The 57,671-nt window shown below is 60.9% G+C and carries 50 protein-coding genes and 1 pseudogene (1 of these 51 running past the window's edge); 28 read left to right on the forward strand and 23 right to left on the reverse strand.

The window, feature by feature from the left end; translation table 11 throughout:
• Window positions 1–60: 60 nt before the first annotated feature.
• The 6 genes and pseudogenes from ACVOLR_RS00005 to ACVOLR_RS00030 form a co-directional block, all read right to left on the reverse strand.
• On the reverse strand, window positions 61–1,254 hold the full coding sequence (locus ACVOLR_RS00005; RefSeq protein WP_481534614.1) for an ABC transporter permease: 1,194 nt from the start codon (window positions 1,252–1,254) through the stop codon (window positions 61–63).
• Window positions 1,251–2,006, reverse strand: coding sequence for an ABC transporter ATP-binding protein (locus ACVOLR_RS00010; protein WP_481534615.1), 756 nt, complete (start codon window positions 2,004–2,006; stop codon window positions 1,251–1,253). Before ACVOLR_RS00010 ends, ACVOLR_RS00005 begins: the two co-directional genes overlap by 4 nt.
• 29 nt (window positions 2,007–2,035) lie before the next feature.
• Complete coding sequence (locus ACVOLR_RS00015; RefSeq protein WP_481534616.1) at window positions 2,036–3,571, reverse strand: alpha/beta hydrolase; 1,536 nt, start codon at window positions 3,569–3,571, stop codon at window positions 2,036–2,038.
• A 67-nt stretch (window positions 3,572–3,638) separates the two neighbouring features.
• Complete coding sequence (locus ACVOLR_RS00020) at window positions 3,639–3,836, reverse strand: helix-turn-helix transcriptional regulator (protein ID WP_481515999.1); 198 nt, start codon at window positions 3,834–3,836, stop codon at window positions 3,639–3,641.
• Between the two features lie 9 nt (window positions 3,837–3,845).
• Window positions 3,846–4,403 (reverse strand): hypothetical protein, encoded by a 558-nt coding sequence (locus ACVOLR_RS00025; RefSeq protein WP_481534617.1) that lies wholly within the window; start codon window positions 4,401–4,403, stop codon window positions 3,846–3,848.
• Between the two features lie 534 nt (window positions 4,404–4,937).
• Window positions 4,938–6,044: pseudogene (locus ACVOLR_RS00030) on the reverse strand (IS3 family transposase).
• 193 nt (window positions 6,045–6,237) lie between these two features.
• Between ACVOLR_RS00030 and ACVOLR_RS00035 the strand changes: the two are divergent.
• The 4 genes from ACVOLR_RS00035 (at window position 6,238) to ACVOLR_RS00050 (ending at window position 12,990) form a co-directional block, all read left to right on the forward strand.
• A complete protein-coding gene (locus ACVOLR_RS00035) occupies window positions 6,238–7,551 on the forward strand; it encodes an HlyD family secretion protein (RefSeq protein WP_481534618.1) in 1,314 nt (437 codons plus the stop codon).
• Window positions 7,552–7,873: 322 nt separating this feature from the next.
• Window positions 7,874–10,000, forward strand: coding sequence for a peptidase domain-containing ABC transporter (locus ACVOLR_RS00040; RefSeq protein ID WP_481534734.1), 2,127 nt, complete (start codon window positions 7,874–7,876; stop codon window positions 9,998–10,000).
• Window positions 9,981–11,057 carry a radical SAM protein gene (locus ACVOLR_RS00045; protein ID WP_481534619.1) on the forward strand — a complete coding sequence of 359 codons (1,077 nt, stop codon included), beginning with the start codon at window positions 9,981–9,983 and terminating at the stop codon, window positions 11,055–11,057. The genes ACVOLR_RS00040 and ACVOLR_RS00045 overlap by 20 nt, the downstream gene beginning before the upstream one ends.
• 565 nt (window positions 11,058–11,622) lie before the next feature.
• Window positions 11,623–12,990 (forward strand): S41 family peptidase, encoded by a 1,368-nt coding sequence (locus ACVOLR_RS00050; RefSeq protein ID WP_481534620.1) that lies wholly within the window; start codon window positions 11,623–11,625, stop codon window positions 12,988–12,990.
• A 514-nt stretch (window positions 12,991–13,504) separates the two neighbouring features.
• On the opposite strand, the gene ACVOLR_RS00055 is transcribed toward ACVOLR_RS00050, so the two are convergent.
• Window positions 13,505–14,254 carry a ferredoxin--NADP reductase gene (locus tag ACVOLR_RS00055; protein WP_481534621.1) on the reverse strand — a complete coding sequence of 250 codons (750 nt, stop codon included), beginning with the start codon at window positions 14,252–14,254 and terminating at the stop codon, window positions 13,505–13,507.
• A gap of 98 nt (window positions 14,255–14,352) precedes the next feature.
• Here ACVOLR_RS00055 and ACVOLR_RS00060 point away from each other — a divergent pair, with 98 nt between their 5' ends.
• The 3 genes from ACVOLR_RS00060 to panE all read left to right on the forward strand — a co-directional run bounded on the left by ACVOLR_RS00060 (window position 14,353) and on the right by panE (window position 17,272).
• Window positions 14,353–15,306 (forward strand): ABC transporter ATP-binding protein, encoded by a 954-nt coding sequence (locus tag ACVOLR_RS00060; protein ID WP_481534622.1) that lies wholly within the window; start codon window positions 14,353–14,355, stop codon window positions 15,304–15,306.
• Window positions 15,303–16,097, forward strand: coding sequence for an ABC transporter permease (locus ACVOLR_RS00065; RefSeq protein ID WP_481531117.1), 795 nt, complete (start codon window positions 15,303–15,305; stop codon window positions 16,095–16,097). The genes ACVOLR_RS00060 and ACVOLR_RS00065 overlap by 4 nt, the downstream gene beginning before the upstream one ends.
• A gap of 236 nt (window positions 16,098–16,333) precedes the next feature.
• A complete protein-coding gene (panE, locus tag ACVOLR_RS00070; RefSeq protein ID WP_481534623.1) occupies window positions 16,334–17,272 on the forward strand; it encodes a 2-dehydropantoate 2-reductase in 939 nt (312 codons plus the stop codon).
• A gap of 22 nt (window positions 17,273–17,294) precedes the next feature.
• Here panE and ACVOLR_RS00075 read toward each other — a convergent pair whose 3' ends face one another.
• Window positions 17,295–18,092 (reverse strand): TatD family hydrolase, encoded by a 798-nt coding sequence (locus tag ACVOLR_RS00075; RefSeq protein ID WP_481534624.1) that lies wholly within the window; start codon window positions 18,090–18,092, stop codon window positions 17,295–17,297.
• Window positions 18,093–18,225: 133 nt separating this feature from the next.
• Here ACVOLR_RS00075 and hrpB point away from each other — a divergent pair, with 133 nt between their 5' ends.
• Together hrpB and ACVOLR_RS00085 are read left to right on the forward strand one after the other, a co-directional pair.
• Complete coding sequence (hrpB, locus tag ACVOLR_RS00080) at window positions 18,226–20,838, forward strand: ATP-dependent helicase HrpB (RefSeq protein WP_481534625.1); 2,613 nt, start codon at window positions 18,226–18,228, stop codon at window positions 20,836–20,838.
• Between the two features lie 302 nt (window positions 20,839–21,140).
• On the forward strand, window positions 21,141–21,497 hold the full coding sequence (locus ACVOLR_RS00085; protein ID WP_282268299.1) for a hypothetical protein: 357 nt from the start codon (window positions 21,141–21,143) through the stop codon (window positions 21,495–21,497).
• A 90-nt stretch (window positions 21,498–21,587) separates the two neighbouring features.
• Here the strand turns inward: ACVOLR_RS00085 and ACVOLR_RS00090 are convergent, their stop codons facing one another.
• Together ACVOLR_RS00090 and ACVOLR_RS00095 are read right to left on the reverse strand one after the other, a co-directional pair.
• A complete protein-coding gene (locus ACVOLR_RS00090) occupies window positions 21,588–22,703 on the reverse strand; it encodes a CaiB/BaiF CoA transferase family protein (protein ID WP_481534626.1) in 1,116 nt (371 codons plus the stop codon).
• 16 nt (window positions 22,704–22,719) lie between these two features.
• The gene (locus ACVOLR_RS00095) at window positions 22,720–23,898 is read right to left on the reverse strand and encodes a CaiB/BaiF CoA transferase family protein (protein WP_481534627.1); all 1,179 of its coding nucleotides are present in this window, start codon (window positions 23,896–23,898) and stop codon (window positions 22,720–22,722) included.
• 98 nt (window positions 23,899–23,996) lie between these two features.
• Between ACVOLR_RS00095 and ACVOLR_RS00100 the strand changes: the two genes are divergently transcribed.
• The gene (locus ACVOLR_RS00100) at window positions 23,997–24,194 is read left to right on the forward strand and encodes a hypothetical protein (protein WP_481534628.1); all 198 of its coding nucleotides are present in this window, start codon (window positions 23,997–23,999) and stop codon (window positions 24,192–24,194) included.
• 104 nt (window positions 24,195–24,298) lie between these two features.
• Here ACVOLR_RS00100 and ACVOLR_RS00105 read toward each other — a convergent pair whose 3' ends face one another.
• From ACVOLR_RS00105 to ACVOLR_RS00130, 6 genes are all read right to left on the reverse strand, one after another.
• The gene (locus tag ACVOLR_RS00105; protein WP_481534629.1) at window positions 24,299–25,471 is read right to left on the reverse strand and encodes an acyl-CoA dehydrogenase family protein; all 1,173 of its coding nucleotides are present in this window, start codon (window positions 25,469–25,471) and stop codon (window positions 24,299–24,301) included.
• A 7-nt stretch (window positions 25,472–25,478) separates the two neighbouring features.
• Window positions 25,479–25,997, reverse strand: a complete 519-nt coding sequence (locus tag ACVOLR_RS00110; protein WP_481534630.1) for a MaoC family dehydratase — start codon at window positions 25,995–25,997, stop codon at window positions 25,479–25,481.
• A gap of 90 nt (window positions 25,998–26,087) precedes the next feature.
• Window positions 26,088–26,942: an HpcH/HpaI aldolase/citrate lyase family protein gene (locus tag ACVOLR_RS00115; RefSeq protein ID WP_481534631.1), complete on the reverse strand. Its 855-nt coding sequence runs from the start codon at window positions 26,940–26,942 to the stop codon at window positions 26,088–26,090.
• A complete protein-coding gene (locus ACVOLR_RS00120; RefSeq protein ID WP_481534632.1) occupies window positions 26,939–27,805 on the reverse strand; it encodes a polysaccharide deacetylase family protein in 867 nt (288 codons plus the stop codon). Before ACVOLR_RS00120 ends, ACVOLR_RS00115 begins: the two co-directional genes overlap by 4 nt.
• Window positions 27,806–28,009: 204 nt before the next feature.
• A complete protein-coding gene (locus tag ACVOLR_RS00125) occupies window positions 28,010–28,852 on the reverse strand; it encodes an SDR family NAD(P)-dependent oxidoreductase (protein WP_481534633.1) in 843 nt (280 codons plus the stop codon).
• A gap of 20 nt (window positions 28,853–28,872) precedes the next feature.
• Window positions 28,873–29,181, reverse strand: a complete 309-nt coding sequence (locus tag ACVOLR_RS00130) for a hypothetical protein (RefSeq protein ID WP_481534634.1) — start codon at window positions 29,179–29,181, stop codon at window positions 28,873–28,875.
• Between the two features lie 141 nt (window positions 29,182–29,322).
• Between ACVOLR_RS00130 and ACVOLR_RS00135 the strand changes: the two genes are divergently transcribed.
• From ACVOLR_RS00135 to ACVOLR_RS00165, 7 genes are all read left to right on the forward strand, one after another.
• The gene (locus ACVOLR_RS00135; RefSeq protein WP_481534635.1) at window positions 29,323–30,555 is read left to right on the forward strand and encodes an MFS transporter; all 1,233 of its coding nucleotides are present in this window, start codon (window positions 29,323–29,325) and stop codon (window positions 30,553–30,555) included.
• A 27-nt stretch (window positions 30,556–30,582) separates the two neighbouring features.
• Window positions 30,583–31,257: an isochorismatase family protein gene (locus ACVOLR_RS00140; protein ID WP_481534636.1), complete on the forward strand. Its 675-nt coding sequence runs from the start codon at window positions 30,583–30,585 to the stop codon at window positions 31,255–31,257.
• A complete protein-coding gene (locus ACVOLR_RS00145; RefSeq protein WP_481534637.1) occupies window positions 31,254–32,189 on the forward strand; it encodes a polysaccharide deacetylase family protein in 936 nt (311 codons plus the stop codon). The genes ACVOLR_RS00140 and ACVOLR_RS00145 overlap by 4 nt, the downstream gene beginning before the upstream one ends.
• Window positions 32,186–33,106 carry a polysaccharide deacetylase family protein gene (locus ACVOLR_RS00150; RefSeq protein ID WP_481534638.1) on the forward strand — a complete coding sequence of 307 codons (921 nt, stop codon included), beginning with the start codon at window positions 32,186–32,188 and terminating at the stop codon, window positions 33,104–33,106. The genes ACVOLR_RS00145 and ACVOLR_RS00150 overlap by 4 nt, the downstream gene beginning before the upstream one ends.
• A 63-nt stretch (window positions 33,107–33,169) precedes the next feature.
• The gene (locus ACVOLR_RS00155; RefSeq protein WP_481534639.1) at window positions 33,170–34,849 is read left to right on the forward strand and encodes an electron transfer flavoprotein-ubiquinone oxidoreductase; all 1,680 of its coding nucleotides are present in this window, start codon (window positions 33,170–33,172) and stop codon (window positions 34,847–34,849) included.
• Between the two features lie 28 nt (window positions 34,850–34,877).
• A complete protein-coding gene (gene prpB, locus ACVOLR_RS00160) occupies window positions 34,878–35,762 on the forward strand; it encodes a methylisocitrate lyase (protein WP_481534640.1) in 885 nt (294 codons plus the stop codon).
• 635 nt (window positions 35,763–36,397) lie between these two features.
• A complete protein-coding gene (locus tag ACVOLR_RS00165) occupies window positions 36,398–36,793 on the forward strand; it encodes a c-type cytochrome (protein ID WP_481534641.1) in 396 nt (131 codons plus the stop codon).
• A gap of 8 nt (window positions 36,794–36,801) precedes the next feature.
• On the opposite strand, the gene ACVOLR_RS00170 is transcribed toward ACVOLR_RS00165, so the two are convergent.
• On the reverse strand, window positions 36,802–37,578 hold the full coding sequence (locus ACVOLR_RS00170) for a glucose 1-dehydrogenase (protein ID WP_481534642.1): 777 nt from the start codon (window positions 37,576–37,578) through the stop codon (window positions 36,802–36,804).
• A 125-nt stretch (window positions 37,579–37,703) separates the two neighbouring features.
• Window positions 37,704–39,605, reverse strand: a complete 1,902-nt coding sequence (locus ACVOLR_RS00175; protein WP_481534643.1) for an alpha/beta hydrolase family protein — start codon at window positions 39,603–39,605, stop codon at window positions 37,704–37,706.
• Window positions 39,606–39,890: 285 nt separating this feature from the next.
• On the opposite strand from ACVOLR_RS00175, the gene ACVOLR_RS00180 reads away from it, so the two are divergent.
• A complete protein-coding gene (locus ACVOLR_RS00180) occupies window positions 39,891–40,127 on the forward strand; it encodes a hypothetical protein (RefSeq protein ID WP_481534644.1) in 237 nt (78 codons plus the stop codon).
• Between the two features lie 9 nt (window positions 40,128–40,136).
• Here the strand turns inward: ACVOLR_RS00180 and ACVOLR_RS00185 are convergent, their stop codons facing one another.
• The 4 genes from ACVOLR_RS00185 to ACVOLR_RS00200 are packed head-to-tail and all read right to left on the reverse strand — an operon-like array spanning window position 40,137 to window position 43,711.
• Window positions 40,137–41,555: an aldehyde dehydrogenase family protein gene (locus tag ACVOLR_RS00185; RefSeq protein ID WP_481534645.1), complete on the reverse strand. Its 1,419-nt coding sequence runs from the start codon at window positions 41,553–41,555 to the stop codon at window positions 40,137–40,139.
• Window positions 41,548–42,591, reverse strand: a complete 1,044-nt coding sequence (locus tag ACVOLR_RS00190) for a nitrilase-related carbon-nitrogen hydrolase (protein ID WP_481534646.1) — start codon at window positions 42,589–42,591, stop codon at window positions 41,548–41,550. Before ACVOLR_RS00190 ends, ACVOLR_RS00185 begins: the two co-directional genes overlap by 8 nt.
• Complete coding sequence (locus ACVOLR_RS00195) at window positions 42,588–42,920, reverse strand: DUF1330 domain-containing protein (protein ID WP_481534647.1); 333 nt, start codon at window positions 42,918–42,920, stop codon at window positions 42,588–42,590. The genes ACVOLR_RS00190 and ACVOLR_RS00195 overlap by 4 nt, the downstream gene beginning before the upstream one ends.
• A gap of 11 nt (window positions 42,921–42,931) precedes the next feature.
• Window positions 42,932–43,711 (reverse strand): enoyl-CoA hydratase/isomerase family protein, encoded by a 780-nt coding sequence (locus tag ACVOLR_RS00200; protein ID WP_481534648.1) that lies wholly within the window; start codon window positions 43,709–43,711, stop codon window positions 42,932–42,934.
• 56 nt (window positions 43,712–43,767) lie between these two features.
• Between ACVOLR_RS00200 and ACVOLR_RS00205 the strand changes: the two genes are divergently transcribed.
• From ACVOLR_RS00205 to ACVOLR_RS00245, 9 genes are all read left to right on the forward strand, one after another.
• Window positions 43,768–44,556, forward strand: a complete 789-nt coding sequence (locus tag ACVOLR_RS00205; RefSeq protein ID WP_481534649.1) for a GntR family transcriptional regulator — start codon at window positions 43,768–43,770, stop codon at window positions 44,554–44,556.
• 335 nt (window positions 44,557–44,891) lie between these two features.
• The gene (locus tag ACVOLR_RS00210; RefSeq protein WP_481534650.1) at window positions 44,892–47,009 is read left to right on the forward strand and encodes a TonB-dependent receptor; all 2,118 of its coding nucleotides are present in this window, start codon (window positions 44,892–44,894) and stop codon (window positions 47,007–47,009) included.
• Window positions 47,010–47,387: 378 nt separating this feature from the next.
• On the forward strand, window positions 47,388–48,188 hold the full coding sequence (locus ACVOLR_RS00215) for a GntR family transcriptional regulator (protein WP_481534651.1): 801 nt from the start codon (window positions 47,388–47,390) through the stop codon (window positions 48,186–48,188).
• An 8-nt stretch (window positions 48,189–48,196) separates the two neighbouring features.
• Window positions 48,197–49,468 (forward strand): 3-isopropylmalate dehydratase large subunit, encoded by a 1,272-nt coding sequence (locus ACVOLR_RS00220; RefSeq protein ID WP_481534652.1) that lies wholly within the window; start codon window positions 48,197–48,199, stop codon window positions 49,466–49,468.
• Entirely contained in the window at window positions 49,465–49,962 is a 498-nt protein-coding gene (locus ACVOLR_RS00225; RefSeq protein ID WP_481534653.1) for a LeuD/DmdB family oxidoreductase small subunit, read from the forward strand. The genes ACVOLR_RS00220 and ACVOLR_RS00225 overlap by 4 nt, the downstream gene beginning before the upstream one ends.
• A complete protein-coding gene (locus ACVOLR_RS00230; protein WP_481534654.1) occupies window positions 49,959–50,801 on the forward strand; it encodes a hypothetical protein in 843 nt (280 codons plus the stop codon). The genes ACVOLR_RS00225 and ACVOLR_RS00230 overlap by 4 nt, the downstream gene beginning before the upstream one ends.
• 256 nt (window positions 50,802–51,057) lie before the next feature.
• Window positions 51,058–52,983 (forward strand): CocE/NonD family hydrolase, encoded by a 1,926-nt coding sequence (locus ACVOLR_RS00235; protein WP_481534655.1) that lies wholly within the window; start codon window positions 51,058–51,060, stop codon window positions 52,981–52,983.
• 489 nt (window positions 52,984–53,472) lie between these two features.
• The gene (locus ACVOLR_RS00240) at window positions 53,473–53,724 is read left to right on the forward strand and encodes a hypothetical protein (protein ID WP_481534656.1); all 252 of its coding nucleotides are present in this window, start codon (window positions 53,473–53,475) and stop codon (window positions 53,722–53,724) included.
• A 179-nt stretch (window positions 53,725–53,903) separates the two neighbouring features.
• Window positions 53,904–54,209 (forward strand): BON domain-containing protein, encoded by a 306-nt coding sequence (locus ACVOLR_RS00245; RefSeq protein ID WP_481534735.1) that lies wholly within the window; start codon window positions 53,904–53,906, stop codon window positions 54,207–54,209.
• 124 nt (window positions 54,210–54,333) lie between these two features.
• Here the strand turns inward: ACVOLR_RS00245 and ACVOLR_RS00250 are convergent, their stop codons facing one another.
• Window positions 54,334–56,604, reverse strand: a complete 2,271-nt coding sequence (locus ACVOLR_RS00250) for an Ig-like domain-containing protein (RefSeq protein ID WP_481534657.1) — start codon at window positions 56,602–56,604, stop codon at window positions 54,334–54,336.
• A 1,022-nt stretch (window positions 56,605–57,626) separates the two neighbouring features.
• On the opposite strand from ACVOLR_RS00250, the gene ACVOLR_RS00255 reads away from it, so the two are divergent.
• On the forward strand, window positions 57,627–57,671 hold the 5' portion of the coding sequence (locus tag ACVOLR_RS00255) for an OmpO family porin (RefSeq protein WP_481534658.1). It continues 528 nt past the right edge of the window; the window shows 45 of its 573 coding nt (coding positions 1–45); the start codon lies at window positions 57,627–57,629; its stop codon lies beyond the right edge, outside the window.

Raw genomic sequence — 57,671 nt, forward strand, 5'->3', positions numbered from 1 at the left:
CGGTAGAGGCCTTACCGGTAGAGCCCCTTGCCGAGCATGGCTCGGCACTACAGGTGGGACTCAGCCGGAGATCGCCAGGCGCTCCTGGCGGTAACGCCACACGGCTACCGCCCACAGCAGCACTGCCAGCAGCACCGAAGCACCCAGATACACAGCCCATTGGGTGGCCGATGGCATCTCGCCGCGGGTCACTTTCACCAGCATCTGGTTCTGCGACAGGAACGGCACCGCGTACTGCCACAACTGGGTGTCCTTCAGCGGGTAGGCCATCAGGGCATAACCCGGCAGCATCGGCAGCAACATCAGCCAGACCATATGGCTCTGCGCTTCCTTCATGCTCTTGGAGCTGGCCGACAAGCAGGTCAGCAGGGCTGTGCCGATCAGCACCAGCGGCAGCAGGATCACCAGCAGCTTGCCCATCGCCGCGAAGCTCACGTCCAGCGAGCGTGCCGCCCCACCGCCAATACTGGCGCTGACCTTGAACGAGATCAGGATCAGCAGCATCGACGCCAGGCCCAGCAACACCGCTGCCAGCATCTTGCCGCTGACCAGCGCACCGCGTGCTGCCGGCGTGGCCAGCAAGGGCTCCAGCGACTGCCGCTCACGCTCACCGGCGGTGGTGTCCATGGCCAGATGCGAGCCGCCGATGAAGGCGAACAACATCAGCACCAGTGGCAGCACCACCGACAGGAAGATGCCGCGCTTGGCCTCGGCCGTGGCCAGATCGCGGGTGCCGACATTGACCGGCGCGGCCACCATCGGATTGACACCACGTGCCAACAAGCGCAATGCGCCCACCGATTGGCCGTAAGCAGTCAGCACACTGCGCACCCTTGCGATCTGCACGTCGCCGGTACGACGGGTGGTATCAGCGACAATCTCCACCTTGGCCGGCTTGCCGGCCTGCCAATCGGCAGCGAAGTTCTCGTCGATCACCAAGGCCAGATCTTCGCGCTGGCTGCGGATCAGTGCTTCGTAGTCAGCCGGCGCCTCGGTGGCATTGATGCCGCGACTGGCCAGGAAGGCAACCAGGTTCGGGGCGCGGGCGATGCCCACCACCGGGATGCTCAAGTCCTTTTCCAACTGCGTCTCGGCGCGCAGGTTGGTGAGCTTGTTCATGCCCAGGAACAGCAGCGGGTACAGCAGCGGCGCGGTCAGCAAGGTAAGCAGGAAGGTGCGGCGGTCGCGGGCGAAGTCGCGCAGCTCCTTGCGCATCACCGTGAAGATGGCGCGGAAATATCCAGTCTGGCTCATGCGTGCAGGCCCTCCTCGCTGCCGATCAGTTTCACGAACGCGTCTTCCAGGTTGCTCTCGTGGGCCTGCTCGCGCAGTTCATCCGGCGTGCCCTGGGCCACTACCCTGCCCTGCGCGACAATCACGATGCGGTCACACAGCGCGGCGACCTCCTGCATGATGTGGCTGGAGAAAATCACGCAGCGGCCTTCCTCACGCAGTTCCTTGAGGAAGCCACGCAGGCCACGGGTAGTCATCACGTCCAGACCATTGGTCGGCTCGTCGAGAATCACATTGCGCGGGTCGTGGATCAGCGCGCGGGCAATCGCGGTCTTGGTGCGCTGGCCCTGGCTGAAACCCTCGGTGGCACGATCGAGGAAATCCTCCATCTGCAGCGCCTTGGCCAGGCGCGCGGTGCGCTCGACGATGGCCGACGAGCTCATGCCATGCAGTTCGCCGAAGTAATCGATGTTCTCGCGGGCAGTCAGGCGCTTGTACACACCGCGCGCATCCGGCAACACGCCAAGGCTGCGACGCACCGCGTTGGGGTCGACCGCGGCATCGATGCCGTCGACCAGCACGCGGCCGCTTTCCGGCGTCATCAGCGTGTACAGCATGCGCAGCGTGGTGGTCTTGCCGGCGCCATTGGGGCCGAGCAGACCGGTGATCTGGCCGTCGTGGGCGGTGAAGCCGACGTCATCCACTGCAATCACCGGCGTCTTGTCCTTGCCCCTGCCGGGGAAGGTCTTGCGGAGTCGTTCTGCAACGATCATGGAAGCTAATCCTCAGTGATGCGGTGATGTCACGGTTCCCAGCCATTGAAGCTGGTGAACGGCGGCACGTAATTGAGTTTTTCCAGGCAGGCACCGTCGAGCGCCTTCGGGTCGGTCTTTTCGATGAACTGCGCGAACAGCTTGGGCATGCAGCCAGCGCCGATGACGTTGTGGCCCTGGCCACGCAGCACGAACAGGCGCGCGTTATCCAGGTGCTTGACCACTTCTTCGCCATAGCGCGGCGGCGTCACCGGATCGAACTCGCCTTCCAGCACCAGCGTCGGCAGCTTGCCGGCCAGCGGCTTGTGGAAGTCGGCTGGTGCGGTGCCCTTGGGCCAGCTGGCGCACATCGCGCCCATGGCTTCGGCCATCTGGTTGCCGAGCACGGTGTCCGCGTCGGCACCGTTGGCGACCATGCTTTCCTTGTCTTCGCTGCACACCACCGACAGCTGCATGCCCATCGCCATGGCATCCTTCATCTCGCCCTGCAGCATCTGCGTCAGCGCCATCAGGTTGTCGTAGCGGCCGCCATTGGCTTCATGGATGAGCTTTGGCAGCAACGCGCCGGCAGCCGGCATGTAGGCATACATGCGCACCAGTCCGGCAACGGTTTCGGCACGCAGCTCGCCCTGCTGCTGTTCGCCTGTGCTGGCGTCGCGGTACTGAACCGTCACCGGCTGCGCACGCAGCTTGGCCAGCAGCGTGTCCAGCTCGGCACGTGGATCACCCAGCTTGTCCTTGCACGAGGCGGTCTTGGTGCATTGGGCGAACTGCAGCGCCAGTGCATCATCCAGGTTGCGCGCGAAGATATTGCCCAGTTGCAGGCTGTTCGGCACCACCGAGTCGAGCACGATGCTGCGGGTGGCCTGCGGATGACGCATGGCGTACTGCTGGGCCACACGGGTGCCGTAGCTGACACCGACCAGATTGATCTGCGTCGCACCGATGGCCTGACGCACCGCATCCAGATCCGCCACCGCCTCGGTGGTGGTGTAGAAGCGCAGGTCGGCCTTCTTTGCCAGCTCGGTTGCGCAGCTCTGCGCCGCTGCCACCATCGAGGCCGTGCTGAAATCCGCATCGTCCGGCGTATCGCAGGCCAGCAGATTGGATTTGCCGGTGCCGCGCTGGTCGACCAGGATCACGTTACGGTGCTTGCGCACCTCGGCAAAAGCAGCATCCACCTGCGGATAGGTAGCAACTGCGGCCTGGCCCGGGCCACCGGCCAGGAAGAACACCGGGTCTGGCTGCAGATCGCTTTCCTTCTCCGGGGCTACCCAGGCGATGTTCAAACTGATCTTGCGACCTTGCGGGTTTGCCCGGTCTTCGGGCACTTCCAGCGTGGTGCACTGCGCTTCCAGGCTGTCACGGCTGCCGGCCGAGCTCAGGCTGCAGGGTTGGAAGTTCAAGCTGCCAAGCGTCTGCGGTTTGCCGGGCGCAGCCGATACAGCTGTGGCTCCCGCCGCAGCAGGCACTGACGCTGGCGTATCGGTTGACCGCACCAGGCGGTAGCCGACGATGCCGGCGATCACAGCCAAGGCGAGGATGGTTTGGGTCTTACGGGACATCATCGGAACAGCCCCTCACGGTTGAAGAAGAAACGGGTCTACCTGCATCCAGACGCGGGCGCGGCAGCTATGTGACATCAGGAAAGAAAATTTCTTCGATCCGGCTTTCGAACAGGCGGGCGATACGGAAAGCCAACGGCAGGCTGGGATCGTACTTGCCGGTCTCCAGCGCGTTGACCGTCTGCCGGGAAACCTCCAGCTGCTCGGCCAGCTCGCCCTGCGACCAGCCCTTGGCTTCGCGCAACTCGCGTAATCGGTTATCCATCGTCGCAGCTCAGTGGTAGCGCCGTGCGACTACGGCCTTGGCCAGCCCATACGACAGGCAGACCAAGGGAAACACCCAGATCATCGCCACGTTGGACGGCACATCGATGACCTTGGCCGACTGCAGAAAGCCCCCTGTCAGGTACACAAGCGAAATGAATGCCGTGGCAAAACTCACCGCCTCCAGCTCGATGCGCTGCTGCAGCTCATCGGCATCGCGGATGTAACGGATCATCGCACGCAGCACCAGCATCATCGGTGGCACCGGCAGCAGCGCGATCAAGGCGCGCAGCAGGCCGTCCTCGACCCGCTTGAGCAGCAGGATCGACAGCACCAGCAGCACCACATAGCCGGCCATGGCCAGCATCACCTCACGGGTATAGCGTTTGCGCAGTTTGGCCGGGGCGGCATCGCAGCCGTCTGGCATCAGCCGGCGCAGCAGCGCCGCCAGTGCGAGGCCAAGAGCAATGCCAAACAGGACGCCGCTGACTTGCTGCGACGCAGCCATCGGCTGCCAAAGCAGCAGGGCGGATGCGACCAGCGTGATTGCAGCGGCGGCAATCAACAAGCCGACCGTCCAAAGATTGCGGCTTATCGCCCGGCCCCTTGCAGCAGCGGCTGCGAGCCGGGCGATACGACAGCACACCGGCGGGCAACGAACGCCGTTGCTGCGGAACAAACAAGAAACCTGCAATGACGCATGGCCAACTCCTGTAAAGCACGCTTGATACATCCTGCGGCCAGCACGGCCGAACTGTCAAGCGACCTTTACAGATACAACCAGTTCGTCGTTCACTCCGCATCGAACTAAGGCAGCTGGTGATGTCGACTCACCGCGACAATCTGAAGCTCGCCCACATTTTTCGTGGCCGAATGCTCAATGGCCGATGCCGATAACACCAGAACACCAGAACACCAGAACACCGTGATTAAGAACCAAAATATCGCATATCAGTCCGTCACCATCAACCAAGGTCCGCGAGAAATGATCAACGGACAAAGCTCGAACGCCTGCAATGTTATCCGCAATATGAGCGGTGGTAGTACGTGCCGGGCTAGAGAATCCCACTGACGGCAGTTCGCCATGTCGACTCCCCGTAATTTAGTGCCAGGCTAAACTAGAGGTTTCCGGTTCGTGGTACTGGCGGAATTCGGCGGGCGTCAGCCCGCCGAGGCTGTCGTGAGGTATATCGGTGTTGTAGTCGGCCAGTCACTGCTCCGCCTGTTCGCGTACTTCTCCGAGGTTGCGGAAGACGTGCATATCCAGCACGCCACGTCGGAAGCTGCCGTTGAAGCGTTCGATGAAGCCGTTCTGCGTCGGCCGGCCTGGCTCGATGAAATCCAGCGCGATGTTCTTGCGCTCGGCCCATTCCGCCAGCGCCAAGGCGATGAATTCGGGGCCATTGTCCAGGCGAAGCTTTGCGGGGTAGCCGCGCCACGCCGCAATCCGTTCCAAAGTGCGAATCACCCACGTAGCCGGTAAATTCAGATCTACGTCGATGGCCAAAGCCTCGCGACTGAAATCGTCGATTACGTTGAATGTACGGAACCGTCGTCCATCCCAAAGCGCGTCGGACATGAAGTCGATCGACCAGCTGCCGTTGATCTGCTCACCGGCCACCAACGGCATCGGGTGTCGGTTTGGAAGACGCTTCTTCCCCAGCCGACGCTGATTGAGTTTCATCAGGCAGTACACACGCCAGACACGCTTGTGATTCCAGACCAAACCGCGGCGACGAATCAGTTGAAACAGCTTGCCGAAGCCGCGCTCCGGAAAACGCTCAGAGAGCTCGGCCAATAACGCGATCACCTCTTCGTCCCGATCCGGTCGATGGCGGTAGCGTGCCGTCGACCGTGGCATCCCAATCGCCGCACAGGCCCGGCGTTCGCTCCAGCCGTGGCGGTCCTGCAGCCAGGCCAAGAGCGGGCGCTTATGCGCCGGGTCTAAAGCTTTTTTGCAATCAGATCCTTCAACGCATGATTCTCCATCGCCAGTTCGGCGTACATCCGCTTGAGCTTTGCGTGTTCGCCCTCAACGTCGCGCAACCGCTGCACGTCCGAAGCTTCCATTCCGCCGTACTTGGACTTCCAGACGTAGTAAGTCGCATCGGAAATGCCAAGCTCACGGCACATTCTTGACCTGCCTTCCAGCCTCAACCTGCTTCAACGTCGTAACGATCTGACTCTCGGTGAATTTGCTCTTGCGCATTGGTGGCCTCCTTGGGGCTAGTTTGCCCGGAGACCTCTAAGAATGCCTGGATCAAGTTTACGGGCAGGCGACAATGACAATCCCCGGAAAATCCATAACGTTACGGAGAAGGAAAAACTCGGCACCCTCTAATAATGCCCATCACCCCTACGCCAAATTGAGAGTATTCCTATGTACGAAGAATGCCCCATTAATGTTGAATCGGAACGGAGGCGCAAGAGCAAATCAACTAATGCTACGAAATTTATTTCGCAAAGAAGTATTGGAAGAAAAACGGGCAGGGTGGTCGGGAGATATTTCCTTGGCTCGTCCCATTCCTACCTGGGCGCTCACGAGTTTGGCAGCAACGACAGCAGCAGTTGTCGTCATATTTTTGTTTATTGGGAGTTATACACGACGCGAACGCGTACCCGGCCAACTAGTGCCCAGCCGAGGGTTGGTAACAATCGCCTCACCAGCCGCAGGCGTCGTGAGGGGACTAAACTATCAAGAAGGCCAGTCTGTTAAGCCAGGAAATATATTGGCCACTGTTGTTCCGCCCTCATATACGTCCGTAAGCGCGAACACAGTGTCCTCGCTCCAACAAGTTGTTGACGAGAAGGAAAAATGGCTAACAGATGCTTTGTACAGCGAGCAACGCCAACTCGATAACCAGCTTCTGGGGCTGCGGGCGCAGCTAGCCATAGCTTGGAGAGAGTTTGAACACCTCCAAAAGGAAATCTCAACGCAAGAGAAGCAGGTGGTCGTCGCAAAGGACATGCTGGACCGCATCTCCAAGGCTGAGGCGGCTAAGATAATTAGCACAATGCAGGTGCGCCAGCAAGAAAGCAACTTACTATCGCAAGAGAGTCAGCTACAGTCACTTCAGAGACAATCCCTGAGTGCTCAGCGCTCGATCTCCCTGTTAGAACAACAACTTTCTGTAATCCCTAACCAAATGGGAGCGCAGCAGGCGGGCTATAAGCGAGAGCTCGCCACGCTGAGGCAAGATCGAATTGAAACCGCGACTCGCGGCGAACTTCGGGTAGTCTCGCCAACAGCCGGAATTGTATCTACTCAGCTGGTAAGTCTTGGACAATCCGTTCAAGCGGGCCAGATTATCTCAGTTCTATTACCAGAGAACAGCCATCTCCAGGCCGAACTCTTTGTTCCTAGCCGCGCCATTGGTTTCGTGAAAGCGGGAAATCCCGTACTACTCCGATATAACTCATTTCCCTCTCAAAAGTTTGGAAGCTACAGAGGAAAAATTGAGCACATAAGCGATAGTGCTCTTAGTCCGGTCCAGCTCAAAAGCTCAGGTCTCGCAGATGAAGCAACAGAGCCGTTATATCGAGTACTGATAACTCCAGAAGCTCAAGAAATTCTTGCGTATGGGGAAAAAATTCCGCTCAAGTCCAGCATGACCCTAGAAGCCGAGATCATGGGTGACAAGCGAACCTTGGCCGATTGGGTTTTGGAGCCAATTTACTCCCTCCGAGGGAAATTGAACGATAAATCATCAATTTAAGAAATTGGCCCGCGGAGAGTAAGAACCGGAGGCGTGGATGCAAAAACTTTTTAAACCAAAAGGAAACACCATGAAACTATGCGATCTAAATTCACTCGGTCAAATTGAAATTATTGACCCAAAATTACTGGCTTTTGTTGATGGTGGACGAGCCGGATCTCCGAATCAAACGATGGAAGCCAACTCTGGCTGCACAAACAGTGGTGATTGCACGGACACGAGTAACTACGGGGGCTGCAGCAACCAAAATCATTGCGTTACCTAACTAGCCCGAAGCGGTCTTGAGTGAACATCCACGTCCCCGGCCCACTATCAATCAATGATTAAAACAGTAATTCAGTCTGAGGCTAGCGAATGCGGGCTTGCTTCGCTGGCCATGCTCTCATCGGCCCACGGCTTAGATATTGGGCTTCCAGAACTGCGGCGCCGATTCCCTTTCTCGTTAAAGGGGGCGAAGCTCACTGACATTATGAAAATAAGCAATCAGTTAGGATTCAAATCGCGCGCGTTACGATTAGAAATGGAGGGGCTGAAAAATCTATCCATTCCATGCATCCTACATTGGGACCTAAACCACTTTGTCGTTCTGGTTCGTGCTGGAAGTAAAAATATAACAATACTAGATCCAGCATGTGGCAAGCGAAAATTGCGCCTGGATGAAGCTTCAAAGCATTTCACCGGAATAGCGCTTGAAGTCTCGCCTTCCGTTGACTTCAAGTCGATCAAAACCAGCAGCTCCGTAAGTATTCGGCAACTCACCGGCCGGGTTCGCGGCTTGTGGGGCTCCCTGAGTCAGATACTAGTACTTTCCTTGGCGCTCCAAGTCTTTGTCATTGTTACGCCATTCTACATGCAGTGGATCGTCGACCAAGTAATCGCTTCCGCCGACAAAAGCCTCCTCGCTGTTCTAGCCATTGGTTTCGCTATCAGCCTAATTCTGCAGATTGCAATAGGCATTTTTCGCGGCATCTCAGTTATATATATCTCGTCTCGCCTCGGCCAGCAGTGGCTCGGCAATGTATTCTCCCATGCCATTCGATTGCCAATAGATTTCTTTGAGAAAAGGCATCTTGGTGACATAACGTCGCGAATGTCTTCCGTTCAAATCATACAACGAACCCTTACCACAAGCTTCATTGAAGCGATCATCGACGGCCTCATGGCAGCAATAACTCTCGGCCTGATGTTTCTATACAGCTGGAAGCTTGCATCTATCACCCTATTGGCAGTCGCGATCTACTCTGTTACGCGGGCACTAATTTATCAGACTATGCGCAACTGCAATGAACAGCAGCTTATATCCAGTGCGAATCAACAGACATATCTCTTAGAGACCCTTCGAGGGATGCAAAGCGTCAAATTGGCCGGCATCGAGTACCTGCGCCAAGGAGTCTATGAAAATTTTGTTATGCGGACTATGAATAGCGAGGTTCGGCTTTCGCGAATGACTCTAGGCTTCCAGAACTTTCGGGTCCTCATCTTTGGCCTTGAAAGAATTGTAGTTATTTGGACCGGCGCTCTACTTGCAATGCAAAATATATTCTCAGTCGGAATGTTGGTCGCTTATCTGGCGTACAAAGATCAGTTCACCGAGCGCATGGCATCGCTAATCGACAAGCTGGTTGAGTTCCGCATGCTGCGTCTTCACGGGGATAGACTATCGGACATCATCCTTACTTCGCCAGAAAATATAGTAGTCGAACCAGATTCAATTCCAAAGAATAATGCTGACATCGTTGTTAGCAGCATTTCATTTCGATACGGGATAGGCGAACCTTGGGTAATCAAGGACTTGAGTCTCCACATAACAGAAGGCGAATCCGTCGCGATAATTGGCCCCTCGGGCTGCGGAAAGACAACGTTGGCAAAGCTATTACTTGGTCTTATAAGGCCAACTGAAGGCAGTATCCGCATAGCAGGATTGGACTTGCATAGAGCGGGCCCCCAGAATCTTCGCAAGATTATCGGTTCGGTTATGCAAGATGACCACCTCTTTGCCGGAACAATCGGCGAGAACATTAGCTTGTTTACAGACGATTATGATCAGGAGCAGATTGAGAGTGCGGCAAAGTTGGCTGCGATCCACGAGGATGTAGCGGCCATGCCAATGGGTTACAACAGCTTGATCGGAGACATGGGAAGTGCGTTATCGGGGGGCCAGAAGCAACGCATAGTTCTTGCGCGCGCTCTCTATCGAAAACCAAGAATACTTATCTTGGACGAAGCGACAAGCCACCTGGATATCACTCGGGAGCGTCTCGTTAACAGTTCGATTCAAAATCTCGCATTGACAAAGGTAATTATCGCCCATCGCCCAGAAACAATCGCCACTGCCGATCGGGTGATTGCTCTAGAAAATGGTCACACCCACTGTGTCGCACCTCCAGAATCTATCCCCCAGCCCCTTACTGAACTCAAGGATGATATAGATGAGCAGCTTCGCCGATAGAGAAAGACTCAAGTTCGACTCGCGCCTTATTAGTGCTTTTGACCAGAGGCGATTAGACCTCATTCTTCTTAGTACTGAAAAATGCAATTATCGATGCACGTACTGCTACGAGGACTTTCTAATCGGACAAATGCCTCCATCTGTCGTCAGTGGAGTTAAGAACCTCATCAAGCATAGAACTAATGACTTGCACCGCCTCAGCATAGAATGGTTTGGCGGCGAGCCACTACTCGCGCAGAAGTCTGTTTTTGATATATCAGAATATGCCTACGCTCTTTGCCAAGAAAAAGGAATTTCTTTCCACGGATCAATGACCACAAACGGTTCAAAGCTCACCGAAGCAACCCTTGGTAGACTTATTGAATGCGGAGTTACTGGCTTTCAGATAACTCTTGATGGTGACCGAGATCTTCATAACCTTACCCGCATAAAGGCCAACGGTCAGGGCTCTTTCGATGAGATATGGGGTAACTTGCTCGCCGCATCTGGAATGAAGGGTAGCTTTTCAATAACCCTTCGAGTTCATGTCTCTCCACAAAACTACGCAGGACTGGAATCCTTTGTAGATAAGATTCACGACCATTTTGGGAACGACCCTCGATTCTCAATTTACTTCCACAAAGTTAGCAACCTCGGCGGCGATACGAAGGATTTGATGTCATATGCAGAGTACGGCGAAAAAGTTCGCTTGCTCACAGATAAAGTTAAGAGGCTCTGGAGCGCAACCAACGATGATATAGCCCGATCGGAGCAAGATCTCCCAGCTCTAGGTTACATCTGCTACGCAGCGCGGCCCAACTCCCTCCTGGTGAGGGCAGATGGACGTATTGGCAAATGCACAGTTGCCTTTGATGACAGCAGAAACGATCTAGGACGAATCAATCAGGATGGCACCGTTTCGATCGACAATCAGAAACTAGCATTGTGGATGGCGGGATTTTCAAATATGGATGACAAGTCACTTGCCTGCCCTTTATCAAAGCTTGGGCATCTAACAGAAGAACATCCCGATAAGAGCAAGCGAATTTCAGTAGCTATGAGTACCGCTAGTACCTGACGCAACATGAGCCAACTACAAGCCGTAGTGTTATCAGTGCTCGGCATGAGCAAAATCTATATCTGTAGGTAGAAGTTTTTCTGAGTGGCGTGCGAACTTTACATAGAAGAAGGAGAAAGTTAATGATACGCGTAGAAAAAATTGCTCTCGATGAAAGAGGCATCATCCTCATCTCCGACCAAGCACTGCTGGACCAAGTCAGTGCTGGCTATGCCGCGAACTCCCCAAACTTGGTATCTACCAATGTTGGAGCGTGCTCAAACATCGCAGACTGTAGCAACGGCCTCAACCTCGGAGTGTGTATCCCCTAATGATTATATGCAACCTTAATCAATACGGCCAAATGGAGATTCTTGACGATGAGCTGTTGGCAGCTGTGCAGGGGGGCGTAGCTAGCACGCCAAACTTCACCTCCACCAACGGCGGCTGTACCAATGAAGCAGATTGTCTGGATTCGACAAACGCAGGAGTTTGTGCAAATCACGGCAGCTGCTAACCAACCAAAGCTTCCTTAACATAAACCGAGTCGCCTCGCACGCCACTCACCAACCGTCGCCAAAGTGAAATGATTTCAAAACGTTGCGCAAAGATTGCATTAACCACCATACTCGGAATGATGCCGCTTGCTGGCTCAGCTGCTTACGCCCCCTCGTGCATCGACGCGAGCGACCTGAAGCTTCCGGACACTCAACTTAGCAATTTTGAAAAGATGAGAGTTGCCGCCGAGATCAAGTACGCAATCGAAGTATTCTTTGCACACTGGGAGGGAGTTCCCGATCTCGATTTTGAATCTGAGTACGAAAACTATCTCTCCTCAATCTCGGAGTCGACATCACGCCGTCACTTCAATCTCGAAACTCTCAAGCTCTTTTCGAAACTCGGAAATGGCCACACAAAATTCGTAGACAACTGGATATGGAACACTTCCTTTGAAGGGACTGGCTTGCAAGTCAAGCACCAACAGGGTCAATGGGTTATTTACAATAGTAAACGGCCTGAATTAGCACCAGGCGAAATCATAGCCGATATTGATGGATGCCCAATTGACAAACTTGTCGCAGTGAACAAAAAGTATATTTCCGGATCAAGTAGTAGCTCGGTCAATAATCGTTTTTTTAATACACCCTATTTATTTCCAAAGAGATTCGTTGTCGGGCTGAATAGTGGGCGCCGAGTTGTCGTTGATAGAGCTCATTCGGGCGACTCTTGGCGCTCCTCGAACGATCCTGCAATGCTGCCTCCCGAAGTCTACTACCTCCGTGTTTCGTCGTTCACCAGCACTGATATGGAAGATTCCGCGCTCGCTTTTTTCGCAAGCCATCGAGATGCCAAAGCGGTAATCGTTGATTTACGTGGCAACGGCGGCGGAACCACGCCTACGAGACTAATGTCGGCACTCCTTCTTGATCCGTACAGAGATTGGACCGAGAGCTCGGCGATGTCAGTTGGCTTACTTCGTTCATACGGGAGCCTAATCACTGATCTAGAGAAGAGTGGCAAAGCTCAGAATCTTGAGCTCTATGGCTTTGCCATGGGAATGAAAAATTATTTTTCTCGCCCAACTCTAATGTCACCGGGTGGGCTAGTCGTGCCGAATAATCCGGTCTTCCAAGGAAAACTCGTGCTGTTGGTTGATGACGGCTGTGCATCAGCCTGTGAAGATTTCGTCATGCCGATAAAGCAAACTCGCCGTGCACTCCTTGTTGGCGACACTACCTTTGGGTCGTCCGGGCAGCCGAACTTTTCGAGATTTGAGAACGGAATGATGTTCTCCGTGGGCGCCAAACGAATGACATTCCCTGATGGCTCCTCCTACGAAGGTTTCGGGATTGAGCCGGACCATTTCGCCATCCCGACCGCTGACGATGTCAAAGATAGGAGCGACGTAGCTCTCAAGATGGCGATAGATCTTGCATCGACGTTCCCGCTCTAATTTCCATGCCGACGTGACAACTGGCATCTCCTTCTCATTAGAATCAGCCCGCTCCAATTTATTTTTGTTAGCCGATCCAGCTTCCGAGTTTGAGTACAGCGGTCATATCCAATTCGTATTGTGGGCATGCGGCAACCCGCCCCCCCCCTTGACACGCGCCGAATATTATGCATTATCGTTTAGCTAACGACGCTACGTTAGCTAAGTGGCCAGCACAGAAACCACTGAATTACTAAACCTCAAACTTCAAATTTCAAATTTCAAATTTCCTTTTGATACTCACACTAGCAGGGGCAATGGTTATGGCGGGAGCAACCGGTCATAGCATGGACGCTGTGCCATCTGAAGTTGGATCCATATTTCATCCATGACATTACAGTTGTTTGGCCTCAAGACCATACTTACCTACGACGCTGGCTGAGCCCATAAGCGTCGGCATATGTGCAGATCCGTCGACATCTGTTCGCCTATTGAGATCGGAAACAATGGCGACTGCGGCACAGTCGCCATTGCGTTACTTGCTGCTGACGTACTTCTCGCGGCGGATCTGCGGCATTGGCAACCCAGCTTCCTTCAGCACTTCCACGCAGGTATCAACCATGTCCGGGTTACCGCACAGGTAGACGATATCGCGGGCCGGATCCAGGCCGATTTCGGCCAGCTGCTGCTGCACGTAACCTTTGCGGACATCGGCGTGCGGGTTCTCCGGCAGTTCGCGCGACAGGCAAGGCATGTAGCGGAAGCCAGGGTTGGCTGCGGCGAACGCATAGAAGTCGTCGCTGTACAGCAATTCTTCCGGCCTGCGAGCGCCCTGGAGCAGCACCACTTCCACGCCGCGCTCAACCATCGCCGCCTGCAGCTGCGGCAACATCGAGCGGTACGGGGTGACGCCGGTGCCGGTGGCGATCAGTACATAGCGGGCGTTGTGGTCGCCCGGTTGCAGGCAGAAACGGCCGAACGGGCCGCTGCCGCTGATGTGGTCGCCCAGCGCCATACCCTCGAACAGGGCCGTGGCAGCGCCGCCTGGGACGAAGCTGACCGCAATCTCCACCGCATCGCCCGGGCCCAAGGCGTGGTCGTGGATGGTGGCCAGCGAATAGCTGCGCTTGGCCGGGGTGCCATCGGCGTACTCGAAGTGAACCTGAATGAACTGGCCGGGCAGGAAATCCAGCGGCTGACCGTCGTCACGGACGAACTGGTAGTGGCCGATGCTGGGTGCCAGCATGTGGCGGCCGACCAGCTTGAGGGGGAATTGGATTGGCACAGGAGGGGAACAGTGTGTAACCGGGTATGGACCACGGGGCCTCCTATAATAGCCGCCTGCACTTATCCGACGCCTGTACCCGGCGCGAAGGCCCGAGATTGGACTCCCGTACCCCCACCAGCACAGCTGCGCTGCGCATCACCGACCTGCGCAAGACTTATGACAACGGCGTCCAGGCCCTGAAAGGCGTGTCGCTGGAAGTCGCCCCAGGCGATTTTTTCGCCCTGCTCGGCCCCAACGGCGCCGGCAAGTCGACCCTGATCGGCATTGTTTCTTCACTGGTGAACCTGAGCGAAGGCCAGGTACAGGTGTTCGGCAGCGACCTGGTGGCCGAACGCAGCGCCACCATGCGCCTGATCGGGCTGGTGCCGCAGGAGATCAACTTCAACCTGTTCGAAAAGCCCTTCGATATCCTGGTGAACTATGCCGGCTTCTACGGGATTCCGCGTGCCGAGGCCGAGGTCCGCGCCGAGGAAGAACTCAAGCGCGCGCACCTGTGGAACAAAGCACAGATGATGAGCCGCACCCTGTCCGGCGGCATGAAGCGCCGGCTGATGATCGCCCGCGCGATGATGACCCGCCCGCGCCTGCTGATCCTCGATGAGCCCACCGCTGGCGTGGACATCGAGATCCGCCGCGACATGTGGAAGACGCTGCAGGAAATCAACGCCGCCGGCACCACCATCATCCTCACCACGCATTACCTGGAAGAGGCCGAGCAGCTGTGCCGCAACCTGGCCATCATCAACCACGGCCAGATCGTCGAGCAGGGCCCGATGCGTGACCTGCTGGCCAAGCTCGACGTGGAAGGCTTCCTGTTCGACATCGACGGTGAGCTGCCCGCCCAGCTACCGCAGATCGAAGGCGCAGTGCTGACCGCCAGCAACGCGCACACGCTGGACCTGGACATGCCGCGCGCGATGGATTTGAACCGAGTCTTCGACGCCTTGAATGCCGCCGGCATCCGCGTGCGTTCGATGCGTACCAAGAGCAACCGCCTGGAGGAGCTGTTCGTGCGGCTCACCGGCAACCTGGAGAACAGCGCAGCATGAGTACACCCGTTCCCGTGACCGACAGCAGCCGCAACTGGGTGGCGCTGGGCACCATCGTTCGTCGCGAGGTCAACCGCATCCTGCGCATCTGGGGCCAGACCCTGGTGCCGCCGGCGATCACCATGACCTTGTACTTCCTGATTTTCGGCGGCCTGATCGGCTCCAAGATCGGGCAGATGGGCGGCTACAGCTACATGCAGTTCATCGTGCCGGGCCTGGTGATGATGAGCGTGATCCAGAACAGCTACGGCAACATCAGCTCCTCGTTCTTCGGCGCAAAGTTCGGCCGACATATCGAAGAACTGCTGGTCAGCCCGATGCCGAACTGGGTGATCCTCGGCGGCTACGTGGCCGGCGCGGTGCTGCGTGGTTTGATGGTGGGCGTGATCGTGCTGATCATCGCCATGTTCTTCACCCCCGTACGCATCCCACACCCGCTGGTGACGCTGACCACGGTGCTGCTGGGCGCAACGATCTTCTCGCTGGCCGGCTTCATCAATGCCGTCTACGCGAAGAAGTTCGACGATGTGGCGATCGTGCCGACCTTCATCCTGACCCCGCTGACCTACCTGGGCGGCGTGTTCTATTCGGTGACCTTGTTGCCGGGTTGGGCGCAGGCGATGACCCACGCCAATCCGATCTTCTACATGGTCAATGCGTTCCGTTACGGCCTGCTCGGCAGCAGCGACGTGCCGTTGTGGGTGTCGTATGCGTTGATGCTGGGTTTTGTTGTCGCACTCACCACGTTGGCGTTGTGGCTGCTGCGCCGAGGCGTAGGCCTGCGCAGCTGAAAGAAGGCGCCGAAAGGCGCCTTTTTTTGGTTTTTCTTTGGTTCTTGTGGGAGCGGCGTCAGCCGCGAAGCTCGTACAACATCAAGCCAAGATGACTCTGCATCCAGGGTATTGCGAGCCATGTTTTATGTACCCGGAAGCAATCTCAGCTTCGCGGCTCACGCCGCTCCCACAAAATCTGCAAGAGCAGCACCTATGATGGCTTCACTCCCCTCTGTTGATGGATATCCAAGCTGATGCGCATCCTGATTCTCGGTGCCGGCGGTACCGGTGGTTACTTTGGTGGTCGGCTGGCCCAGGCCGGCGTTGATGTCACCTTCCTGGTCCGGCCCAATCGCGCAGCCCAGCTCGATCGCGATGGCCTGGTGATTCGTAGTCCGCTCGGCGATGCGGCATTCCCGGTTGCCCATGTCACCGCCGACGCCCTGCCGCAACTCGCGCAGGAGCGCCCCTTCGATCTGGTCATCCTCAGCTGCAAGGCCTATGACCTGGACAGCTCGATCGACGCCATCGCACCCGCAGTTGGCGCCAACACCAGCGTGCTGCCGATCCTCAACGGCCTGCGCCATTACGCCGCATTGGATGCGCGTTTCGGGCGCGAGCGCGTATTAGGCGGGCTGTGCTTCATCAGCGCGACCAAGGCCGAAGATGGCGCTGTGCTGCATCTGGACAAGCCGGCCAAGTTGACCTTCGGCGAGCGCGATGGCGCTGCTGACAGCGCACGCGTGAGCGCATTGGCCAAGGCTTGCGAACAAGCCGGTATCGACCATGTCGCCTCGGCCAATATCGCCCAGGAGCAGTGGATCAAGTACACCTTCCTGACCGCGCTGGCGGCTGGCACCTGCCTGATGCGCGCCGACGTCGGCACCATCGTTGCCAGCGACCACGGCACTGCCTTCATGCAGGCTTTGTACGCCGAGTGCCTGGCGGTCGCCGCGCAAGCCGTGCAACCGATTCCCGCGAAAGCACAGGAAATCGCGCTGGGTGCGATCACCAAGCCCGGTTCGCCGATCAAAGCCTCGATGCTGCGTGATCTGGAAGCCGGGCAGCGCGTGGAGGCTGCGCATATTGTCGGCGACATGCTGGGCCGGGCACTTGCCGCTGGGCAATCAGCGCCACTGCTGCAGGCGGCGTATTGCCACCTGCAGGCCTATGAGGCGCAGCGCGCCGCTTGAGGTTTCGGCCTTCCGCCTGCCGTCAGACCGGCGGCAGGCGGAAGAAGGAGCGGGTAGCAGCGGTAGCGTTGGCGGCGGTGACCGCCACGTCTTCGCCACGGTCGCGGGCCAGTTCCTCGACGATATGCGACAGGAACGCCGGCTCGTTGCGGCGGTCCTTGGGCAGCGGCCGCATCGTACGCGGCAACAGGTACGGCGCGTCGGTCTCGATCATCAGGCGCTCGGCCGGGATGTGCTTGACCAGCTCACGCAGGTGGGCGCCACGGCGCTCATCACACAGCCAGCCGGTGATGCCGATGTACCAATCGCGGTCCAGGTAATCGAACAGTTCCCGGCGCTCGGCAGTGAAACAGTGCACCACGGCCGGGCCGAGCTTGCCGTCGAAGTTTTTCATCATCGCGATGAAATCATCATGCGCATCGCGCTGGTGCAGGAACAAGGGCTTGCCGGCAAGGTCCGCGGAGATCTGCAACTGGCGCTCGAAGGCCTTGCGCTGGGCCGGACGCGGAGAGAAATCGCGGTTGTAGTCCAAGCCACACTCGCCCACCGCCACCACTTCCGGATGCGCCTGCAATGCGCGCATTTCCACGTCGCATTCTTCGGTGTACTCACTGGCATGGTGCGGATGCACACCGGCGGTGGCGTACAGAAAACCCGGATGACGCCGCGCCAGATCCAGCGCCATCGGCGAATGCTCGCGGCTGGCACCGGTGATCACCATCTGCACCACGCCAGCAGCGCGGGCGCGCTCCAGCACCGCGTCGATGTCGCGATCAAAGGATTCGTGGGTGAGGTTGGCGCCGATGTCGATCAGTTGCATTGAGCTGGATGTGGTGAGGCGGGAACGGTGAATTGTAGAGCTTTGACCGTTGGCAAGCCCTTCGCAGGATGAACGAGCCCGTATAGCCGGGTTTCTGGCGGCGTTTGGAGCGCTCGGCTTCTACAATGCGGCAATGGCAATAGCATTTCCCATCACTCCGCTGCTCCCCGACATCCTCCAACAGCTGGCCACGCACACGCGGCTGGTGCTGGAAGCGCCGCCTGGCGCCGGTAAGACCACCCAGGTGCCGCTGGCGCTGCTGGATGCGCCGTGGCTGCAGGGCGGCAAGATCATCATGCTGGAACCGCGCCGGGTAGCCGCGCGCAGTGCCGCCACCTTCATGGCCAAGCAGTTGGGCGAGCCGGTCGGCGAAACCGTCGGTTACCGCATCCGCTTCGAGAACAAGGTGTCCGCGCGTACCCGCATCGAGGTGGTCACCGAAGGCATCCTGACCCGCATGCTGCAGGATGATCCGCTGCTGGAAGGCGTGAGCGCACTGCTGTTCGATGAATTCCACGAGCGCCATCTGTCCGCCGATCTCGGCCTGGCGTTGGCGCTGGACGTGCAATCGCAGCTGCGCGACGACCTGCGCATCGTCGTGATGTCGGCGACGCTGGATGGCGAGCGGCTGGCGCAGTTCCTGGATGCGCCGCGCCTGTCCAGCGAAGGCCGCAGCTATCCGGTGGAAATAAGCCACTTCCCGGCCCGTCGCGACGAGGCGCTGGAAGCGCAGACCCGGCGCGCGGTGGAACAGGCGGTGGCCGAGCATCCTGGCGATGTACTGGTGTTTCTGCCGGGGCAGCGGGAGATTGCGCGGGTGCAGGCCGCTTTGAGCCCTTCCCCCTCCGGGGGAGGGGTTGGGGAGAGGGTAAGTGGCGCAGCCACCCGCACTGTCCAATTGCACGAGGCTTCACCCGCACCCTCATCCGGCGCTGCGCGCCACCTTCTCCCGGCGGGAGAAGGGTTTGACGTGCTCCCCCTCCACGGCGAGCTGCCGATCGAACAGCAAACCCGCGTGCTGCAGCCCGATCCCGACGGCCGCCGCCGCGTGGTGCTGGCCACCAATGTCGCCGAATCCTCGGTCACCCTGCCCGGCGTGCGCGTAGTGATCGATGCCGGGCTGGCGCGCGAACCGCGCTACGACCCCAATAGCGGCTTCTCGCGCTTGGATGCGGTAACCATCTCGCAGGCCTCGGCCGACCAGCGCGCCGGCCGTGCCGGCCGCGTTGCTTCCGGTTGGGCATGGCGGCTGTGGCCGCAGTCGCAACGGCTTGAGCCACAGCGCCGCCCGGAAATGGCGCAGGTGGAACTGGCCGGGCTGGCGCTGGAACTGGCGGCCTGGGGCAGTGACGATCTGCGCTTCGTCGATCCACCGCCCAGCGGTGCACTCTCGGCCGCACGTGAACTGCTGCAGCGGCTGGGCGCATTGAGCGCAGACAACACGATCACCGCGCTGGGCAGGCGCATGCTTGCGATGGGCACACATCCGCGCATGGCGGCAATGCTGATATCTGCGGGCAATCCGCGCGAACAAGCCTTGGCGGCAGACCTTGCAGCACTGCTGGAAGCACGCGATCCGCTGCGTCAGGGCGGTGACGCACTGGCCGCGCGTTGGCGCGCCCTTGCCGCCTTCCGCAATGGCCGCGCGCCCTACGACGCCAATCGCGGTGGACTGGCTGCGATTGATGCGGCCGCCAAGCAATGGCGCCGTCGCCTGCGCTGCGATACCACGCCGCCAACGGATATCGAAGCGCATGAACTCGGCGACCTGCTCGCCCATGCCTTCCCCGACCGCATTGCCACCCAGCACCCGAATGATCCGCAGCGCTACCAGCTGGCCAATGGCCGCAGTGCCCGCCAGTTCGACAACAGCGATCTGCGCGGCGAGCCGTGGCTGGTGATCAGCGAGCTGCGCCATGACCCACGTGATGCGCTGATCCTGCGTGCGGCACCGGTCGACGAACAACGCCTGCGCCGCGACTTTCCTGATCGCTTCAAGACCCAGGATGTCGTGCGCTGGAACAGCGCCAAGCGCGCATTGGAAGCACGCCGCGAAAGCAGCTTCGAGCGCATCGTGCTGGACAGCCGCCCGGCTGGCCAGGTGGACCCGGCACGCGCTGCACGCGCACTCACCGACGCGGTACGCGAGTTGGGACTGGATGCATTGCCATGGACCGAGAATCTGCAGCAGCTGCGCTGGCGGGTGATGGGCTTGCGTAAATGGATGCCGGAACTGGAGCTGCCCGATCTATCCGACACTGCCTTGCTGGAGACGCTGGATGATTGGCTGCTGCCGGCATTCAACGGCAAGACGCGCCTGGAAGCCTTGTCCGAGGAAGAACTTGGCGAAGCACTGAAGTCCGGCATTGATTGGAGCAAGCGGCAGTTGGTGGATCGTCACGCGCCGACGCGCATCAGCGTGCCTTCAGGAATGGAGCGACGCATCGAGTACGCGTTGGACGATGACGGCGTCAACCCGCGCCCGCCGGTACTGGCGGTGAAGTTGCAGGAGCTGTTCGGCTTGGCCGATACCCCGCGCATTGCCGATGGGCGTGTGCCCTTGCTGTTGCACCTGTTGTCGCCGGGTGGCAAGCCCTTGCAGGTAACTGGAGACCTGCGCAATTTCTGGCAGAACACTTATGCCGAGGTCAAGAAAGAAATGAAGGGGCGCTATCCACGGCATCCGTGGCCGGATGATCCCTGGAGTGCTACGGCGACGCATCGGGCGAAGCCTCGGGGGACGTGATTGGGATTTGGGGCAGAGGCGCGAGCAAGAGCAACAGCCCCCCTCCCCACCCCTCCCCTTGCCTGCGGCAAAGGGAGGGGGCGGTTCCTGACACTTTGTCAGTGTGCAGCGCAGCCGCTTCGGCTCCCTCCCTTGCGCAGAGCGCAGGGGAGGGTTGGGGAGGGCTAGCTTTTGACACTCGCCGCCACCGTTACTCCAGCTTCAGCCTTCCACAACCGCACCCAGCGCTTCCCGGCTAACATCCCGTACACGGCCCTCTGGTAAGAATGGGGGTCTGGCCCTCATCTACATGGAGTCCCCACATGAGCAAGTTCAGCGATATCACCGGCCCGGCACTGGAGCGTGCACTGGAACTGGTCAACAGCGCCGGTGGCAACATCAAGCACGGTGGTTCCAGCGCAGCCGAATGGCTCAAGACCGGCGCTGCCATTGGTGCGATGAAAACCGGCGGCCGTGCCGTCACCCGCGTCGCCAAGCGCAACCCCACTGCTACCGTCGCGGTTGCGGCCGTTGGCCTGGGTTTGATTGGCTATGCGCTGTACCGCAAGAACAAACGCGACAACGAGGCCATCGAAGCCAAGTCGCGGCAGATCGCGCAGCGTCGCCGTCATGCGGCCAGCGTGACTGATGAAACCAGCGATATCGGCAGCGACGCCTGATTTTTTTGGGGTGGCGCTTGAGTCTAGAGCTACCCCTCCGCAACCCTCCCCTGCGCGTTGCGCAAGGGAGGGAGCGGGTCCTGCAGCTTGCTAGAGACCTAGTTCTGCCAATACGGCTGCGGTGGATTGGCCGATGCCATCCAACTGCGGATTGATACGCCCCGGCTCGTTGGCGAACTTGATCGGAATGCCCAGGTGGGTTCCACCCTGTGCATCGGCCCAGACCATTTCGCGCGCACGTGTATGCGGATCATTGAAGGCTTCGGTCAGCGTCTTGACCGGCGCCCAGCACACGTCGATGTCGTGCAGGAACAGCGTCCATTCCACCAACGTGCGGCGGGCAAAGGTTTCGGCCAGGAACTCCTTGACCGGGTCCTGACCGCTGCCCGGTGGCAGATGGCAGAGATGGATCAGGTCGGCGCGACCGAGCGCGCTCAACAGGTTCTCGGCGAACTTGTGCTCGGCACCGCCGAGTGCGATCCAACGATCGTCGGAGCAGCGGTACAGCTTGTACAAGGCATTGCCGCCCCAACTGCGCTCTTCCTTGACTACCGGGTCACGGCCGAGTGCAAACGGCGGGCCCAGCACATTTGGCAACCACGCCATCAACGCGTCCTGCATCGACAAATCGATGTAGTCGCCCTCGCCCGTGCGCTCGCGGCGGAACAAGGCCATCAGGATGCCGTTAAGCGCCATCAGCGAGCCGGCCATGTCGGCCACCGGCATATGCGGCATCGCCGGTGTGCCATCCGGCGCGCGGTTCAGACTGACCACACCCGTGTCTGCCTGCATCGCCAGATCGTGGGCAGGCCGATTGACCTTGGGCCCGGTCTGGCCGAAAGCGCTGATTGAGCAATACACCAGCTTCGGATTGATCGCCTTGCAGCTGGCGTAGTCGATGCCCAGACGCTGAGCGACGCCGGGGCGGAAGGCTTCCACTACCACATCGGCCCACTCCACCAGCCTGACGAAGGCGGCTTTGCCATCAGTGCTTTTCAGATCCAGCACGATGCAACGCTTGCCGCGATGGGTGTTACGGAACCAGGTGGATACACCGGCCTGCTTGAGCCCGACCTCGCGCACCGGCTCGCCGCTGGGCGGTTCGATCTTGATCACGTCGGCGCCATGATCGGCCATCATCATGGTCAGGTGGGGGCCGGGCAGGAACAGCGACACATCGAGTACGCGTACACCTTCAAGTTTCATCATCGACTCCGTTGGATCACGCGCTGAGCAGGCGCACGCGATCCGCATCGTTGTAGCCCAGCTCGCGCAGCAATGCGTCGGCATCGGCATTGAGTGGCGGGCAGGCATTGCCGCTCAAACGTTGACCATCGAGCTTGATCGGGTTGCGAAGCAGACGCTGCGTGCCTTGTGCGTGCTCGACGTCCTGCAGCATGTCGACATCGCGTACATAGGGATTGTCCAGCGCCTGGGCGATATCCAGCACCGGCGCGATCGGAATACGGCCAGCAAACTTCCCAGTCCAATACGCAGTGGGCTGGGTGCTGAGGATCGCATCGACCAGCTCGGTCAGTTCCTCACGCACCTTGCGCCGCTCGGCGAAGTTGGCGAAGCGCTGCTCCGCGGCCCAAGCCGGATTGCCGATGCCTTCAACGAAGGTCTGCCAGAACTTCTCCAACATGCACATCACCATCACCCAGCCATCCGCGGTGCGATAGACCTGGCACGGCACGGTGGACGGATGCGCACTGCGCGACAGGCGCTCGGTGCGGTGTCCTTCGTTGAGGTACCAGGTGGCCGGATAGCTGAGCTGGTGCAGGGCCACGTCGAACAGACTGACATCGACATCGCGGCCAAGCCCGGTGCGCATTGCACCGATGATGGCGGCGAGCAGGCCCATCGACAGGGTGGTGCCGGTCATGAAGTCGACCATCGACAGGCCGAAGCGCGCCGGCGGCGCGTCGGGCTCGCCGGTAAGCGCCATGAAGCCGGCTTCGGCCTGCATCAGGTAGTCATAGCCCGGCCACGCGGCGCGCTCGTTGTCGCGGCCGTAGGCGGACAGGTGGGCGCAGACGATCTTTGGATTTAGCTTGCTGAGCGTGGCGTAGTCCAGACCGAGCTTGCCCGGCTGGTCGCCCCGCAGGTTATTGAGCACGGCGTCGGCGCTGGCGACCAGCTTTTCGAAGACGTCGCGGCCTTCGGCGGCTTTCAGGTCCAAGCGTAGGGAGCGCTTGTTGAGGTTGAAGGTCTGGAAGAACAGGCTGTCGCCTTCGCCCAGGAAGTACGGGCCAGTAGCGCGCGAAACGTCGCCGCCCGGTGGGGATTCGATCTTGATGACTTCGGCGCCGAGGTCGGCCAGATGCATCGAGCCATAGGGGCCAGCACCGTACTGTTCGACGGCAAGGATGCGTAGTCCCTGCAGGGGAAGGTCTTTCATGTGTGGCCTCTGGTTTGTAAAAAGCACCGCGGTGGTTGAGGACCGCGGTGAAGGGATGTTGCTGTTGCGTCTGCCTGGCTGTTGCTGTTGCTGTTGCTTTGGCTTTGGCTGTTGCTTTGGCTTTGGCTTTGGCTTTGGCTTTGGCTGTTGCTTTGGCTGTTGCTTTGGCTTTGGCTTTGGCTTTGGCCTTGGCTTTGGCCTTGGCTTTGGCCTTGGCTGTTGCTGTTGCTGTTGCTCTATCCCTTCTCCCGCAAGCGGGAGAAGGTGCCCGAAGGGCGGATGAGGGGAGCTTTTGACTTTGCATGTAGAGCTTCCCCTCACCCCAACCCCTCTCCCGCAGGCGGGAGAGGGGCTTTGCGTCTGATGCTTTCGGGAGAGGGGCTTTTGTCTGCTTGGGCTTCTAGATCTTGTTTCTTGCCACCAATTGTTTGGCGATGATGATGCGCTGCATTTCATTGGTGCCTTCACCAATACACATCAGCATGGCGTCGCGGTGGAAACGCTCGATGTCGTATTCCACCGAATAGCTGTAGCCACCAAAAATCCGCATGCCTTCCTGCGCGCAGTACGCACCAGTCTCGGTGGCGAAGTACTTGGCCATGCCCGCTTCCATGTCGCAGCGCAGGCCCTTGTCGTAGGCATTAGCCGCGCTCTCGATCAGCAGCTTCGACGCTTCAACCTTGGCTGCCATCTCGCCCAGCTTGAGCTGGATGGCCTGATGCTCGGCGATCGGCTTGCCGAAGGTCATGCGTTCCTGCGCGTAACGCACCGACAAGCGCAGTGCGCCCTCGGCAATGCCACAGCCGCGCGCCGCCACATTGATGCGACCCAACTCCAGGCCACCAACCGCATGCTGGAAGCCCTGACCTTCAGTGCCACCGAGCAGGCAGTCCGCCGGCACCTTGTAGTCCTGGAATACCAACTCGCAGGTGTCGATGGCGCGGTAGCCGGACTTCTTCATCTTCTTGGCGACGATGAAGCCTTCGTCCTTCTCGGCGATGAACATGCTCATGCCCTTGTGGCGCGGCTGCGCCTCCGGGTCGGTCTTGACCAGTAGCAGCACCATGTCGCCATACATGGAATTGGTGATCCAAGTCTTGGCGCCGTTGATGACGTAATGGTCGCCATCGCGCTTGGCAACGCTGCGGATCGCCTGCAGATCGGTACCCGCGTTCGGCTCGGTCAAACCCAACGCGCCGCGCAGCTCGCCGGTGGCCATGCGCGGCAGGTACTTCTGCTTCTGTGCCTCGGTGCCGCAACGCTCGATTGCCGCAGCCATGATCAGGTGCGAGTTGAAGATGCCGGTCGGCGCCATCCATACCGACGACACCTTGATCACGATCTTGGCGTAGATGCGCGCCGGCAGCCCAAGCCCACCGTACTCCGGCGAGATGGTGGCACCGAACAGGCCGAGGTCCTTCATCTCCTCGACCAGGTGATGCGGGTACTTGTCTTCGAGATCGTATTCCTGCGCGATAGGCGCGACCGACTTCTCCACCCAATGGTCAATCGAGTCAAGAAGTGCCTGCTCTTCGTCAGGGCCCCACAGCTGTTCCTGTTCGGTGCTCATCATTGCGCTCTCAGTAGTTGACCTTGTCTTCCACCGAGTGGCCGCGCTTGGCGATCAGCATGGTGCGGTTGAAGGTGCAGACCAGCTTGCCGTCCTGGTTGAAGCCATCGGTGCGGCAGGTGACGATGCCTGCACCCAGACGCGACTTTGATTCGCGCTTCTCCAGCACTTCCGATTCGGCGATCAGGGTGTCGCCGACAAACAACGGATGGGTCATCTTGATTTCGCTCCAACCAAGATTGGCCACCGCCTTCTGGCTGACATCCGTGACGCTCATGCCGACCATCAGCGCCACGGTGAACGGCGAGCAGACGATCACCTTTCCGAACTCCGATGCCTTGGCGTATTCCTTGTCGAAGTGCATCGGATGGGTGTTCATCGTCAGCAGGGTGAACCAGGTGTTGTCGGTCTCGGTGATCGAGCGGCCGGGGCGGTGCTCGTAGATGTCGCCGACATTGAACTCTTCGTAGTAGCGGCCGAAGGTTTCGCGGAAGCGGTTTTCGGAAATCTGCTTGACGTTCTGAACCATGACAATGTCCTTTTGGTGCGGGTTGGGCTGGCGCTGGGCGCAGCTCGGTCAAAGAGGGCTGGAAATCAGCTGTTCAATGTGGCGTTGGGTTCAGTCGGCGCGCACGCCGAGTGCACCGAGTGCGATTGCGCGTTCGGCGGCAATTTCGATGGGGCGATCCACCAGCTTGCCGTCGAGCTGGATGGCTTCGCCGCCGCTGGCGGCCAGTGCCGCGACCACACGCTGGGCACGGTCGTATTCGGCGGCGGTTGGCAAATAGCGGCTTTGGATGGGCTCGACCTGGGCCGGATGGATCGCCGCCTTGGCGGTGAAGCCAAGGTCGATCACACGGTCGGTTTCAACGACCAGGCCTGCTTCGTCCTTGATGTCGAGGAAGGGCACATCAAGACAACCGACACCGGCTTCGGCGGCAATCGTTGCCAGCTGCACGCGTGGGTGGAAGAAACTCTCCCAGCAGGCGCGGCCACGCAGCGCGACGATGTAATCGAAGCCACCAAACATCAGCGCCTGCAAACGCGGAGTCGCCGTCGCAAGCGCGCGTGCACCCAGCAAACCCTTCGGCGTTTCGATCTGCGCGATGAACACGGTGTCGATGGCCGCAAGCGCGTTATCGGCCTGCTGCAGTTCGGCCACGGTTTCGACCTTTGGCAGCATCACGAAGGCCGGCTTCAAGCCAGACGCCGCCAATGCTTTCAGATCAGCTTGACCCAGCTCGGTGGACAAGGGATTGATGCGCAGGCCTATCTCGCCACGGCTTTCTGGCTTGTCCGCAAGAAACGCGAACAGCGAAGCACGCGCTGTTTCCTTGTCGCCCGGCGCAACCGCATCTTCCAGATCGATGCAGACCTGGTCGGCGCCGGTGGCGACCGCCTTGGCATAACGCTCCGGGCGCGAGCCCGGCACGAACAGCAGGCAGCGGCGCGGATTGTTCAATGCAGCGCTCATGCTGCGCTCACTTGCTGAGCAAAGTGTTCGGCAATCTGGCGACGGGTGGCGTACCAGGTCCCCGGTTTCTGTGCGACGTACTGCAGGAACTTCTCGAACGCACCGATGCGACCCGGGCGGCCGATGATGCGCAGGTGCAGGCCCAGCGACATAACCTTCGGGCTGTGCTCGCCTTCGGCGTACAGCGTGTCGAAGCTGTCGATGGCGTAATCCAACCAGTCCTTGGGCAGGTAGGACGGCGCCACCCACATCTTCATGTCATTGGTATCAAGCTGGTATGGCACCACGATCATCGGCTGTTCGCTGCCATCGACATCACCCCAGAACGGCGCATCGGCCGAGTAATCGTCCATGTGGTACAGGAAGCCTTCTTCCTGCAGCAGGCGACGGGTAGAAGCGGTATGCAGGTAGCGCGACAGCCAGCCGACCGGGCGTACGCCGGTAGTGGCTTCGATGCTGTCAGCCGCGTCGCGGATGAACTGGCGTTCCTGGTCTTCGTTGAAGCGGAACTGGTGGATCCAACGGTGGCCGTGCGAACACACTTCGTGGCGGCTGCCACGCAGGTAGTCAGCGATTTCCGGCGCACGCTCCAGCGACACCGCAGCGGCGGTATAGGTGCTGGTGACGTTGTACTTGTCCAACAGCGCTGAAACGCGCGCATGGCCTTCATTCACGCCGTAGCGGTAATTGGATTCGTTGCCGTAGTTGCGCACCGGCTTGGACAGGGTGACGTGCAGCTCATCCACCGGTTCGGTGATCTTGTCACCCTGGCCCACGTTGTACTCGGACAGCTCTTCAACATTGACGACCACGGACAAGGCCAGGCGTGCGTTGTTGGGCCACTGGTAGACGGGTTTGGACATGGTGGTCTCGGTGCGGTTGTTGAGTTGCGTTGTGGGGGACTGCTGCTTTGCTTTGCTGCTTCTGCTTTGCTTTTAACGCCGTCATTCCCGCGCAAGCGGGAATCGCTCTTCGCTCTTCGCCTTTGACGTGGAAATCAAAGGCCAGAGCGATTCCCGCCTTCGCGGGAATGACGATCTGTTAGGAGATCGCGAAGAGCCGCCATCTCAATGGTTCTCCTCACCACCCGAAACATTGATCGCCTCGCCAGTGATGTACACCGCATCGTCCGAGCACAGAAATGCCGTAGCAGCCGCAGTATCCGAAGGCAGACCCGGGCGCCCCGCCGGAATGCGCGCACGCATGTCCGCCAGGTACTGCTCCACACTCTTGCGCTGCTTCTCAGCGAAGTATTCGTTCTGCCAAGCACCCAGACCGGTAGTCACATGGTTCGGGCAGACCGCATTGACGTTGATGCCGTGCCCAGCCAGTTCCAGCGCCGCGACACGGGTCAAACCGACCAGGCCGTGCTTGGACGAGCAGTAAGCCGCCGCATGCGGAAATGCCGACTTGGCCGCCTGCGAGGCGATGTTGACGATGCGGCCGCCGCCCTGCGCGATCATCTGCCGGCCGGCATGCTTGATGGTCAGGAAGGCGCCGCGCAGGTTCACACCCAGCACTGCATCCCATTCCTTGGCATCGATGTCGACCAGCGACTTCATCAGGTAACCGATGCCGGCGTTGTTGACCAGGATGTCGAGGCGACCAAAGCGTTCGACGGTGGCCTTGACCACCGCTTCCACCTGCGCCTCTTCCAGCACATCCAGGGCCATCGCCACGCACTCGCCACCGGTGCTGGCAGCCAGCTCGGCGGCGACCTGGGCCAACTCCTCGTCGGTACCGACCGCAGTAACCGGCATCTCGGCGCCACGTACCTGGCCGATATCGGTCAGCACCACCTTGCAGCCTTCCTGCAGCAGACGGCGGGCAATGCCCTCGCCCAGGCCGGCGCGGCGACCAGCGCCGGTGATAAGTGCGACCTTGCCCTGCAATTCGGGGAAACGAGCCATGACCTATGTTCCTTGTGCGCTTACAGCGCGCTGGTGAGGATGAACAACGGATTGTCAGCGTAATGCTGGAACTGCGCTGCACCGGCTTGAACGGCCGGATCGGCGAGGTCGGCGCCGAAGGCGGCCATGTCCGGAATGCGCATCAGCTCGATGTACTCGTACGGGGAGCTGCCTTCACCAATCAACAGACCGCTGGCCTTGAGTACCTCGAACTTCTCCACCGACGGCAGCGCATTGACCACCGGCAGGTCACTGGCACGCGCCCAGGCCTCGTATTCCTCACGGCTGACGCCGGCTTTGAGGTTGAACAGGACGATCACGGTTTGCATGGCTTCCTCCCAGGTAAAAGACTGTGGCACACTTTGTCCGGACAAAGTGTAGGCATGCCATTCGTCCCCGGTCAACGCCGGCGACGGAAAACCCCCACCGGCGTATCTACCTGCCGTAACCCAAACGATTGAGGTGCTTTGATGAAGCGTTATTACCCGTGGTTGATGGCGGTAGTGGGAATGTTGGTGTTGCTGGTCTCCAACGGCTTGACCGTGACCGGTCTGACCGCCTTTGACGAATCCCTGCTCAAGGACTTCGGCTGGACCCGCAGCGAGCTCAAGCTGCGCGACCTGATCACCCTGGTGCTGGCCGGCTGGATGGCGCCGTTCCTGGGCGCGCTGATCGACAAGGTCGGCCCGCGCAAGCTTGTGCTGGCCGGCATCGCCTTGTTGGCGGCGCTGTATGCGGCGTATGCGCACATCCATACGCTGGCCCACCTGTACTGGATCCACGTCGGCTTTGCCGCGGTGCTGGTCGCCGCCGGCCTGAATGTGGCGGTGATCTTCGTCTCGCAGTGGTTTGCCACCCATCGCGGCACCGCAATTGGCATTGCCCTGGTCGGTACCAGCCTCGGCGGCATGGTGTTCCCCAAACTCGGCGTGCACCTGATGCAAACCATGGACTGGCGTGCCGCGCTGCTGTGGGAAGCCGCGATTCCGCTGGCCTTCCTGATCATCGCCTTCCTGTTCGTGCGCAGCCCGCGCCCGGGCGGCATCCAGCCATGGGGCGCTGACACCCTGGCCGCCAAGGCGGCAGCAGGCACGCCGGCCGCTGCCTCGCTGCCAGACCTGAGCTACCAGCAGGCGATGCGCACCCGCACGTTCTGGGTGTTGGCATTCGTGGCGATGACGACGTTCTTCTCGATCATGGCGGTGGCTTCCAACCTGTTCCTGCACATGCGTGACCTGGGCTTTGAACCGGCCACCGCCGGCAATGGCCTGGGCCTGATGTTCGGCCTGGCGATGGTTGGCAAGTTCGTGTTCGGCTTCCTTGCCGATGTATTGCCGGCCAAGCGCGTATTCCTGCTCAACCTGACGATCATGGCCGCAGGCGCGTTGATCCTGGCAACCATGCGCGCCGACCTGATCTGGTATTCGCTGGCCTTGTTCGGTCTGGGCTGGGGCGGCCTGTACACGATGATCCAGCTGCTCGCGGTCAACGCTTTCGGCTTGAGCTCAGCCGGCAAGATCCTCGGCACAATCACCCTGCTCGATGCGACCACCGCCGGTCTCGGCATCTGGGTGACAGCCAAGATCTTCGACATCACCAAGAGCTACCACATCGCTTTCAGCCTGATCTGCGTACTGATCGTGCTGGCCCTGCTGGCCGCAACGCTGGTGCGCGACGAACGTTCGCGCGCTTCGGCCGCCTGATCCCCACTGCTGCAACGGAGAGACCCCATGCCCGTGATGGAAACGTCCAACCTCACCGCCCGCCAGTATTGGGAGCAGGTCAAGGCCAACCCCAACCGCGCCAAGTTCGGCTTCGGCGCGCGCCCGGCCATCGTCAACATCGATGTGCAGCGCGCCTATACCGACATGGCCGCGTTCAAGACCGCGTACGAGACCGACCCGCGCCAGATCGAGCACATCAATGCGCTGTCGGCGCAGGTACGCGCGCTCGGCCTGCCGGTGGTGTGGACGTATGTGGCCTATCTGGAATCCGGCGAAGACGCCGGCACCTGGGGCACCCGCACCAACACGCCAGACTCGTTGCAGAACATCAAGCACGGCTCCGAGCGCGCACAGTTCGACCCGCGCGCCGATGTCCAGCCGGGCGACATCGTCATGCACAAGCGTATGGCCAGCCCGTTCTTCGAAACCAACCTGTGGTCGCTGCTGACTTTCCACAAGATCGACACCCTGATCATCACCGGCGGTTCCACCTCGGGCTGCATCCGCGCCTGCGTGATCGACAGCCTGTCGCGCGGCTACCGCAGCATCGTCCCGGAAGAATGCGTGGCCGATAAGCACGAGATCCCGCACTTCGCCAACCTCAGCGACATCATGCTCAAGTACGGCGACGTGGAATCGGCCGAGCACGTGGCCGCACAACTGCAGGCCTTGCGCGCATGAACGCCACGACCAAGTCCGATCCGGGCCTGTTCGATTACTGGCCCTACGACAGCCGGCCGAAGATCGAATGGCCGGGCGGCGCACGCGTGGCGCTGTGGATCGCACCCAACATCGAGTTCTACGAGTACGCGCCGCCGGCCAATCCGCAACGCAAGCCGTGGCCGCGGCCGCTGCCCGACATCCAGGGCTATGGCACGCGTGACTACGGCAACCGCGTAGGCCACCAGCGGATGATGCGGGTGATGGACCAGTACGGCCTGCGCGGCTCGGTATCGCTGTCCACGGCCATGCTCAAGCACCACCCGGAAGTGATCCAGATGGCGGCCGAGCGCAACTGGGAGTTCTTCAGCCACGGCATCTACAACACCCGCTACACCTACGGCATGGACGAGGCGCAGGAGCGGGAGATGATCGCGCACTCGATGGCGCTGATCGCCGAGCACACCGGCCAGCACTGCGATGGCTACCTGGCACCGGCGCTGTCGCACTCGGACGCCACCATCGACCTGTTTGCCGAAGCCGGTGGGCTGTACACCTGCGATCTGTTTCACGATGACCAGCCGACGCCGGTAACGACCCGCTCAGGCAAGCGCTTCGTGTCGGTGCCGTACTCGCTGGAGCTCAACGACACCATCGTCTACGTCACCAACAAGATCGAGCCGCGCCGCTACGGGCAGATGATCAAGGACGCCTTCGACCGCCTGTACGCCGAAGGCGAGCACTCCGGCACGGTGATGTGCGTGCCGCTGCATGCCTACCAGGTCAGCCATCCGCATCGCCTGGCCGCGTTCCACGACGCGATGGACTACATCTGCAGCCACGACAAGGTGTGGAAGGCCACCGGTCGCGAGATTGCCCAGCACTATCTGGACAAGCACTACGACGACGCGCTGGCCTCGATGGCGGCGATTAACGCGGAGGACGAGGCATGAGCCTGGATCGCAGCTTCCTCGAATACCCGCAGCTGCGCCACGGCATGGACCACGCGCGCTACAGCTGGTCGATGCTCGCCGAACGCCCAGCCGTGCGCTGGCCCGACGACAAGCCGCTGGCACTGTGGATCAACCTGAGCCTGGAGCACTTCCCGCTCAACCCCAAGGGCGAGGGCTTCAAGCCGCACGGCTCCATGGTCATGCCCTACCCGGACCTGCGCCATTACACCCTGCGCGATTACGGCAACCGGGTCGGCGTGTTCCGCGTACTGGATGCGCTGGAAAAGTATGGTCTGCGCGCCAGCACTGCGGTCAATGGCGAACTGGCCGAGCGCTACCCGGCCCTGCTGCGCAGGTTGAAGGCGCGCAGCGCCGAGCTGGTCGCGCACGGCTGGAACATGGACAGCGTGCACTACGGCGGGCTCGACCCGGCGCGCGAAGCTGAATACATCCAGCGCAGTTTGGCCGCGCTGGCCCCGTATTCGGACACCCCCATCCAGGGTTGGTTGTCACCGGCCCGCTCGCAGTCCGAAAACACCCCGGAACTGCTGCAACAGGCCGGTTTGCAGTGGTTTGGCGACTGGATCAACGACGAGCTGCCCTACCCCTTCCAGACCGCCAATGGCCCGCTCACCGCACTGCCGTTGTCACTGGAATTGGAAGATCGCTTCATCGTCGGCGAAAATCTGCATGCCGAGGCCGAGTATGCGGACCAGATGGTCGATGCCTGCGATTTCCTGCTGGAGGAAGCGCAGCGCAGCGGACAGGGTCGCCTGCTCGCGCTCAACATCCATCCGTGGGTGATGGGCCAGCCGCACCGCATCAAGCACCTGGAACGCGTGTTCGCCCATCTGGCAGACAACGCAGGGCTGATCTGGAACGCTGCGCCTTCGCAGATCATCGCCGCCTCACGTTGAGGCGGCGGTTCCAGGCAACCGTCGTCGCTCAACCCGCGCCGGCCTTTACCCAAGAGCCCTTGCATGAACACTGAAGCCAACACCGCCCTGCCGCCGCGCGAAGCGATGGAATTTGACGTCGTCATCGTCGGCGCCGGCCCTGCCGGTCTGGCCACTGCCATCCGCCTGCGTCAGCTGGCGGTGGAGAAGGGCCAGGAATTGTCGGTGTGCGTATTGGAGAAAGGCTCCGAGCCGGGCGCGCACATCCTGTCCGGCGCGGTGATGGACCCGCGCGCGCTCAACGAGCTGTTCCCGGACTGGAAGGAACGCGGTGCGCCGCTGCGGCAGGCCGTCACCCGCGATGAATTCCTGTTCTTGAATGAAACCGGCGCCAAGAGCACCCCGCACGCCTTGTTGCCGGAGTGCTTCCACAACGACGGCAGCTACATCATCAGCCTGGGCGAAGTCAGCCGCTGGCTGGCGCAGCAGGCCGAAGCACTGGAAGTGTCGATCTTCCCGGGCTTTGCCGCCGCCGAAGTGCTGTACGACGAGAACGACGCGGTGATGGGCGTGGCCACCGGCGACATGGGCATCCACAAGGACGGCACGCCGGGACCGAACTACGAGCGCGGCATGGAACTGCATGCCAAGTACACGATCTTCGCCGAAGGCTCGCGCGGCCATCTGGGCCGCCAGCTGATCAGCAAATTCAAGCTCGACGCCGGCAAGGACCCGCAGGCCTATGGCCTGGGCATCAAGGAACTGTGGCAGATCGATCCGGCCAAGCACGAGCCGGGTCTGGTAGTGCACGCCGCTGGCTGGCCGCTGGACAACGACACCTATGGCGGTGCGTTCCTGTACCACGCTGAAGGCGGCAAGGTTTCGATCGGCTATGTGGTCGGCCTGGACTACAAGAACCCGTGGCTGAGCCCGTTCGAAGAATTCCAGCGCTTCAAGACCCACCCGGCGATCCGCAAGCACCTGGAGGGCGGCAAGCGCATTGCCTACGGCGCGCGTGCGATCACCGCCGGCGGCATCCTGTCGCTGCCCAAGACCGTGTTCCCGGGCGGCGCGCTGGTCGGCTGCGAAGCCGGCTACCTCAACGTCAGCCGCATCAAGGGCAGCCACGCCGCGATCAAGACCGGCATGCTGGCCGCCGAGGCCGCGTTCGACGCGCTGGTCGCCGGTCGCTCGCGCGATGAGCTGAGCGCCTATCCGGAAGCCTTCGAGAACAGCTGGCTGAAGGCCGAGCTGATGCAGGCCAAGAACTTCAAGCAGTGGTTCAAGAAGGGCCGCACCCTGGCCACGCTGATGACCGGCATCGAACAGTGGCTGCTGCCCAAGCTGGGCATCCGCAACGCACCGTGGACCATCCACCGCACCAAGGCCGACCACGAGTGCCTGGAGCCGGCCGCCAGCCAGCCGAAGATCAACTATCCCAAGCCCGACAACGTGCTGACCTTTGATCGCCTGAGCTCGGTGTTCCTGTCCTCGACCAACCACGAAGAAGACCAGCCCAGCCATCTGACCTTGAAGGACGCCAGCGTGCCGGTGAAGGTCAACCTGGCCACCTACGGCGGCCCGGAAGCACGTTACTGCCCGGCTGGCGTCTACGAGTTCGTCGGCGAAGGCAGCGATACCCGCCTACAGATCAACGCGCAGAACTGCGTGCACTGCAAGACCTGCGACATCAAGGACCCCACCCAGAACATCGTGTGGGTAACTCCGCAGGGTGGTGGCGGACCAAACTATCCGGCGATGTAAGCATCGCCATCAACCCACAGGAGTTTTGATGAGCATTGTCAGTCCAGGCGCCCGCTTCCGCGAAGCGCTAAAGCAGGAAAGCCCGTTGCAGATCCCCGGTGCGATCAACGCCAATCACGCGTTGCTGGCCAAGCGGGCGGGCTTCCGCGCGGTCTACCTGTCCGGTGGCGGCGTCGCCGCCGGCTCGCTGGGCCTGCCGGACCTGGGCATCAACACCATGGACGACGTGCTCACCGACATCCGCCGCATCACCGACGTCTGCGATCTGCCGCTGCTGTCGGACATCGACACCGGCTTCGGCCCGAGCGCGTTCAACATCGCGCGCACGGTGAAGTCGCTGATCAAGGCCGGTGCGGCGGCCTGCCATATCGAAGACCAGGTCGGCGCCAAGCGTTGTGGCCACCGTCCGAACAAGGAAATCGTGTCGCTGGGCGAGATGGTGGACCGGGTCAAGGCCGCCGCCGATGCCAAGACCGATGCGGATTTCTTCCTGATCGCGCGTACCGATGCTATCCAGATGGAAGGCGTGGACGCGGCGATCGAGCGTTCGCTGGCCTGCGTCGAGGCCGGCGCCGATGGCATCTTTGCCGAAGCCTCGTATGACCTTGAGACCTACAAGCGTTTTGTTGATGCGGTGAAGGTGCCGGTGCTGGCCAACCTGACCGAGTTCGGACAGACGCCGTTGTTCTCGACCGAAGAACTGGGTTCGGTTGGCGTGGCGATGTGCATCTACCCGCTGTCGGCGTTCCGCGCGATGAACAAAGCGGCGGAGAATGTGTATACCGCGATCCGTCGTGATGGCCACCAGCGCAATGTGGTGGAGACCATGCAGACCCGTGAGGAACTGTATGAGCGGATCGGGTATCACACGTTTGAGCAGAGTCTGGATAGGACGCTTGCTGCGAAGAAGTGAGGGTTGGGGTTGGGGCTTTGAAGCTATGGGCTTGAAAGCTTGAAAGCTTGAAAGCGACAAACCCTAAAGGCTAAAAGCCTAAAAGCTCCCCTCACCCCTACCCCTCTCCCGCAAGCGGGAGAGGGGATTTCTTCGGCAAGGTTCTGCATGGGCTGGCATCTCCAGCTTCGGCCGCTCCGCGAAGCCTGTCGGGTACCGCAACCAGCGGCCATCGCATAACCAGGATGCATGACCTTTACTCGTACGAGACCGCTTTCTTATGTGAAGCTGGCCGAAGAATCGTTCCGGCGAAACCCTCAAAGATCAGCTGGATTCTGCTTCTGACTTCTGACTTCTGACTTCTGACTTCTGCTTCTGACTTTTGCTTTTCGCTTTTCGCTTTTCGCTTTTGTCGACGGACCCGAAAATGCATGAAGTCGCCCTTCTCCCGCTTGCGGGAGAAGGTGCCCAACGGGCGGATGAGGGGAGCTTTCGCTTTCGCTTCTTCTTCGGCTCCGGCTTTTGCTCCGGCCTCTGCTCCGAGCCCCTTTCAAAACCTAAACCCACATCAAACCCCACCCTTTGCTTTCCACTCCCAGCACCAGCCATCATTGCCAGCGCACCATCATCACGGCTGCCATAGCAATGAGAAAGCAATGCCCCGCCTGCCCTTAATCGCTCTCGCCTGCCTGACGCTCAGCGCCTGCGGCCAGCGCGACGCCTTCAATCACAGCGCAAGCGCTGATCCACATCAGCGCGAACTCGAACGCGCCTTCGCCATCTGCGCTGGTTGCCACGACACCCGCGCCAACCTCGGCCACCGCGTTGGCCCCAACCTGCATGGCGTGATCGGCCGCAAGGCCGGCACCGCTCCGGGCTACAACTACTCCGAAGCAATGAAGGCCAGTGGCATCATCTGGGATGCGCAGACCTTGGACGCCTTCATCAAATCGCCGACAAAACAGGTGCCCGGCAGCAAGATGGTCAACGCAACCGCCGACCCGGCGCGCCGCCAGGCCGTGATCGAGTTCTTGTCCACGCTACCGGAATAAGCAGCGCATCAATCCAGCGTCTGCACACCGCCGCCATTGACGAACAAGGTCTGGCCACTGACCCAATTGGATATCGGCGCAGCGAAATACAACACCGCACCGGCAATATCATCGGCCTCACCCAGGCGCTTGATCGGCGTATGCGACAGCATCCGTTCCTCGATCTCCGGCGTCAGCACCGTCGCCAATGCATCGGTGCGCACCGCACCCGGCCCCACCGCGTTGACGCGGATACCGGCCGGACCATAGTCATGTGCAAGATTCGCGGTCATATGGTTGATCGCCGCTTTTGATGCAGCGTAGGCACTGATCGCCGGGCTCTTGTTGATCGAGCTCATCGACGACATGTTGATGATGGAGCCGTAGCCTGCTTTCTTCATATGCGGCGCGCACAGCTGCGACAGCCGCCACGCACTGAACACGTTGATCTGGAAAGGCCGCTCGAACTGCTGCAGCGTGATCTCGAACGGACTCTCCCGCCCAGCACCTCCACCACCGGCGTTGTTCACCAGAATATGGATGCCACCAAGCTCACTCGCGGTGCGCTCGACCGTGCGCACCAGATCCTCGTCCTTGAGCACGTTGCACTCCAGTGCCAAGGCCTTGCCGCCAGCCGCCACGATTTCTGCTGCCACCTTTTCAGCTGCAGCCAGCTTCAGGTCGGCGATGGCGACGGCGGCGCCATAGGCCGCCAACATCAGCGAGCTGGCGCGGCCGATGCCATTGCCGCCACCGGTAACGATGGCCACTTTCCCAGAAAGGTCGAAATGCGCTTGCGGGATCATGGGGCGTACTCCTGTCCAGACGAATAGTCGATTCGCTGACCATACACCCAGCAGGCAGAAGCGAAGGTGATGCCCCTCCTCTCACATCACCTCGTTGGCCTGCCCGTGCACCAGCAGCAGATCAATCACTTGCCAATGTTCTTGTCTAGAAACGCTTCCAGCGCACGATAGAAGGTCGCGCTGTTGTTGTCGTTGTAGAAACCATGGCCTTCCCCCGCCACCGCCATCCACTCCGGCGGCTTGCCAGCGGAGACCAGCGCCGCGCGCATTGCATTTGCCTGGGCGATTGGCGTGCGTTCATCACGCTCGCCATGGGCAAGGAACACAGGTGCCTTGATGCTGGACGCCAGCGTGGTCGGTGAATTGGCCGCCAACTCCTCGTCGTTGCGCCCGATCACCCGGGTCAGGTAGTTCCGGCCATAAGCGTTGTCCTTTATGTCGCCCTTCTTGTACATCATCTTCAGGTCGTAAACACCGGCAAGGCCCACCGCACAGCGGATCAACTCTGGCTGCCGTGCGGCCAGCATCATCGCCGAGTACGCACCGAAGCTTGCGCCATAGCTGCACACACGCGAGGTGTCGGCCAGGCCCAGGGTCGCAGCATGGTTCAAGCCATCCAGCACGTCCTGCTGGATCCGCGTTCCCCACTGCAGGTAGCCGAGCTCCTCAAATGCATGTCCACGCCAGCCACTGCCTCGATAGTTGACCTGTACCACCAGATAACCGCGATTTGCGAGGAACTGCGCGTCGTTGTCGTAGAACCAGTCATCGCTTACACCGTGCGGGCCACCGTGCGACAGCAGCACGGTCGGCAATCGACGGTCCTCGCTGTTGCGTGGAATGGTCAGGATCGCCTCCAGCTCTGTTCCGTCGCCGGCCTTGAAACGTACCGGGCGACGTTCGGCCATCAGCGCCGGATCGATTCCATCGCGGGGTGACAGCACCTTTTCCAGTTTGTTGGTCGCACGCCGGAAGACATACCAGCCGCCAGGGTCACGATCACTGGCCAGGTGCACCAGGATCGTCTGGCCATCACGGCTCACGTCATCGAAGGTCACGTGCTGCGCCGGCAGCAGATCAGCCAAGGCCTTGTGCAGTTCCGCCTCTGGCTTGCCCGGGTCGAAGTACTGCAGCTGCGGGCGCCCCGCACCCGGCGAAGCAGCAAATGGCACCGCCGGATAGCGCGTCCATTGCGATAAGCCGACGCTGCTGAAACCATCTGCGAGCAAGGTATCCCGGTCACTACCGTCAGCAGCGCTGGATACCAGCGATGTTGGCCCATCATTGCGACTGAAGCGGCCATACACGCGCTGGTTGTCTGCCGAGAATGCGTAGGGCGTCCAGATGCCTCCCATCTTTTCCTGCGGGACCGGCTGCCAGCGCTGCCCATCCTCGGAGGCATACAGCAGATAGTTGTCGTCATCGTCGCGCCCCCATGCGTAGCGCGCTACGCCATTGCGGTCGATCACGAATTCCAGGCTCGGTACATTGACGCTGGCAATCAGCTTGAAGTTGGGGCGCGGCCCCGCATCCACCAGGTACAACATCGAATTGGTGGGGTTGCGCTTGAGTTGGCGCATGTAGAAGCGGCCGTCATTGCCCTGGGCCACACCCTCGATGAAGCCGAAGCCACGGTCCAAGCCGGCTGCGGCATTCTGCTGCTCGTAGCCGTAGATATAGCGCTGGTTCTGGCCGTCGAAATCGCTGGCGATGATCTCGCCCATCGGCTGCGGCTTTTCAAGCGAACCGTATTTTCGCCCCTTGGCGATCACCAGACGTTTGTCGCTTACCCAGATGATCTGGTAAGGGCTTTCAAAGCGCGGCAGACGCAGTACCGCAGTACGCTGCATGTCCGCCAAACGCAGCACCTGGAGTGCATGATTGCCTTCGCCGAAATCAGTTGCGAAAGCGAGATATTCCCCATTTGGTGACAAGCGCGGCATCGAAAACGGACTCGCCTTGGAGAATGCCTCCACCGGCACGGTCTGTGCGGCAACCGGAACCACCATCACGCCCAAAAGCGCCATCAAAAACAGTATCGCCGAACCCCGTACCCCTCGCTTCATGACTTCCCTCCCTGTAGTCAATTGGATCTGCGGAGATTAGTGCATTTGCAGCTCAGCTACAGTTATCCAGAGGCTCGGGGACGGGTCCGTGATTGCTGTTCTACCCTGGCATTACCCTGTACATGGCAGGATGCGCATCTGTAACCGCAAACAGGAGCATGTCGCCACATGCGACAGGGAAGCCGCAATCAACTCACCGCCTTGTCTGCAGCGCTGCTTTGCACAATGCCTTCAGTGGCCTCGGCCATGGCCCAATGTCCGCAGGAGTCGAGCAAATCCACGGCGTTCTGGCTGCTGGGCTGGTCGATCTTCGCGCTATTCGTTGTTGCCGGCGTAGTGCTGTTGGTGCTGATCTTCCGCGCTACCCGCACCGCGCGGCCGCAGCCGCGCTGGTTGCTGCGCATCGCCGGCATCCCGGCGATGCTGGCGATGTGGATGCTGGGCTTCGGCATTTTCCTGGGCCAGTTCGTGCTTGTGTGCTGAGACAACACCTTACGCTGCAGGGAACCACCAAGGTGATGCGGTGCCGGTATTGATCAACAGCGCGCGTGCGCGCACGAAGCGGCGGATCGAGGCTGTGCCCATGCGTGAGCCGCCCATGCCGGAGAGCTTGAAGCTCTGCTTTTCGGCGGTCTGCACCATGCCGGTCAGGCAGGCATCGTTGATGGAGATGCCACCAGCCTGCAGCTGACGTGCCACCCGCTGCGCTCGCTCGGGATTCTGAGTGAATACCGCAGCCGACAAACCGAACTCGGTCGCGTTGGCACGCGCGATGGCTTCGGCTTCATCGGCAACCACCATCACCGGCAATACGCTGGCGAAGCTCTCATCGGCGACTACGGCCATTTCGTCGGTAACGTCGACCAATACCGTCGGCGGGCACCAGACGCCGCCATGATCGATCAGCTCACCGCCGGTCAGCGCGCGAGCGCCCTTGGCCTTGGCGTCGGCCAACTGGCTGCGCACCAGCTCAACCTGCGAGGCAGCAATCACCGGGCCGATATGGCCCTGCTTTGGGTCCGGCCACGCCAGCTGCAACGCATCAGCTTCTTTTACCAGTGCGGCGATGAAGGCATCGGCCACCGGTGCCTCCACATAGACGCGCTCGATCGACATGCAGCTCTGGCCGCCGTTGACGAAGCTTCCCCAAGCCAAGGCGCGTGCGGCATGCTCGATATTGGCGTCGGACAGCACCAGTGCCGGGTCCTTGCCACCGAGCTCCAACGAAGCGGGAATGAAGCGGCGTGCACAGGCTTCGCCTACCTTGCGGCCGGTGGCTACCGAGCCGGTAAAACAGATCTGATCGCTGGCCTCGATCACCGCCTGGCCGGTAGCGCCAGCGCCGGTGACCAGCTTGAACACCTCGCCAAGCCCGGCTTCATCCAATGCTTCACGCAGCAACGGCACGAAGCGCGAGGTGACTTCGCTGGGCTTGGCCAGGATGCTGCAGCCTGCGGCAAGCGCCGGCACGGCATCGATCAGGGTCAGCATCAGCGGGAAGTTCCATGGGCTGATCACTCCTACCACCGCGAACGGCACCCAGGTCTGCTGGCTGTGGATGAAGGGAATGGCCTCCTGTTGCGCGGGCTTTTCCGCCAGACACGCTGCCGCCTGCTGCGCCCAGCGGCGAATCGCGGCGACAGTTCCATCCACTTCAATCTGCGATTCGTGCCAGCGGCCGGTATCGGCCAGCAGTGCATCAAGAAATCCGTCGCGGCGTGCGACCAGCGCATCGGCCAAAGCATTTAAGCGTGCGCAGCGTTCTTCGATGCTGCACGCGGCCCAATCGAGCTGCGCCTTGCGCAGGCCTGCGCCCAAGGGAGCAACCTCGACAGCAGAGGTGATCGGCAGTTCGCCATCGAACAGGCCGGTGCGCGGATTGCGTAGCGGCAGCGTGGTTGCGTCAGTCATTGCCCAATACTCCGGCGCTCAGCAGTGCATCAAGGGTGGCTTTCTGGCGGGCAGCGAAGTCGGCCCGCTGTGGGATCTTCATGCCGTCTCCGTCCAGCAGCGCGTTGGGCTTCAAGGCGGTGCTGCCGAGGCCGGCATTGATCGCAGCCTGCGGCAGCCGCGACAGGAAATTGCCCATGCCCGGGCGCAGGCGGCGGCGGCGCAGGCCGGCGATATCCAGATCGGCGTAGGCGGCCATCGACTCGCCGGTACCGGCGGCGGACAGCACCCGGCCCTGGTCATCGACAATCTTGCTCATGCCATCGGCGCTGCCCAGCGGAATGTCCACGCCACTGATGCCGGCGGTATTGGCCGAAACCACATAGGCCATGTTTTCCAGCGCGCGGGCGCGCTTGGCAATGTCTTTGGGGGTAAGTTCCGGGCTGCCGACTTCACTGGTCGAATGCAGGAACACTTCGGCACCGCGCAGTCCCATCGCCCGCGCGATTTCCGGGTAAAGAATTTCTTCCGAGGCGATGCAGGACAGGCGGCCGAGCGGTGTGCGCGCGACCGGGAACACGCCGTCGATGCCGTACACGTCCAGGTACTTGTCCCAGACATCATGCGGGCTGGGTGCGTATAGCGAGATCAACCGCCGGTAGCGCAGGATCTGGTTGCCGCTGTCGTCAAGGATCACCGAGGACTGGAAGTACAGCTCCGGGAAGTTGGGATCGCGCTCGTAGGCGTTGGAGCACAGATACACGCCGTTGTCCTGGGCGATGCGGCCGAGCTGTTCGTACTCGGCGCCATCCATGGAGAAGCAGCCCTTGGCCGCCCAGCCGGGAATGGTGTCGCCCAGCGGATAGCTGGTGGCGAAGTACTCCGGCAGCACCACCAGCTTCAGGTCGGCGCCGATGAAGGCTTTGGAGGCGCGGATCTGCCGGCCTACCCGCTCGATGTTGTCAGCCACCGCTGCAGCGGCAGCGGCCGGTGTTGCACAGGCATTGATGGCGCGGCAGGTGGTCTGCAGGGCCAGCGCGCGATAAGCGTCGATCATGGAGCCTTACCTTCGGTTGCGGTGTCGTTGAGGTCTTGCGTCTGCACGCCATCGGCTAGCAGCACGCGGAAGCTGCCGGTGCCGGCGCGCAGCGGTTTGATCGCGGCGTAGTCGGCGCTGTGCCAGAACGCCATGGCTGCCTCACGGTCGGGCCAGCAGGAAATCACCGTACGGCTTGGCGCGTGCACGCCTTCCAGACTGTGTTGTTCGCCGCCCATCACCAGGTAGTGGCCGCCATGGCGTGCGACGACGGCCGGGGTTGCGCGGGCATAGGCGGCAAAGCCCTGCGGATCGGTGATGTACGCTTCGATGATCAGATAGGCCGGCATGTGCACTGGCCTCAGCCGAAACGCGGCGCGCGCTTGTCGAGAAACGCAGCCGCGCCCTCGACGAAATCGCTGCTGCTGAAGGCATCATTGAAGGCCGCCTCGGCCTGCGCCACGCCGATGCTGGCATCGCCACCAAGGTGGCCGAGCACGGTCTTGATTGCGCGCCGCGCTTGGCCGGAGGTGGCCAGCAACTGCTGGACCTGTGCCTGTTCCAGTGCCTCGATGCCGTCCTCACCCGCCAACTGGTTGACCAGGCCCCAATCCAGTGCGGTGGCGGCATCGAGCAGGCGTCCGGTCAACAGCATTTCGCGGGTGCGGGCCATGCCGACCGTGTTGACCAGCCGACGGCTGTCATCGGCGCTGTAAACTAAACCGAGCTTGGCTGGGGTGATAGCGAACCGGCTGCGGGCACTGGCCAGGCGCAGGTCACAGGCCAAGGCCAAGCCAAGGCCGCCGCCCACGCAGGCGCCGTCGATGACGGCCAGCGTGGTCTGCGGCAAGCGTTGCAGTTTGAGCTGGGTGCGTTGGACCTGGGCGTTGTTGGCGGCAAAGGCCTCCGGAGCGGTGAGCAGCTGACCGAGTTCGTCGATATCGGCGCCGGCACTGAACGCCCCCGGCACGCCGGATACCACCACGATCTGGGCGTCACTGGCGGCAATCGCGTCCAGTGCGGCCTCGATCGCCGCCCAGTGGCGGGTGGCCAGGGCATTGCGCTTGTCGGGTCGGTGGATGCCGATGCGGGCGAGCGCGCCGTCACGGCTCCAGCAAATCACGGTTTCTTCAGTGACCATGGCCTATCCTATTTGTTCTATCGTTATAGCATTAAGCCAAAGGAGGGTGAAGCGAGATGTCCCAAGACACACTGGCCACACTATTGAGTGCCAACGCGCACAAGCTGTTGCGCAATGACTTGCCGACGCCCCTTTACCACCAGATGTTCAGCCTGCTGCGCGACCGCATCCTCAATGGCGAGATCCCGCGCGGCGCCCGCATTCCCACCGAGTTCGACCTGGCCGACGGCTTTGGCGTGTCGCGCATCACCGCCAAGCGGGCGCTGGACGAACTGGCCGCCGAGGGCCTGGTAGAGCGCCGCCGCGGCAAGGGCACCCATGTCATCCACCGTTCCCGGCCCAAGCCGATGCACAGCCCGCTGACCGGGCTGCTGGAAAGCCTGGAAGTGCTGGCCGAACACACCAAGGTGCAGCTGCTGCAGTTCCGCCGCGGGGTGCCGCCGGAGCCGATCCGGGCACTGTTCGATACCGGCCCACGCGACGTGCTGGTGCAGGCGATCCGCCTGCGCCTGCGTGGCGATGTCCCGTTCGGCTACTACATCAGCTGGACCAATACCGATCACCCCGAATTCAACGAGGCACGGCTGGCCAACAGCTCGCGCTTGAAGCTGTTCCATGCCGCCGGCATCCAGATCAAGCAGGTGGAACAGGTGCTGTCAGCAGTGAACGCCGACGCCATCGCCGCCCTGCACCTGAAAGTGGAACCGGGCACGGCACTGCTGGCCTTGGAGCGCCGCTCCTACGATGGCGACGGCAATCTGGTCGACCTGCTCAACGTGCAGTACCGGCCGGACCAGTTCACCTACCAGATGACCCTGGACGTGGACGACGGCACCCCGCTGTAAGCCGTCAGCACCACCAGCTCCCCGCTGCGAAAACGCCGCCCCGACCGGGCGGCGTTTTGCGTTTGGCAGGCTGCGCTGCCCGGCCGGAAAGACATAAGGCTAAGACCTATATGCCTTTGCAGTGCAACACGGGAGCGCTGCAATTTTGGCCACTTTCCCCGTTCGATCAATTGCTTATGCGCTTGCTGCAGCGCACGACGAAGCTGTGACGGCTCCGCTTTTGCCACATTGATTGTCCGGACAAATAGCGAAAGACTGGAAAGCAGACGCACCGGCACGCCACTGACCGCTGTGCGCCTGCGCCACCTATCCCCGTTCACGCTATGAGGCAGGCAATGAAGGAAGTTCTGTACCGCAGTGCGCTGGCAGTCGCGATCGTGACCGCCCTTGGCAGCAACCCCGCGCTGGCGCAGCAGGCCAGCGGTGACGATCAGGCGGTGCAGCTGGATCAGGTCAGCGTCACCGCGCAACGCCGCGAAGCGCAGATGCAGAAGACGCCGCTGAGCATGAGCGTGATCAGCGGGCCGGAGCTGGACCGCATGCAAGTCAAGCGCGTGGACGACATCAAGTTCGCCGCGCCCAACATCATCATCGAGCAGAACACCGGCACCAGTTCCGGCGCCAAGATCTTCATGCGCGGTGTGGGTGCCGATGAGTCGATGTTCACCAATGACCCGGCAGTGGCGTTGTACATCGACGATGTCTACATCCCGCGCCAGAACGGGGCGATGTTCGACCTGTATGACGTCGAGCGCATCGAAGTGCTGCGCGGCCCGCAGGGCACGCTGTACGGCCGCAATGCAACCGGCGGCGCAATCCGCTACATCTCGCGCAAGCCCACCGGCGAAAGCAAGCTGGCGCTGGATGGCAGCATCGGCAACCTCGGCCGCCGCGACGCGCGGCTGAGTTTTGCCACCCGCATCGGCGAGACGCTGGATATCTCCGCTGCCGCACTCAGCCGCCAGCGCGATGGCATACTCAAGGACATCACCCACAATCGCATGGTCAACGACCAGGACGTGCTGGCCGGGCGCCTGTCGCTGGCCTCGACCTGGGGCGAAGCCTCCTATGCCACCTTGAGCATCGACCGCCTGCGCGAGCGCTCCACCCCGGCCTGGGGCACACCGGTAGCACTGGATGCCAATGGCAACCAGGTGCCGCGCCTGGGCAGCTTCTACAAGACCGAAACCGACACGCTGGGCTTGAACGACATCGACCAGTTCGGCGTTGCACTGACCAATGAAACCGACTTCGGTGCGTTCTCCTGGCGCAGCATCGCGCACTACCGCACGCTGGACCATCACTTCTACATGGACGTGGACGGCACCGCGCAGACCCGCTATCACCTTGAACAGGACCAGCACCAGAACCAGAAGGGTTACGAGGCGCAATTCACCTCGCAGCTGGACGGTCCTTTCAGCTGGGTAGCCGGCGTGTTCGCGTTCAAGGAACACAACGACCAGCCAACCCGCAGCGACATCTTCGTGCGCGGTGGCACCAACTACATCGCCCAGGACACCTCGGCGTATGCGATCTACGCACAGGGTGACTATAAATTCACCGACAAGCTGACCCTCACCCTGGGCGGCCGCTACAGCTATGAGAGCAAGGATTTCTCGGTGCGCGCGGTCAAGGCCAATGGCGACCCCAATTTCAGCAAGAACATGAGCAACAGTTGGAACCGCCCGGACTGGAAGGCGCTGCTGTCCTACAACTTCAATGACAACGTGATGGGCTACGCCAGCGTCACCACCGGCTTCAAGAGTGGCGGCTTCAATGGCCGCGGCAGCACGCCGACAACCCTGGTGCAGGTGGATGCAGAAACCCTGCGCGCCTATGAGATAGGCATCAAGTCGACGCTGTGGGAAAACCGCCTGCGCTTGAACGGCAATTACTACAGACTGGATTACGACGGCATCCAATTGGCCGCAGTAAACCCTGAAGGCATCTTCGTGGTCACCAACGCCACCGGCGCCCTGATCCAGGGCATCGAGCTGGAAGCAGAGGCGCAGCTGACCCGCGGGCTGAAGCTCAACGCCACGCTCGGCACCATCGATTCGGAATACCAGAAGTACAAGGCCATCAACGCCGCCTACTTCCGCGGCCACCCGATGAAGAACGCACCGAAGCTGCAATGGACCTTCGGCAGCAGTTACGTGCAACCGCTTGGCAATGCCGACCTGGTGTTCAGTGCACAGGCGCGCTACACCGACGACTACTTCCAGAACCAGGATGCCTCGCGTCTGATCATGCGCAAGGCCGGGCATGAGTACAACGCACGCATCGCCTACGAACCGCGTGATGCGCAGTGGTCGGTGGCGCTATGGGGCAAGAACCTGAGCAATGAATTCGCCTCCACCGGCGGCTTTGATATCGCTGGACTGGGCGTAGGCGTGATCTACCCGAACGTGCCGCGTACCTACGGCATGGAGTTCAGCTACCGGTTCTGGTGAGGGCGGATAGCGACAGGTAGTGCCGAGCCATGCTCGGCAGGGGCTTCGCCCGCCAAGGCCAGAGCGCCCTCACCCCAACCCCTCTCCCGCAGGCGGGAGAGGGGCTAAAGCGGCAGTGCCGAGCCATGCTCGGCAGCGGCTTCACCCGCCAAGGCCAGAGCGCCCTCACCCCAACCCCTCTCCCGCAAGCGGGAGAGGGGCTAAAGCGGTAGTGCCGAGCCATGCTCGGCAGGGGCCTTCCCGGCGACGCATCAGCCAGCGAGAGCGCCTCCCAACCCAACCGATTACTGCCCGAAACACAACAAGGTCTATACCTACGACCCTTTTAGCTATATAGATATATCATTAAGATTACTTCGGACCTGCTGGTAGCCCACCGTGGACCCGTTCACCACCCAATCCCTGGAGGGCATCCTCCGCCGTGACCTGCATGCGCCGCTGTACCACCAGCTACAGGGCTTCCTGCGTGGGCTGATCGAACGCGGCGAGATCGGCGACGGCGAACAGCTGCCCCGTGAGGAAGAGCTGGCCCGGCGCCTGCGCATCTCGCGGGTCACCGTGCGCCAGGCGCTGCAGCTGCTGGCCAACGATGGCCTGCTGGTACGCCAGCGCGGACGCGGCACCCGTGTGGTCGGTGGCAGCAGCAGCCGTAGCTCCAGCATCCCGATGCCGCTGAAGACGCCGCTGGGCGAGCTGATCCACAGCCTCGATACCCTGGCCAGCAATACCCAGGTACGCCTGCTTGGCTGGGAACGCGTGGTCCCACCCGAGCCGATCCGCGAGCAGTTCGGCAGCGGCCCACAGGAAACCCTGGTGCATTGCGTGCGGGTGCGCTCGCGCCACGGCCAGGCCTTCGGCTACTACGCCAGCTGGACCCGCACCGCACATCCGGAGTTCAACGCCGAACAACTGGCCTATGGCTCGCGCATCGCTTTGTTCCGCCGCTGTGGCATCCGCTTCGTGCAGGTCCAGCAGACCGTCAGTGCGCTGCGTGCCGGCGCGATGACCGCCATGCACCTGCAGATGTCGCCCGGCCAGGCAGTGATGAACCTGACCCGCCGTTCCTACGGCCCCGACCAGCAGTTGCTGGATCTGCTCGACATCCAATATCGCCCCGACCAGCTGCGTTACCAGATGCGCCTGGACTACGAAACCAACAAGCCGGAGACATTTGTTTGAGTGCAACTGTGAGTGCAACGCTTGCCGAAAAAATCCTCGCCCGTGCCTGTGGGCGTGAGGCCGTGCAGGCGGGTGAAATCCTCACCGCCAAGCTCGACCTGCTGATGATGCATGACTCCGGCGGTCCGCGCCGGGTCGCCTCACGGCTGGAAAAGCTCGGTGCCAAGGTGTGGGACCCGAACAAAGTCGTGGTGGTCTCCGACCATTTCGTACCGGCGGTGGACATGGAAAGCGCCGACATCCTCGCCCTCACCCGCAAGTGGGCGCAGGCGCATGGCGTCACCCACTACGACATGCTCGGCATCTGCCATGTGGTGCTGCAGGAACACGGCCACGTGCAGCCCGGCATTTTCTGCATTGGCGGTGATTCGCACTCGCCCAGCGGTGGCGCCTTTGGTGCCTTCATGGTCGGCATGGGCGCCACCGACATCACCGGCGCACTGGTCACCGGTGAAGTCTGGCTGCGTGTGCCGCAGACCACCCGCGTGCAACTCGATGGCGTGCTCGGTGCGGGCGTCAGTGCCAAGGATGTGATGTTGATGCTGTGCGGCCAGTACGGCATGGGCAACGAAGGCCAGGTGTTCGAATACGGTGGCAGCGCGGTGCAGGCAATGCCGATGCATGAGCGCCTGACCCTATGCAACATGGCCGCCGAGCTCGGCGCCGAGACTGGCATCGTCGAGCCCGACGCGACCACGCTCGCCGCGCTGGAACAGGCCGGCAAACCTTTCAACGGTGATCTTGCGCAATGGCGCAGCGATGCCGATGCCAACTACCTCCACCACTACCGCTATGACGCAGCGCAGATCGCGCCGCATGTGGCCGCGCCGCACAGCCCGGCAAACAGCCGTCCGGTAGGCGAGCACGGCAAAGTGCACGTCGATCAGGCATACATCGGTGCCTGCACCGGCGCCAAGCTCACTGACCTGCGCATGGCAGCCGAAGTATTGAAGGGCCGCAAGATCGCCAAAGGCACGCGTCTGCTGATCGCCCCGGCCTCGGTAGCGATGACTGCGCAGGCCGCAGCCGAAGGCACGCTGGCGACGCTGACCGAAGCCGGCGCCATCCTGCTGCCGTCCGGCTGCGGCGCCTGTGCCGGCATGGGCGCGGGCATGCTCAGCAGCGGCGAAGTATGCATGTCCACCACCGCGCGCAACTTCAAGGGCCGAATGGGCTCGGCCGAGGCACAGGTCTATCTCGGCTCGCCATACAGCGTTGCCGCCGCCGCGGTTAAAGGCGAGATCTGCGATCCACGCGAGTTGTTGGGAGAAAATGTTTGAACGTCCGTGGCAAAGCCTTCGTGTTCGGCGACCGCATCGATACCGATGTGCTGGCGCCCGGTCCCTACATGCGCGAACCAATGAGCGTGCTCGCCAGCCACTGCCTGGAAGCGGTGGACCCGGACTTCGCAAGCGAAGTTCGCCGCGGCGACATCGTGGTGGGTGGTGAATCCTTCGGCATTGGTTCCTCACGCGAACAGGCGGTGCAGGCGCTGGCCGAGCTTGGCGTAGGCGCGATCATCGCCAAGTCATTCGCACGTATCTTCTATCGCAACGCACTCAATCTCGGCGTTCCCGCGCTGGTGTGTGCGACGCTTGAGGCATCGCGTGGCGATGAACTGGAAGTACGCCCGGTGGAGGGACGCATCATCAATCACAGCACAGGTCGTGAGTTCGACTGCGAGAAGATTCCCACCGAGCTGATGGCGATCGTTGCCGGCGGCGGGCTGATGCCGTGGCTGGAGCGCAAGCTGGCGACGGAGCGGCGCACATGAAGCAAGGCATCATCCATGCGACCTTGATTGCGCCGGACCTGCAGCAGGTCTGCGCCGCCTATGTCACGCAGCTGGCGTTGCAGGTGCAGCAACGCGGCGCACTGGGTGCCGAGGATGCCGCTGCACTCGATCTGGTGGATCTTGTCGGCGCGCCGCTGGCATGGCTGGCCAACAGCGCGGGCGAGCCGGTGCTGCGGGTGATTGAAGACCCGCATGCAGTCGTTGCCGAACCCATGTTCCGCCACGGCTGGTTGTCGCTGGAAGTGCTGGTTGGCGATATCGACAGCTTGGCCGCCGGCCTGCAGGCGCCGTTCAAGGTATTGGGTCCGGCCGCCAATCTGGAACTGAGCGATGCCATCCGCGCCGCGCAGGTGCTGGGCCCCTGCGGTGAGCTGCTTTACCTCACCCAGATCAAGGCAGCGGTGCCGCCGTTCGACCTGCCGATGACCGACGCTACGGTTGCCAACACCTTCATCGGGGTGATGACCACACCAGATCGTGATGCCTCGCAACGTGCCTGGTCTGCATTATTGGGTGCCAAGGGTTGGGCGTTCGATACCAAGATCACTGTACTCAATCGTGCCTATGGGCAGGCCTTGGACGGCCGCTACCCGGTGGCCGTGGTGCCGATGCCCGGGCAGTGCATGGTGGAGATTGACCAGGTTGACCTGCCTGCTTCGAACGAGCAGCGGCATGCGGGTCAGTACAGCCTGGGGCTGCGTTTGCCGGCGGTGGATGCTGCTGTGCTGGCTGAGGCCGGCTGGGTTGCCATGGATGCTGGTGAGCGACGCAGCCTGCGCGGGCCAGCTGGAGAGCATGTGGAGTTGCTTGTTGGGTAATGGGATGCCAAGTAAAGGCAACAGCTCCAAAGCACCCCTCCCCAACCCTCCCCTGCGCTTCGCGCAAGGGAGGGGGTAGAAGCGGCGCTACCATGAACTGGCAGAGCGCCGCCAACAGCCCCCTCCCTTGCACCGAAGGTGCAGGGGAGGGTTGGGGAGGGGTGCCTTTCGCATTGCTCCCATGACCTTTGCCATGTGTAACCAGCACTACACAAGCATAGCGTCAGCGTTTACCCAAGCACTTGAGGTAGGCGCAATGCGGACCCTGACGCTGGCTGCAGCCATCGCTGCCATCACCTACCTGGGCGTGGCAACGCCAGCCGCGGCGCAGGTCGCGCCGATGACGCCGGACATCACCGGCAAGAAATTCATCGCCCCACAGCCAGCCCGCGACTTCGACAAGCGCGAGGTGATGATCCCGATGCGCGATGGGGTCAAGCTCTACACCGTCATCATGATTCCCAAGGGCGCGCACAACGCGCCGATCCTGTTTACCAGAACGCCTTACAACGCGGCTGGCCGGGTTGATCGCACACCTGGGGCGACGCATCTGGTCGATGCCCTCGCCCAAGGCGACACCGTGTTCGCCGAGGACGGCTACATCCGCGTGTTCCAGGATGTGCGCGGCAAGTACGGCTCGGAAGGTGATTACGTGATGACGCGACCGCCACGCGGCCCGCTCAATCCTAGCAAGATCGATCACAGCACTGATGCCTGGGACAGCATCGACTGGCTGGTAAAACACCTGCCCGAGTCCAATGGCAAGGTCGGCATGCTCGGCTCTTCCTACGAAGGCTTCACCGTGGTGATGACCTTGCTTGATCCGCACCCCGCGCTGAAAGTGGCCGCGCCGGAAAGCCCGATGATCGACGGCTGGATGGGCGATGACTGGTTCCAGCACGGTGCCTATCGGCAGGTAAACCTCGGCTACTTCAGCGGGCAGATGACTGCGCGCGGTACCGGCGCAAAAATCGCCATGCCAACCGGCGATGACTACAGCAGCTTCCTGCAGGCGGGTTCGGTTGGTGCCTTCGCCAAGACCCTGGGGCTGGAACAGATACCGGCCTGGCACAAGGTCAGTGAGCACCCGGCCTACGACGCATTCTGGCAGCAGCAGGCGCTGGACAAACTATTGGCCGAGCTGCCGGAGATCACGGTTCCCACCATGTGGGAGCAAGGCCTGTGGGACCAGGAAGATATCTATGGCGCACATACCGCCTGGGCCGCATTGGAACCCAAGGACCACGACAACAAGCGCAACTTCCTGGTGATCGGGCCCTGGCGACACAGCGGCGCCAATTACAACGGCAGCTCGCTCGGCGCGCTGGACTTCAACGGCGACACCGCATTGCAGTGGCGGCGCGATGTGCTCAAGCCGTTCTTCGACCAATACCTCAAGGACGGCGCACCAGCTGCCGACACGCCGCCGGTGTGGGTCTACAACGCAGGCAGCAATCGCTGGGACAGCTACAGCAACTGGCCGCAGAGCTGCACGCAAGGCTGCACCGGCAATGCACGCAGACTCTATCTCAATGCCGACGCGCAGCTTGGCTTCAGCAGCACCAACAGCGGCGCGCAGTACGCCGAATATGTTTCCGATCCGGCCAAGCCTGTTCCCTTCGTGCCGCGACCGGTCAACATGGGTGATCGCGATGTCTGGACGACATGGCTGGTGCGCGACCAGCGCTTCGTCGATGGTCGCACCGATGTGCTGACTTACACCGGCCCGGTATTGGACAAGCCGATGAAGCTGGCGGGCATTCCGCAGGTGCAGCTCAGTGCATCCACTTCGGGCAGCGACAGCGACTGGGTGGTCAAGCTGATCGATGTCTATCCCGATCAGTATCCCGACAACCCGAAGATGGCCGGTTACCAGCTGCCGTTGGCGGTCAGCATCTTCCGCGGTCGCTATCGCGAGAGTTTCAGCCAGCCGAAAGCGATCACGCCGGATGCGCCGCAGACTTACAGTTTCGATCTGCCCAACGTGAACCAGACCCTGCAACCCGGGCACCGCTTGATGGTGCAGGTGCAGTCCAGCCTGTTCCCGCTCTACGACCGCAATCCACAGAAGTACGTGGACAACATCTTCTTCGCCCAGCCCGGTGACTACCGCAAGGCCACGCAGCGTATCTGGAACAGCAGCGAGCATCCCAGCTACATCACGCTTCCGGTTGTTGAGTGATGGTGTTTTGGTAGCTGCCTTGGCGACGGCCATCATCGTGTAAAGCCTGCGCGATGCTCGCGGATATGAATCTGTTGGTGACGAATTCTGCTGCAACGGAAGCGGCGTGAGCTTCGCGGCTTACGCCGCTCCTACATGCAGGCGTTTGGCCTTGTTTCTCTGCCGTTGCAGATACATCTGTTACAGCTGTAGGTAGCAACATTGCCTGCAACGCAACGGAGCATGTATGAAGCGCAGAAGACTTAGCCAGCGCAGCATCATCCTGATCGGCGTCGCCGTCATCGTCCTGGCCATCGCCGTGTCGGTTGCGCCTTGGTGATTGTTAACGCTGCGTGGCAGACCGCAACGCAGCGCACATCAAAGCTGTGATTTTGCCGTGCAGATACGAAGCAATGCCCGTAATGCGAACCCCATCATTGCCGCGTGTTCATGATACGGGCTATAGCTTGATGGCGGGATTCGGGGGGATCGCATACCGGAGTAATGCCAATGGACAAGATTAAATTTTTCCTCGAAGGGCCTGGCCGTCAGCTTCGACTCGTCACCCTGCTGGCAACCGAGTCCAAGAACATCGCCAAGGGCAGCAGTGATGGCCGCCGTGTCGCCACCATGGGTCTTAGCGATGTCTGCTTCCATACGATGGTCGACGAGCAAGGCAACATCGCCAAGCAGGTCGATTTCGATGGCTACCGCTTCAAGTTCCATGATTCCAATCTTCCTTGGGATCTTATGATCGCTTGAGCCACGATGCGCATCGCGGCCCGTGCATTACGCGAAATTTGCGTTTCCTGCACCTGCTCATCACCGGATGCAGTCATCGGCTTAATCGCGCTACGTGCACCCTGCAGTTGGAGCATCGTTGCTCTGATCGGAGACACGTCATGGATACCCGCAAGATGAAGCAACTGCTGTTCGCAGGCATGATCGCCATTGGCTGCGCAGGCACTGCCCTCACCGTGCAGGCCGCTGGTCAATCCACGCACGGTCATGAGTCCGAACAGCCCGGCACCGATACATGGATCACCACCAAGGTGAAAGCCGAGTTGCTGACCACCAAGGATGTGTCCGGCATGGAGATCAAGGTCGAGACCGTCAACGGTGTGGTGGCACTGAGTGGCACCGTTGCCAGCAAGGTCGAAGCCGACCGGGCCATTGCCGCTGCCAAGGGCATCAAGGGTGTCAAAAATGTGGACAGCTCGGCGCTGATGGTGGCTGCAGCGCATTGATGCGCTGATCGCACTGCAAACCCGCGGATGGACGCACACACAGAAAGCGGCACCATCTGGTGCCGCTTTCTGTTGCATCGGAGCCTGTTGTCGCCCTTACCCGGGCGACAACAAGCGGTACACCTTAAATCAGGTCCACCCGCACCGTATCCTGCACCAGCAACTCGGCATCCAGACCAGAGTGCTGATAGACAACATAAGAGACGCCGCCGATGGACTGTTTGCCCATCGAAGCCCAGTCGCCCAGATCCGGGCCGCCAACACCGAGCAGATCATCCAGTTTGACCACGTCGCCAGCGTTGCCCTTCACCATCATCTGCACTGTCTGCTTTGCGCCTTGATGGAACAGGTCAACCTGGCCATTGGCCAGAACGTCCTGCAGTGACAGACTCAAGCTGTTGTTGCCAGTACCGGTGATATCGAAAACTTCGATGGAATCGATCCTGCCCTTCAACGCCGCCAGATCCAACTTCTGATTGGCGCCAGTGAGCTTGAGCGTGTCCACGCCAGCACCACCGGAAACACCGCCGCTGCTGGCAGCCGTCAGGTTGGCAACATTGGCCAGCGAGAACACGTTGTCCTCGTCACCGCCATAGTAGGTGCCAGCCTTGCCATCGATCGTCTGGTTGCTGAGCACGTTGAGCTCGCTGCTACCGCCACGTATCTGGAAGTCATCCAAGCCAATCCAGTCCCACGAACCAATACCGGTGTAACCCGGCACCTTGTAGCCGGTGCTCACCACCATGTACGAGAAGTCCTGCCCGGCCGGCGCCTTGAACGAAGCATTCAAGGAGTTCGGCCAATACGCTGACAGCGACAGCTGCCCAACCAACGCACCGCTGGCTGTGTAGAACTTGACCACGGAGGGATCGAAGTAGCCGGTCTGCAGATTGGTCACCAGGAACTTGAGCTCGGAAACCGGGCCTTCGGTGAAGTCGATGCGGGTACGCCCGGTGACGCCGATCTTCATGCCGGTATAGACCGCGGGATCGTAGCTGGTCAGCCCGGTGATCGCGTCAGGTATCTGCCAAACATCATGATCGACCTCGGAGGTGATACGCAGCCCGTTGTAGGTCGTGCTTTTCCCGCTACTAAGATTTACGTAGCCGGCGTTGTTGAAGTCGATGAGCTTGTTGTCGCCCATGTCGCGGTACTTCGAGCTGTTGCCAGCCTTGTCGATGATCGCGGCCATGACGTCACCGCTGGCGACAGCGAACCCCGGGTAGATCCGCACGCTTCCCGCCGCCACATCCTTGACGGTCAGTGCCTGATCAAAGCGCTGCCCATTCAATACAACACTGACAATGTCGCCAGCGGACACGGCCGCTGTCTTGAATGCCACCGTCAGGTAGGAGCCGTCGACGCTGAGTTTGGTTGGTGCATCCGGCGCGAGGGTATCGAGGAATACAGCTCGCGATTCCACTTCGCCACTGCGGCCAGCGTCATTCACCACCATGGTCTGGATAGACCAGTTGCCGCTGTGGCTGTTCTTGTCCTGTGCAGCCCAGCTGAGACCATCCACCGTCGCCACGCTCCAGCTCACGCCACCGTCGGTAGATACCAACAGGCGTTCATCTGCAGCCAGTTGTGCGCTGAGCGAACCCTGCATCAGGCGCCCGGCGCCGCCATCATTGGTAAGCCAATCGCTGCTGCTCACGCCCCAGTCCTTGCCCATCGCAGTGACGGTGGCAATCTGTGTGGGCACCGGCGCCTTGACCACGATGATGTGCTTCTCCGAATGGTCGGAGGCATTGCCGGCCTTGTCGGTCATCACCACTTCAAATTCATGCTGACCATCAGCAAGTTCGGCATCCGGAGTGAACACCCAGCTACCGTCATCGGCGACCAGCGTCTCACCGATCACCTGACCGTTGTCGATGATGGTGACGGTAGCGCCTGCCTCGCCCTTGCCCGACAGCGTGGGCATATTGTCATCCGTGCCGCCGCCATTGCTGATCGCACCGGTTTGCGGTCCAACGTCGTCCAAAACCTCGCTTATTGACGGCGCCTCGGGAGCAACCTTGTCAACGAAGATCACATACGGCTCGGACAGATCGCTGACATCGCCGTCGTCGGATTCGTGCAGGATGCTGATGCTGTGCCTGCCGTCGGAGAGCGGAAAAGCTGGCGTGAACGTCCACGCGCCATTTGCTGCTACCCGAACCCGCCCAAGCAGCTCAGAACCATCATAGATATGGATGAGATCACCCGGATTGCCTTTGCCGGTGATCTCCGGGCGGCCATCATCGGTATAGCCACCGTTGCCGATATCACCCGTCCTGCTGCCCTGATCGTCGATGATCGCCTCGATCACAGGGACGCTGCCTCCGGCATACACATCGAGAGGGTTGAACTTCGCCGTCTGCGGGATCTGACCGTAACTCACTGCGTTCACTTGTTGTCTCCATTGACTTGAATAGGCCGTGCAATTGCGTTGCAGCGGCTGTGCGCCTGACGTCAGAACGAAGCCTGTGTTCATGGCGCTATCTGCACGCGCACGGCGGCGCGGCCTCCGGCGCCATTGCTGGAGGTCGTTGCCGACAAACGCGTGTCTCATCGCGAGTGGCAGGGCAAGGCGGCGTAGAGACGCCTGCCCAAACTGCTCGTCGTAGCGTTCCAATCAGTGGATTGGAGGGGCTCTACCTTTGCGCATCGAACTCTGCTCTTGATGCTGTCTGCTACATGGCCACCATGCGACCGTGCAGCACGCGATACGTCTCAAGGTCCCAATCAAGAACCTCGTTGCTGCTGCAAAAGTCCAAACCAGCGCGGCCACAGAGCGGAATTCCTTTCATGTATTCACGCGCGGTAACACGTCTCCCTACTGGCTTTGGAACGTCTGGGCGATGCAAGCAGCCAATGCAACGCCGTTGGCAGGATTATCGGTAGCGGCCCCGGAGAGCAACATGGGAATCAACTTGAAACCGTATCCATACCTTGGCCTTTAAACCTGCAGATTCATCTGTGAAACGGGATGCCGCTGGGCGCTGGAATTTCGCCAGAACTGGTTTCACTTCCGAAACCTCGCCGGCTTCAGCATGGCGAAACTGCGCAGACAAGCGTCTTGCTGGATTCCACTTATCGCCCTTTCCTGAAAGGAAAAGACGGGCAACGCGACTGTTCTGATCCGCATCTACGCCCGTTCGATGGCCGGCTGCGAACACACCGAAGGCGAAGGCTGTGCTTGTCGGGATCGATCGCCAGCCTGCCGCACAGCTGCAGCCTCACGCAGCAAAAGCCAGTAGCTCGCTGCACATCAATCACCGCCAGCAAAGTTCCCCAAAAGCACACCTAATTTATGTACTGGTCAGTTTGGTATTCAGGGTGGATTCCGTCGGCTAACGGATAATTCACAACTATCGAACGGCCACAGATTCAGGCCGTAACGATCAAGACCAATAACGAGGTAATGCCGAAATGAAGACTTCTTTGATCGCTTTGGGCCTGCTGGCCGCCCTGCCG

It is taken from the genome of Stenotrophomonas sp. STEN030, from assembly GCF_056759995.1.

Bases quoted from the DNA above. Each gene is read 5' to 3' on its own strand.
- ACVOLR_RS00005 (WP_481534614.1), bottom strand. From the start codon at position 1,254: ATGAGCCAGACTGGATATTTCCGCGCCATCTTCACGGTGATGCGCAAG.
- ACVOLR_RS00010 (WP_481534615.1), bottom strand. From the start codon at position 2,006: ATGATCGTTGCAGAACGACTCCGCAAGACCTTCCCCGGCAGGGGCAAG.
- ACVOLR_RS00015 (WP_481534616.1), bottom strand. From the start codon at position 3,571: ATGTCCCGTAAGACCCAAACCATCCTCGCCTTGGCTGTGATCGCCGGC.
- ACVOLR_RS00020 (WP_481515999.1), bottom strand. From the start codon at position 3,836: ATGGATAACCGATTACGCGAGTTGCGCGAAGCCAAGGGCTGGTCGCAG.
- ACVOLR_RS00035 (WP_481534618.1), top strand. From the start codon at position 6,238: ATGTTGAATCGGAACGGAGGCGCAAGAGCAAATCAACTAATGCTACGA.
- ACVOLR_RS00045 (WP_481534619.1), top strand. From the start codon at position 9,981: ATGAGCAGCTTCGCCGATAGAGAAAGACTCAAGTTCGACTCGCGCCTT.
- ACVOLR_RS00050 (WP_481534620.1), top strand. From the start codon at position 11,623: ATGATTTCAAAACGTTGCGCAAAGATTGCATTAACCACCATACTCGGA.
- ACVOLR_RS00065 (WP_481531117.1), top strand. From the start codon at position 15,303: ATGAGTACACCCGTTCCCGTGACCGACAGCAGCCGCAACTGGGTGGCG.
- panE (WP_481534623.1), top strand. From the start codon at position 16,334: ATGCGCATCCTGATTCTCGGTGCCGGCGGTACCGGTGGTTACTTTGGT.
- ACVOLR_RS00075 (WP_481534624.1), bottom strand. From the start codon at position 18,092: ATGCAACTGATCGACATCGGCGCCAACCTCACCCACGAATCCTTTGAT.
- hrpB (WP_481534625.1), top strand. From the start codon at position 18,226: ATGGCAATAGCATTTCCCATCACTCCGCTGCTCCCCGACATCCTCCAA.
- ACVOLR_RS00085 (WP_282268299.1), top strand. From the start codon at position 21,141: ATGAGCAAGTTCAGCGATATCACCGGCCCGGCACTGGAGCGTGCACTG.
- ACVOLR_RS00090 (WP_481534626.1), bottom strand. From the start codon at position 22,703: ATGAAACTTGAAGGTGTACGCGTACTCGATGTGTCGCTGTTCCTGCCC.
- ACVOLR_RS00095 (WP_481534627.1), bottom strand. From the start codon at position 23,898: ATGAAAGACCTTCCCCTGCAGGGACTACGCATCCTTGCCGTCGAACAG.
- ACVOLR_RS00105 (WP_481534629.1), bottom strand. From the start codon at position 25,471: ATGATGAGCACCGAACAGGAACAGCTGTGGGGCCCTGACGAAGAGCAG.
- ACVOLR_RS00110 (WP_481534630.1), bottom strand. From the start codon at position 25,997: ATGGTTCAGAACGTCAAGCAGATTTCCGAAAACCGCTTCCGCGAAACC.
- ACVOLR_RS00115 (WP_481534631.1), bottom strand. From the start codon at position 26,942: ATGAGCGCTGCATTGAACAATCCGCGCCGCTGCCTGCTGTTCGTGCCG.
- ACVOLR_RS00120 (WP_481534632.1), bottom strand. From the start codon at position 27,805: ATGTCCAAACCCGTCTACCAGTGGCCCAACAACGCACGCCTGGCCTTG.
- ACVOLR_RS00125 (WP_481534633.1), bottom strand. From the start codon at position 28,852: ATGGCTCGTTTCCCCGAATTGCAGGGCAAGGTCGCACTTATCACCGGC.
- ACVOLR_RS00130 (WP_481534634.1), bottom strand. From the start codon at position 29,181: ATGCAAACCGTGATCGTCCTGTTCAACCTCAAAGCCGGCGTCAGCCGT.
- ACVOLR_RS00135 (WP_481534635.1), top strand. From the start codon at position 29,323: ATGAAGCGTTATTACCCGTGGTTGATGGCGGTAGTGGGAATGTTGGTG.
- ACVOLR_RS00140 (WP_481534636.1), top strand. From the start codon at position 30,583: ATGCCCGTGATGGAAACGTCCAACCTCACCGCCCGCCAGTATTGGGAG.
- ACVOLR_RS00145 (WP_481534637.1), top strand. From the start codon at position 31,254: ATGAACGCCACGACCAAGTCCGATCCGGGCCTGTTCGATTACTGGCCC.
- ACVOLR_RS00150 (WP_481534638.1), top strand. From the start codon at position 32,186: ATGAGCCTGGATCGCAGCTTCCTCGAATACCCGCAGCTGCGCCACGGC.
- ACVOLR_RS00155 (WP_481534639.1), top strand. From the start codon at position 33,170: ATGAACACTGAAGCCAACACCGCCCTGCCGCCGCGCGAAGCGATGGAA.
- prpB (WP_481534640.1), top strand. From the start codon at position 34,878: ATGAGCATTGTCAGTCCAGGCGCCCGCTTCCGCGAAGCGCTAAAGCAG.
- ACVOLR_RS00165 (WP_481534641.1), top strand. From the start codon at position 36,398: ATGCCCCGCCTGCCCTTAATCGCTCTCGCCTGCCTGACGCTCAGCGCC.
- ACVOLR_RS00170 (WP_481534642.1), bottom strand. From the start codon at position 37,578: ATGATCCCGCAAGCGCATTTCGACCTTTCTGGGAAAGTGGCCATCGTT.
- ACVOLR_RS00175 (WP_481534643.1), bottom strand. From the start codon at position 39,605: ATGGCGCTTTTGGGCGTGATGGTGGTTCCGGTTGCCGCACAGACCGTG.
- ACVOLR_RS00180 (WP_481534644.1), top strand. From the start codon at position 39,891: ATGGCCCAATGTCCGCAGGAGTCGAGCAAATCCACGGCGTTCTGGCTG.
- ACVOLR_RS00185 (WP_481534645.1), bottom strand. From the start codon at position 41,555: ATGACTGACGCAACCACGCTGCCGCTACGCAATCCGCGCACCGGCCTG.
- ACVOLR_RS00190 (WP_481534646.1), bottom strand. From the start codon at position 42,591: ATGATCGACGCTTATCGCGCGCTGGCCCTGCAGACCACCTGCCGCGCC.
- ACVOLR_RS00195 (WP_481534647.1), bottom strand. From the start codon at position 42,920: ATGCCGGCCTATCTGATCATCGAAGCGTACATCACCGATCCGCAGGGC.
- ACVOLR_RS00200 (WP_481534648.1), bottom strand. From the start codon at position 43,711: ATGGTCACTGAAGAAACCGTGATTTGCTGGAGCCGTGACGGCGCGCTC.
- ACVOLR_RS00205 (WP_481534649.1), top strand. From the start codon at position 43,768: ATGTCCCAAGACACACTGGCCACACTATTGAGTGCCAACGCGCACAAG.
- ACVOLR_RS00210 (WP_481534650.1), top strand. From the start codon at position 44,892: ATGAAGGAAGTTCTGTACCGCAGTGCGCTGGCAGTCGCGATCGTGACC.
- ACVOLR_RS00230 (WP_481534654.1), top strand. From the start codon at position 49,959: ATGAAGCAAGGCATCATCCATGCGACCTTGATTGCGCCGGACCTGCAG.
- ACVOLR_RS00235 (WP_481534655.1), top strand. From the start codon at position 51,058: ATGCGGACCCTGACGCTGGCTGCAGCCATCGCTGCCATCACCTACCTG.
- ACVOLR_RS00240 (WP_481534656.1), top strand. From the start codon at position 53,473: ATGGACAAGATTAAATTTTTCCTCGAAGGGCCTGGCCGTCAGCTTCGA.
- ACVOLR_RS00245 (WP_481534735.1), top strand. From the start codon at position 53,904: ATGATCGCCATTGGCTGCGCAGGCACTGCCCTCACCGTGCAGGCCGCT.